Source organism: Fodinibius salicampi (assembly GCF_039545095.1).
In the GTDB taxonomy this organism is placed as follows: Bacteria; Bacteroidota; Rhodothermia; order Balneolales; family Balneolaceae; genus Fodinibius; species Fodinibius salicampi.
On record NZ_BAABRS010000005.1, the window covers coordinates 57,672 to 115,342 of the forward strand.

55 protein-coding genes and 1 other RNA gene (2 of these 56 cut by a window edge) are annotated in these 57,671 nt (G+C 43.0%); 27 read left to right on the forward strand and 29 right to left on the reverse strand.

What is annotated here, in order from left to right; all coding sequences use genetic code 11:
• On the forward strand, window positions 1-2,146 hold the 3' portion of the coding sequence (locus ABEB05_RS15595; protein WP_265791658.1) for a glycosyltransferase. Its footprint begins 167 nt before the window's first position; the window shows 2,146 of its 2,313 coding nt (coding positions 168-2,313); its start codon lies beyond the left edge, outside the window; it ends in the stop codon at window positions 2,144-2,146.
• 7 nt (window positions 2,147-2,153) lie between these two features.
• Here ABEB05_RS15595 and ABEB05_RS15600 read toward each other — a convergent pair whose 3' ends face one another.
• Window positions 2,154-3,011 (reverse strand): SirB1 family protein, encoded by an 858-nt coding sequence (locus ABEB05_RS15600; RefSeq protein ID WP_265791657.1) that lies wholly within the window; start codon window positions 3,009-3,011, stop codon window positions 2,154-2,156.
• Window positions 3,012-3,254: 243 nt separating this feature from the next.
• Here ABEB05_RS15600 and ABEB05_RS15605 point away from each other — a divergent pair, with 243 nt between their 5' ends.
• The 5 genes from ABEB05_RS15605 to ABEB05_RS15625 all read left to right on the forward strand — a co-directional run bounded on the left by ABEB05_RS15605 (window position 3,255) and on the right by ABEB05_RS15625 (window position 7,557).
• Window positions 3,255-4,478 carry an arginine deiminase gene (locus tag ABEB05_RS15605; RefSeq protein ID WP_265791656.1) on the forward strand — a complete coding sequence of 408 codons (1,224 nt, stop codon included), beginning with the start codon at window positions 3,255-3,257 and terminating at the stop codon, window positions 4,476-4,478.
• Window positions 4,479-4,492: 14 nt separating this feature from the next.
• The gene (locus ABEB05_RS15610; protein WP_265791655.1) at window positions 4,493-5,734 is read left to right on the forward strand and encodes a site-2 protease family protein; all 1,242 of its coding nucleotides are present in this window, start codon (window positions 4,493-4,495) and stop codon (window positions 5,732-5,734) included.
• Window positions 5,735-5,793: 59 nt separating this feature from the next.
• Window positions 5,794-6,213, forward strand: coding sequence for a hypothetical protein (locus ABEB05_RS15615; RefSeq protein ID WP_265791654.1), 420 nt, complete (start codon window positions 5,794-5,796; stop codon window positions 6,211-6,213).
• Between the two features lie 82 nt (window positions 6,214-6,295).
• Entirely contained in the window at window positions 6,296-6,763 is a 468-nt protein-coding gene (gene smpB, locus ABEB05_RS15620; protein ID WP_265791653.1) for an SsrA-binding protein SmpB, read from the forward strand.
• A gap of 11 nt (window positions 6,764-6,774) precedes the next feature.
• On the forward strand, window positions 6,775-7,557 hold the full coding sequence (locus ABEB05_RS15625; RefSeq protein ID WP_265791652.1) for a M90 family metallopeptidase: 783 nt from the start codon (window positions 6,775-6,777) through the stop codon (window positions 7,555-7,557).
• A 20-nt stretch (window positions 7,558-7,577) separates the two neighbouring features.
• Here the strand turns inward: ABEB05_RS15625 and ABEB05_RS15630 are convergent, their stop codons facing one another.
• From ABEB05_RS15630 to ABEB05_RS15645, 4 genes are all read right to left on the reverse strand, one after another.
• The gene (locus ABEB05_RS15630; protein ID WP_265791650.1) at window positions 7,578-8,087 is read right to left on the reverse strand and encodes an OsmC family protein; all 510 of its coding nucleotides are present in this window, start codon (window positions 8,085-8,087) and stop codon (window positions 7,578-7,580) included.
• A 159-nt stretch (window positions 8,088-8,246) separates the two neighbouring features.
• An RNA gene (gene rnpB / locus ABEB05_RS15635) (RNase P RNA component class A) lies at window positions 8,247-8,608 on the reverse strand.
• Window positions 8,609-8,709: 101 nt separating this feature from the next.
• Window positions 8,710-9,444, reverse strand: a complete 735-nt coding sequence (locus ABEB05_RS15640) for a zinc ribbon domain-containing protein (protein ID WP_265791648.1) — start codon at window positions 9,442-9,444, stop codon at window positions 8,710-8,712.
• Window positions 9,445-9,478: 34 nt separating this feature from the next.
• Window positions 9,479-10,519 (reverse strand): Nif3-like dinuclear metal center hexameric protein, encoded by a 1,041-nt coding sequence (locus ABEB05_RS15645; protein WP_265791646.1) that lies wholly within the window; start codon window positions 10,517-10,519, stop codon window positions 9,479-9,481.
• Window positions 10,520-10,768: 249 nt separating this feature from the next.
• Here ABEB05_RS15645 and ABEB05_RS15650 point away from each other — a divergent pair, with 249 nt between their 5' ends.
• From ABEB05_RS15650 to ABEB05_RS15675, 6 genes are all read left to right on the forward strand, one after another.
• Complete coding sequence (locus ABEB05_RS15650; RefSeq protein ID WP_265791644.1) at window positions 10,769-11,473, forward strand: YggS family pyridoxal phosphate-dependent enzyme; 705 nt, start codon at window positions 10,769-10,771, stop codon at window positions 11,471-11,473.
• An 86-nt stretch (window positions 11,474-11,559) separates the two neighbouring features.
• Window positions 11,560-11,871 (forward strand): hypothetical protein, encoded by a 312-nt coding sequence (locus ABEB05_RS15655; protein ID WP_265791643.1) that lies wholly within the window; start codon window positions 11,560-11,562, stop codon window positions 11,869-11,871.
• Window positions 11,868-12,224: a hypothetical protein gene (locus ABEB05_RS15660; RefSeq protein ID WP_265791642.1), complete on the forward strand. Its 357-nt coding sequence runs from the start codon at window positions 11,868-11,870 to the stop codon at window positions 12,222-12,224. The genes ABEB05_RS15655 and ABEB05_RS15660 overlap by 4 nt, the downstream gene beginning before the upstream one ends.
• 46 nt (window positions 12,225-12,270) lie before the next feature.
• Entirely contained in the window at window positions 12,271-12,927 is a 657-nt protein-coding gene (locus ABEB05_RS15665) for a DivIVA domain-containing protein (protein WP_265791640.1), read from the forward strand.
• A 131-nt stretch (window positions 12,928-13,058) separates the two neighbouring features.
• Window positions 13,059-13,895 (forward strand): purine-nucleoside phosphorylase, encoded by an 837-nt coding sequence (locus ABEB05_RS15670; RefSeq protein ID WP_265791638.1) that lies wholly within the window; start codon window positions 13,059-13,061, stop codon window positions 13,893-13,895.
• 97 nt (window positions 13,896-13,992) lie between these two features.
• Entirely contained in the window at window positions 13,993-14,769 is a 777-nt protein-coding gene (locus tag ABEB05_RS15675) for a hypothetical protein (protein ID WP_265791636.1), read from the forward strand.
• Between the two features lie 89 nt (window positions 14,770-14,858).
• Here ABEB05_RS15675 and ABEB05_RS15680 read toward each other — a convergent pair whose 3' ends face one another.
• Complete coding sequence (locus tag ABEB05_RS15680) at window positions 14,859-15,326, reverse strand: hypothetical protein (RefSeq protein ID WP_265791634.1); 468 nt, start codon at window positions 15,324-15,326, stop codon at window positions 14,859-14,861.
• 104 nt (window positions 15,327-15,430) lie between these two features.
• Window positions 15,431-16,477 carry an isoaspartyl peptidase/L-asparaginase family protein gene (locus tag ABEB05_RS15685; protein WP_265791632.1) on the reverse strand — a complete coding sequence of 349 codons (1,047 nt, stop codon included), beginning with the start codon at window positions 16,475-16,477 and terminating at the stop codon, window positions 15,431-15,433.
• 174 nt (window positions 16,478-16,651) lie between these two features.
• Between ABEB05_RS15685 and ABEB05_RS15690 the strand changes: the two genes are divergently transcribed.
• The 3 genes from ABEB05_RS15690 (at window position 16,652) to dxs (ending at window position 21,361) form a co-directional block, all read left to right on the forward strand.
• Complete coding sequence (locus tag ABEB05_RS15690) at window positions 16,652-19,075, forward strand: DNA internalization-related competence protein ComEC/Rec2 (protein WP_265791630.1); 2,424 nt, start codon at window positions 16,652-16,654, stop codon at window positions 19,073-19,075.
• A gap of 139 nt (window positions 19,076-19,214) precedes the next feature.
• A complete protein-coding gene (gene xseB / locus ABEB05_RS15695) occupies window positions 19,215-19,433 on the forward strand; it encodes an exodeoxyribonuclease VII small subunit (RefSeq protein WP_265791629.1) in 219 nt (72 codons plus the stop codon).
• Window positions 19,434-19,438: 5 nt separating this feature from the next.
• Window positions 19,439-21,361, forward strand: a complete 1,923-nt coding sequence (dxs, locus tag ABEB05_RS15700; RefSeq protein WP_265791627.1) for a 1-deoxy-D-xylulose-5-phosphate synthase — start codon at window positions 19,439-19,441, stop codon at window positions 21,359-21,361.
• 30 nt (window positions 21,362-21,391) lie between these two features.
• Here the strand turns inward: dxs and ABEB05_RS15705 are convergent, their stop codons facing one another.
• The 3 genes from ABEB05_RS15705 to ABEB05_RS15715 form a co-directional block, all read right to left on the reverse strand.
• Window positions 21,392-21,751: a P-II family nitrogen regulator gene (locus tag ABEB05_RS15705; RefSeq protein ID WP_265791625.1), complete on the reverse strand. Its 360-nt coding sequence runs from the start codon at window positions 21,749-21,751 to the stop codon at window positions 21,392-21,394.
• Window positions 21,752-21,774: 23 nt separating this feature from the next.
• On the reverse strand, window positions 21,775-23,109 hold the full coding sequence (locus tag ABEB05_RS15710; protein ID WP_265791623.1) for an ammonium transporter: 1,335 nt from the start codon (window positions 23,107-23,109) through the stop codon (window positions 21,775-21,777).
• A 212-nt stretch (window positions 23,110-23,321) separates the two neighbouring features.
• The gene (locus ABEB05_RS15715; RefSeq protein ID WP_265791622.1) at window positions 23,322-23,450 is read right to left on the reverse strand and encodes a hypothetical protein; all 129 of its coding nucleotides are present in this window, start codon (window positions 23,448-23,450) and stop codon (window positions 23,322-23,324) included.
• 89 nt (window positions 23,451-23,539) lie between these two features.
• Between ABEB05_RS15715 and ABEB05_RS15720 the strand changes: the two genes are divergently transcribed.
• Window positions 23,540-23,809, forward strand: a complete 270-nt coding sequence (locus ABEB05_RS15720) for a hypothetical protein (RefSeq protein WP_345694313.1) — start codon at window positions 23,540-23,542, stop codon at window positions 23,807-23,809.
• Complete coding sequence (locus ABEB05_RS15725; RefSeq protein WP_265791618.1) at window positions 23,775-24,650, forward strand: hypothetical protein; 876 nt, start codon at window positions 23,775-23,777, stop codon at window positions 24,648-24,650. Before ABEB05_RS15720 ends, ABEB05_RS15725 begins: the two co-directional genes overlap by 35 nt.
• A 67-nt stretch (window positions 24,651-24,717) precedes the next feature.
• Here ABEB05_RS15725 and aat read toward each other — a convergent pair whose 3' ends face one another.
• The 3 genes from aat to ABEB05_RS15740 all read right to left on the reverse strand — a co-directional run bounded on the left by aat (window position 24,718) and on the right by ABEB05_RS15740 (window position 29,286).
• Window positions 24,718-25,314, reverse strand: coding sequence for a leucyl/phenylalanyl-tRNA--protein transferase (aat, locus tag ABEB05_RS15730; protein WP_265791616.1), 597 nt, complete (start codon window positions 25,312-25,314; stop codon window positions 24,718-24,720).
• Between the two features lie 295 nt (window positions 25,315-25,609).
• Window positions 25,610-28,081 (reverse strand): zinc-dependent metalloprotease, encoded by a 2,472-nt coding sequence (locus ABEB05_RS15735; RefSeq protein WP_265791615.1) that lies wholly within the window; start codon window positions 28,079-28,081, stop codon window positions 25,610-25,612.
• Window positions 28,082-28,443: 362 nt separating this feature from the next.
• Window positions 28,444-29,286, reverse strand: a complete 843-nt coding sequence (locus ABEB05_RS15740; RefSeq protein ID WP_265791614.1) for an enoyl-ACP reductase FabI — start codon at window positions 29,284-29,286, stop codon at window positions 28,444-28,446.
• A 312-nt stretch (window positions 29,287-29,598) separates the two neighbouring features.
• Here ABEB05_RS15740 and ffh point away from each other — a divergent pair, with 312 nt between their 5' ends.
• From ffh to rplS, 5 genes are all read left to right on the forward strand, one after another.
• Window positions 29,599-30,948: a signal recognition particle protein gene (gene ffh / locus ABEB05_RS15745; RefSeq protein WP_265791613.1), complete on the forward strand. Its 1,350-nt coding sequence runs from the start codon at window positions 29,599-29,601 to the stop codon at window positions 30,946-30,948.
• A gap of 133 nt (window positions 30,949-31,081) precedes the next feature.
• Entirely contained in the window at window positions 31,082-32,068 is a 987-nt protein-coding gene (rpsP, locus tag ABEB05_RS15750; protein ID WP_286669213.1) for a 30S ribosomal protein S16, read from the forward strand.
• A 66-nt stretch (window positions 32,069-32,134) separates the two neighbouring features.
• Window positions 32,135-32,674, forward strand: a complete 540-nt coding sequence (gene rimM / locus ABEB05_RS15755; protein ID WP_265791612.1) for a ribosome maturation factor RimM — start codon at window positions 32,135-32,137, stop codon at window positions 32,672-32,674.
• Window positions 32,675-32,678: 4 nt separating this feature from the next.
• The gene (gene trmD, locus ABEB05_RS15760) at window positions 32,679-33,371 is read left to right on the forward strand and encodes a tRNA (guanosine(37)-N1)-methyltransferase TrmD (RefSeq protein ID WP_265791610.1); all 693 of its coding nucleotides are present in this window, start codon (window positions 32,679-32,681) and stop codon (window positions 33,369-33,371) included.
• A 12-nt stretch (window positions 33,372-33,383) separates the two neighbouring features.
• Window positions 33,384-33,809, forward strand: a complete 426-nt coding sequence (gene rplS, locus ABEB05_RS15765; protein WP_345694314.1) for a 50S ribosomal protein L19 — start codon at window positions 33,384-33,386, stop codon at window positions 33,807-33,809.
• 38 nt (window positions 33,810-33,847) lie between these two features.
• Here the strand turns inward: rplS and ABEB05_RS15770 are convergent, their stop codons facing one another.
• Both ABEB05_RS15770 and uvrB read right to left on the reverse strand, forming a co-directional pair.
• The gene (locus ABEB05_RS15770) at window positions 33,848-34,417 is read right to left on the reverse strand and encodes a class I SAM-dependent methyltransferase (RefSeq protein ID WP_265791608.1); all 570 of its coding nucleotides are present in this window, start codon (window positions 34,415-34,417) and stop codon (window positions 33,848-33,850) included.
• A gap of 68 nt (window positions 34,418-34,485) precedes the next feature.
• Window positions 34,486-36,534: an excinuclease ABC subunit UvrB gene (gene uvrB / locus ABEB05_RS15775; RefSeq protein ID WP_265791606.1), complete on the reverse strand. Its 2,049-nt coding sequence runs from the start codon at window positions 36,532-36,534 to the stop codon at window positions 34,486-34,488.
• Window positions 36,535-36,763: 229 nt separating this feature from the next.
• On the opposite strand from uvrB, the gene tyrA reads away from it, so the two are divergent.
• The 3 genes from tyrA to ABEB05_RS15790 are packed head-to-tail and all read left to right on the forward strand — an operon-like array spanning window position 36,764 to window position 40,541.
• The gene (gene tyrA / locus ABEB05_RS15780; protein WP_265791604.1) at window positions 36,764-37,897 is read left to right on the forward strand and encodes a bifunctional chorismate mutase/prephenate dehydrogenase; all 1,134 of its coding nucleotides are present in this window, start codon (window positions 36,764-36,766) and stop codon (window positions 37,895-37,897) included.
• Between the two features lie 50 nt (window positions 37,898-37,947).
• Window positions 37,948-38,562, forward strand: a complete 615-nt coding sequence (locus ABEB05_RS15785) for a hypothetical protein (RefSeq protein WP_265791602.1) — start codon at window positions 37,948-37,950, stop codon at window positions 38,560-38,562.
• Window positions 38,559-40,541: a TonB-dependent receptor gene (locus ABEB05_RS15790; RefSeq protein ID WP_265791601.1), complete on the forward strand. Its 1,983-nt coding sequence runs from the start codon at window positions 38,559-38,561 to the stop codon at window positions 40,539-40,541. Before ABEB05_RS15785 ends, ABEB05_RS15790 begins: the two co-directional genes overlap by 4 nt.
• Before the next feature lie 508 nt (window positions 40,542-41,049).
• Here the strand turns inward: ABEB05_RS15790 and ABEB05_RS15795 are convergent.
• Window positions 41,050-42,501, reverse strand: coding sequence for an OmpW family outer membrane protein (locus tag ABEB05_RS15795; RefSeq protein WP_265791600.1), 1,452 nt, complete (start codon window positions 42,499-42,501; stop codon window positions 41,050-41,052).
• A 440-nt stretch (window positions 42,502-42,941) separates the two neighbouring features.
• On the reverse strand, window positions 42,942-43,793 hold the full coding sequence (locus ABEB05_RS15800) for a proline dehydrogenase family protein (protein ID WP_265791599.1): 852 nt from the start codon (window positions 43,791-43,793) through the stop codon (window positions 42,942-42,944).
• Window positions 43,794-43,952: 159 nt separating this feature from the next.
• On the opposite strand from ABEB05_RS15800, the gene ABEB05_RS15805 reads away from it, so the two are divergent.
• Window positions 43,953-44,870 (forward strand): DUF4097 family beta strand repeat-containing protein, encoded by a 918-nt coding sequence (locus tag ABEB05_RS15805; RefSeq protein WP_265791598.1) that lies wholly within the window; start codon window positions 43,953-43,955, stop codon window positions 44,868-44,870.
• Between the two features lie 6 nt (window positions 44,871-44,876).
• Here the strand turns inward: ABEB05_RS15805 and ABEB05_RS15810 are convergent, their stop codons facing one another.
• On the reverse strand, window positions 44,877-45,497 hold the full coding sequence (locus ABEB05_RS15810; protein ID WP_265791597.1) for a hypothetical protein: 621 nt from the start codon (window positions 45,495-45,497) through the stop codon (window positions 44,877-44,879).
• Between the two features lie 250 nt (window positions 45,498-45,747).
• On the opposite strand from ABEB05_RS15810, the gene ABEB05_RS15815 reads away from it, so the two are divergent.
• A complete protein-coding gene (locus ABEB05_RS15815) occupies window positions 45,748-46,914 on the forward strand; it encodes a Gfo/Idh/MocA family protein (RefSeq protein WP_265791595.1) in 1,167 nt (388 codons plus the stop codon).
• A 95-nt stretch (window positions 46,915-47,009) separates the two neighbouring features.
• Here ABEB05_RS15815 and ABEB05_RS15820 read toward each other — a convergent pair whose 3' ends face one another.
• From ABEB05_RS15820 to gcvT, 11 genes are all read right to left on the reverse strand, one after another.
• Window positions 47,010-47,837 (reverse strand): energy transducer TonB family protein, encoded by an 828-nt coding sequence (locus tag ABEB05_RS15820; RefSeq protein ID WP_265791593.1) that lies wholly within the window; start codon window positions 47,835-47,837, stop codon window positions 47,010-47,012.
• 5 nt (window positions 47,838-47,842) lie between these two features.
• Window positions 47,843-48,253: an ExbD/TolR family protein gene (locus ABEB05_RS15825; RefSeq protein WP_265791592.1), complete on the reverse strand. Its 411-nt coding sequence runs from the start codon at window positions 48,251-48,253 to the stop codon at window positions 47,843-47,845.
• Complete coding sequence (locus ABEB05_RS15830; protein ID WP_265791590.1) at window positions 48,253-48,978, reverse strand: MotA/TolQ/ExbB proton channel family protein; 726 nt, start codon at window positions 48,976-48,978, stop codon at window positions 48,253-48,255. Before ABEB05_RS15830 ends, ABEB05_RS15825 begins: the two co-directional genes overlap by 1 nt.
• A 51-nt stretch (window positions 48,979-49,029) precedes the next feature.
• On the reverse strand, window positions 49,030-50,172 hold the full coding sequence (locus ABEB05_RS15835; protein ID WP_265791588.1) for an SPOR domain-containing protein: 1,143 nt from the start codon (window positions 50,170-50,172) through the stop codon (window positions 49,030-49,032).
• Between the two features lie 7 nt (window positions 50,173-50,179).
• Window positions 50,180-50,371 carry an HU family DNA-binding protein gene (locus ABEB05_RS15840; protein ID WP_265791587.1) on the reverse strand — a complete coding sequence of 64 codons (192 nt, stop codon included), beginning with the start codon at window positions 50,369-50,371 and terminating at the stop codon, window positions 50,180-50,182.
• 15 nt (window positions 50,372-50,386) lie between these two features.
• Window positions 50,387-52,087: a TonB-dependent receptor gene (locus ABEB05_RS15845; RefSeq protein WP_265791585.1), complete on the reverse strand. Its 1,701-nt coding sequence runs from the start codon at window positions 52,085-52,087 to the stop codon at window positions 50,387-50,389.
• Window positions 52,088-52,233: 146 nt separating this feature from the next.
• A complete protein-coding gene (locus ABEB05_RS15850) occupies window positions 52,234-53,265 on the reverse strand; it encodes a lysylphosphatidylglycerol synthase transmembrane domain-containing protein (protein ID WP_265791583.1) in 1,032 nt (343 codons plus the stop codon).
• Window positions 53,266-53,311: 46 nt separating this feature from the next.
• Window positions 53,312-53,932 (reverse strand): LolA family protein, encoded by a 621-nt coding sequence (locus ABEB05_RS15855; protein ID WP_265791581.1) that lies wholly within the window; start codon window positions 53,930-53,932, stop codon window positions 53,312-53,314.
• Window positions 53,922-56,465, reverse strand: a complete 2,544-nt coding sequence (locus ABEB05_RS15860) for a DNA translocase FtsK (RefSeq protein ID WP_265791579.1) — start codon at window positions 56,463-56,465, stop codon at window positions 53,922-53,924. Before ABEB05_RS15860 ends, ABEB05_RS15855 begins: the two co-directional genes overlap by 11 nt.
• Entirely contained in the window at window positions 56,449-57,189 is a 741-nt protein-coding gene (locus ABEB05_RS15865; protein ID WP_265791577.1) for a 2-phosphosulfolactate phosphatase, read from the reverse strand. The genes ABEB05_RS15860 and ABEB05_RS15865 overlap by 17 nt, the downstream gene beginning before the upstream one ends.
• Before the next feature lie 31 nt (window positions 57,190-57,220).
• Window positions 57,221-57,671 carry the 3' portion of a glycine cleavage system aminomethyltransferase GcvT gene (gene gcvT / locus ABEB05_RS15870; RefSeq protein ID WP_265791576.1) on the reverse strand. The gene runs 647 nt beyond the window's last position, so the window shows 451 of its 1,098 coding nt (coding positions 648-1,098); the start codon falls outside the window, past its right edge; its stop codon occupies window positions 57,221-57,223.

A 57,671-nucleotide genomic window follows, 5' to 3' on the forward strand; every position in this document is an offset into this window, starting at 1 on the left:
CGATTATTACCAGCATGAGCATACGTTTTATTACGATCATCCACAACGTATGGGGCGCGGATATTCATTGAATGAAATCCTGCTGCAGTGCAATACCGATCTGTTTTGGGCCCCTGAAAGCATTCATAATATTGAAGAAGAGCAGCTTATTGACGGACTTGAACGACTTTCTCAAACGACAAAATGCGGCTTAATACAACGCAGCAACTTACCTCGTGACCCAGCAGACTGGCGTGACCTGATTAAAAAAAATCGGTGGCCTACTGATGGCTTATTTCTTTGGAACTCTTCTGCCCTGGATCCCACTGACAAAAATTTTAATTCCTACCTGAACGCATATCACGGATTGGAACTGGCTGCCCGAGTAGGCGCTGACTCTTTTATAACGGTCGATACCCCTTGGTTTCGCCCCAGTTCGATGGAAGAAACGCCTTCTCCATCACCCTCGATGCGTCAGGAACTTCTTTTTACATTGCTTCGATCGGATATTTCATCCGAAGAACGCAATGCTACTATTCATTCGCTTCAAACGCTGGAAACCAGGGACCGTCCACTTTCCGAGCGTGATTTTGATATTGAGTTGCTCAATGAGGCTATAGCAATGAAAAAAGACGGCCGCTTTAATGCAGCCCTGGAGAAGCTGGAAGAAGTGTTGGAAGAACGGCCTTCGCATCCTGCTGCCAAGCAGCTTAAAATTGAGATTTTAGAGAAAAAACGTCGGTTTGTTGAGGCCTCGGAACTTAAACATGAGATCAACAAAAGCGCCGCTCAACAAGAAAAAGAAGAAAAGGAGAAGGAAGCGCATCCAAAAGAGGAAACCACTGCCACCGACTCCAAAGAAGACAGAAATCCGGATATCAGCCTCATCATACCCACCGCCATCCATGGCAAAGCGGCCCTGGAGCACTGTCTGATGTCGGTTTCGGAGCATTGCGATACCTCGGATATACAACTTATTGTAATCGACAACGCCAGCGTTGATGATACCCACGACTACCTGGAAGAACTCCAGGAAAAGAACTTTTTAGATTGTATTGTTATTACAAACAATCAAAATATCGGATTCGCAGCTTCCGTTAATCAGGGACTTGAAAAAGCAGACACCCCTTATGCCTGCATTATGCATAATGATGTTGAACTCAATAGCGATGCCCTGAAGGCCCTTAAAAACCTGATGGAGACTCATCCAAAATATGCACTCGTGGGACCCGCTACTGACAAGACGCTTAATCCCGATCAAGCAATCAGAAATATTGAAGCCACCAGCCCAGGACTTTTAACGACGGAATATATCGACAGTTTTTGCATGATGCTGCGTACAGAAACCGGGCTGCGTATGGATGAAGCCTATGAATTGGCCTTTTTTGAAGACATAGATCTCTGTTTCCAGGCACGAACAGCTGATTATCAGGTTGGAATTGCTCCCCATATAGAGGTAAAGCACTACTTTGGAACAACTACTTTCCCTCTGGATCTGGATACCGAAAGCAAGCATTACTGGAAAAATGTGGCTTATTTTAATGAAAAATGGGAAATTGAAAAATTTTCAGAACAGGAACTTAAATCTCTCGGCACCTTCGACCAGCTGTTGGCCCTGGATGAGTTGGTAAACCCGCTTTTCCCGGAAGAAAAAATCAAAGAAGAGTTTGACCGATTGTTGACCGACGAACTTAAAACAGAAATCCTAAAAACGGAACATGATCCCGAAACCTTGTGCCAACTGGTACACCTGTTTATGGTCATGAAAAGACGCGATATCATGCGCCAGCTCGAAGATCGTCTTGAAGATGTGTACTTGCCTTCTTCACTGATCTATCAACTGGTTCGCTTTTATTACGATCGTAATATATACTCTCGTTGCTTGCACTACCTCGATCAGCTTGAACCGCAAAACGAGACCCTCCGTGCAGATTTATATAGACTGGCTATCCATGTGGAGAATAAGGATTTTGAAGAAGCGGTCCCCATGCTGCGGCATCTTCTGGAGCATGCACCAGCCAACCCTACTCTTTATCAACTGGCGGGCGATATTCATCAATTTAATGATAACCAGGAGGAAGCCGATTCTTTTCATAACCTGGCTAAACAGATAAATCCCTTCAAGTTTGATGAGACTTCCAAAGACGCATTCGGTTTTAAAAAATAGGAGTCTTCTAAAACTGAGTCATCAGCTCCAAAGTTTGTAATAAATTCCGCAGGCTCTCAGCGTGATTAAGCTGATCTTTCCTTTCATAGCTGTTAATCAGATTCCTAATAACCCTGCTCAATATTTCCGGGGGCGTAGCAGGCTTAAAATGTTCACTTTTAGGAGAAACGCCATTCTGTTTTAAAAAGTAATAGCACTGGTTGTAGGTTACGACCTTTCCATGATCAAAAGGATCTATCATAATTTTTTCCTGCTCCGCCTCGTACATTAACATAAAGTGAATGGGCATGCCCACGCCACGAAACGGAAGATCCAGCCGCCTTCCGATAAAAAGAACAATCAGCGCCAGTGAAATAGGTAATCCCTGTCTGCGGTCTATAACCCTATTTAAATAAGAATTTTCAGGATTATAATAGTCCGTTGTACTTCCGGAAAATTGAAGTTGGCTAAAAACGAGCTTCAAAACCACGTGCATTTTTTTTGTTTCCGAAAGGGAGTAAGAGACATCCGCTGAAATTTGATCTGCGTAATGATCGAGCTTTTGTCTGTAATCATTAATCCTAAGCGTTGGATTATTAAAACGGGCCAGTGTAAAAACAGCTTTTTCCAACTGGCGAAGATCATTCAGGCCGTTCTCCAAAACATCCATAAAATCTTCTTCCACACTACTGTAGGTAATCCAACGGATAATTTCGTCAATTAAATCCCGTTCTTTCTTGTCTGTACTCTTACTTTTATGCTCGTCGAGTATGGGTACAGCATTTTCTCCCAGTTCAAACAAGCGGCTTTTAACTTCCGACTGTATGTATGGGTCAGGATCCTCCAGTAAGTAAATAAGGGATTCTATTTCCGTTTTCTTAGACATTTCAACTAATAAATTAACCGGTATTAAACTTCAACAATTAAGTTATAACATTTTTTAAAATTGCATGGTGCCCAAAAATAGTCATTCTCATACACTTTTTTTCAAAAAATAAGTATTTAAAAAAAGGGCTATCAAAACGTATATTTGGAAAGCATTCTGCTGATACTCAATAAACAGTGATCTGATAGAAGGCCACAATTAAAAATAACTGTTCAGTTCTAACTGTTTTTATACTTCACAGCCATGAAATTATCTGTTAATTCCGAAACCAGTGTTCTTAAAAGTGTTATTGTTCATACTCCCGGACGAGAAGTATCCCTTGTAAATCCAGAGCACAAAGATCAGCTGCTCTTTGACGATATTATATTTGAAGAAGACGCTCGCAAGGAGCATCTTGACATGCTCAAGATATTTAAAACTGCCATGCCGGAAGATGGCGCTATCTACGAAATAACGGATCTTTTTCTGGAATGCTTCAAGCAGGAAGAAGCTCGGGCTTTCTTCATAAAAGAGCTTATAAATCAACTTCCCGAATGCAATCTGCATACCATTGAAGAGGATCTTTTAAAATTAGAGGCAGCCGATTTATTACAGTTTGTTATTGAAGGAAGCACTCCCGCCATCCACGGCTTTACCCTTCAACCCATACCTAACTTGCTTTTCACACGCGACCTTGCAGCGGTAGTAGGAGAAAGCATTCTGTTATCCCGGCCCGCTAAAAAAGCCCGCCTTCGGGAAGCTATCTTAATGCAAGCGCTGGTCAAATTTCATCCGCTCTTTGAAGAGCTCAGTAAAAAAACAATCCGTATTAGCGGAAAAGAATCCATTGAAGGAGGAGATGTACTGGTAGCTTCAGAAGAACTTGTGCTTATAGGCATGAGCGAACGTACTTCCTTCAGCGGATTGATGAAGGCGACAGAAGGACTTCTCGAAAATGGGGTAGAAAATGTTTTAGCGGTAGATATCCCGAAACAGCGTTCCTCCATGCATCTTGATACTATTTTCACCTTCTCCGATACCAATGAATGTATCGCGTTTCCACCGGCAATTACCGAACGGCGCGACAATATCATCGCTCTGTCATCAAATAACGGCTCCATTAATGCCCGGTCAATACCATCGCTACAGGAAGCACTCCAACAATTTATGGAACGTGATCTTACTTTTATCAGTTGCGGTGGACCCGATCGAACAAATCAATTTCGTGAACAATGGACCGATGGCGCAAACGTTTTTGCATTAGCGCCCGGCATTATTGTCGGATATGAACGAAATACGAATACTTTTCGTGAGTTAGAGAAGTACGGCTATCAATTGATGAATCAATATAAATTTATTGAAGAATTTAAGGATCAACCATCCGACCTGAAGAACAAAAAAATCGCCATCAGTTTTCTTGGAAATGAACTATGCCGGGGCCGTGGCGGCGCCCGGTGTATGACAATGCCCATAGCAAGAGCTAAATAAATTAACTTTTTACCTTGAATAACAAACCGACTCCACAACAACCGGAACAATCCTTTGACGAAGTACTCACTGAAACAGCATCACCCAATCGCCAACATTCTGGTTCAAAATCAGAATTCGATGGTAAAACTATTACAAAGCATGTAGTCCTTTTCTTAGTCACTTTTGTATCTGTAGCCTTGGTGGGAGCCGGTTTTGTCGGCTTTAGTCCCTCTTTATTTCCTTTTGGATTGCCATCGTTGTCGGACTTCTATCGGGGGCTGTTATTTTCGACGCTTTTGCTGGGGTTTTTAGGCGTCCATGAGTTCGGGCACTTTTTCGCGGCCCTTTATCATAAAATTAAAGTGACCCTTCCCTACTTTATTCCGATACCATTGGGTATTGGAACCCTGGGAGCGGTTATCCGGATTAAACAAAAGATTAACGACTCCCATAAAATGTTTGATGTGGGGGCTTCGGGTCCGCTGGCCGGATTTGTAATCTCACTGGCAATTCTATTGTATGGGTTTTCCACCCTCCCCGACCCGTCCTATATCCAAAATTTTGAGGGTCATGAGGCCGTTAAAACATATGTAGCCGAACATGGGGTATTTCCGGAAGAACCTCCCGAAGAATCCGACGGAAACATCCTGGTTGTTGGCAACACCCTGCTGTACGGATTTCTGGCCTCTTTCTTTGAGAATGTGCCTCCTATGTGGGAAATGTATCATTATCCCTTTTTGTTTGCCGGCTGGCTGGGACTCTTTTTTACGGCTTTGAACCTCATGCCACTGGGCCAATTGGATGGGGGACATATTCTATACTCCCTTATTGGCTTTCAAAAACATCGCACCGCGGCCCGCCTCTTCTTTGGACTGCTGGTCACACTGGCGGGGATAGAGGCCGTCCCCTTTATCCATGAAGCCCTTTCCGGTTATGAATTTGGATATGATCCGCTTAGCTGGCTCCTTTGGGGCGGTATTTTATTTTTACTCCTTCGAAGAGCCTTCCACGACGACCACCAGTGGATAGCTCCCGTATTGGCTATTTCAATGGGACTTGCAGCAGGTTACCTCTACTTTTTTGCTGGGGGCATTAATACGTCAAGCTCCATGATATGGGTAGTATGGTCATTTTTCACAGCCTACCTGGTGGGGGTTGAGCATCCGCCTGCACTATACGAGCAGCCGCTGGATCCCACGCGCACCTTTTTAGGTTGGCTAAGTATGGCTATTTTTCTGCTTTGCATAAGTCCCAACCCGCTCTATTTAATATAAATCTTTTCTGTTATCTTTAGTTTTAACTGTTTAATTAATCTTATAAATAGGATCTTTTCATGCGTTTTTTCTCTCTAATTCTTCTCTCTCTACTCTTTGTTTCCTGCTCCAGCTCCACACCCGAAAATATTTCCAAAAGTGTGGATCAATATATAGCCGAAGACAATTATCAGACGGCTCTTGAGTTACTTAACAATGCAGATCCCGATCAAACAGATGCGGATTTAACTAAACTTCAAGAGAAGACATACCTGAATTACGGACTTTACCTGGAATATCGGGGACCCGAAGACAGTAGTATGCGTGACCGAATGACCTCAGCGTTGGAACAATTTATAAAAGTATTGAATATCAATCCCAACAATGAAAAAGCACGATCTGAGATCCAGCAGATTATGAGTATTTATGAAACCATGCCCGATCGATCGCCCGGTGAATCTATTATGGAAGACCTTCGCAAACTGGGATTTGATTACTAAACCAGCCAGCAGCTTTCAGTTATTTGCTATTAGCATGTACTTTTTTTGCATAACGAACTGAATCCTTACATTTTTTTCTACTATGGCTACGAACACTCCGACCATAAAAAACCGTAAAGCTCGATACGAGTATCATATTGAGGAAACCTATGAGGCCGGTATCGTACTTAAAGGGACAGAAGTAAAATCTCTTCGAAACGGCAATGCCAGCCTTAATGAATCTTTTGCCATGCTACAGGATGGTGAAGTATGGCTGCGTGATATGTATATAAAACCCTATAAACAAGGTTCTTATGCAAACCACGATGAGCGGCGTCCCCGCAAACTACTGCTCAATAAAAGAGAAATCGCCGAGCTCGATAAAGCCATCGATCAGAAAGGATATACCCTTATTCCCTTGAAACTATATTTTAAAAAGGGATATGCTAAGGTCCTGCTGGGTATTGCCAAAGGGAAACAGAAGCACGATAAGCGCGAGGATATCAAAGAGCGCGATGTAAAACGCGAATTGAATCGTAAGTATAAAGGCACCTATAAAGTAAATATGTAACGGAGCAACTCATGTTCGGGTTTAAAAAATGGCGCCGTAAACGACTAATGAAGAAGCCCTTTCCTGACCAATGGGATGCTCTCCTTAATCGGAATGTACCATATATACAACATCTCCCTTCCAACCTGCAGGCCAAACTGAAAGGCCTCGTACATGTTTTTATAGATGAAAAAAAATTCGAAGGTTGTGCCGGACTTGAAATTACCGATGAAATACGGGTAACTATTGCGGCCCAGGCTTCCATTTTGATGCTGGGTATTGATGACCTTTCCTCTTTCTATAATGACCTTCGATCGGTACTGGTATATCCCAAACCTTATGTCGTTAAAATTAAAAGCCGCCATAACAGCTTTTTTGTACAGGAGGGATTCCAGCGACGGCGCGGCGAGGCATGGTCGCGCGGCCATGTGGTCTTGGCCTGGAATGAAGTTAAAAAGGGTGCTTCCGATATCCATGACGGACAGAACCTGGCTTTCCACGAGTTTGCTCATCAGCTGGATTACGAATATGGTGCTACCGACCAGGTAGAGAACAATTATAACAATGAATCACACTTCCTATCTTGGGCACGGGTGGTCGGCAGCGAATACCAGAAACTTCTTCAGGCTATAAAACGAGACCAGAAAACCCTCATTGACGACTATGGGGGCACTAACTTAGCCGAATTTTTTGCCGTCATTACAGAATGCTTCTTTGAGAAGCCGCGCGAGCTAAAAGAGAAACACCCCGATTTATATCAGCAGCTACAAAATTTTTACCAGCAGGATCCCGCTTCCTATATTACAGTATCCTGATAACTTTTTTCCTGCAAAAGCTAGCGAAGCGGAGCATTGGCGCTTAATTCCGGACTATTTTTCAGGGTTTGAAAAACCACGCAATATCGCTCGGTTAGCTCAATTAACTTTTCAACCTTCTTGGGAGGTGCATCTGTATCCAGATCAAAAGTCATGTTTATGGATTTGAATCCCACCGGTGATTCGCGCGATACGCCCAGCGTTCCCCGAAAATCCAGCAGACCTTCGGCTTTTACCGTACCTTTGTGAATCGTGATATCCATAGCCGTAGCTACCGACTTTAATGTAACACCGGCGCATGCCACTAATGCTTCCAAAAGCATATCACCCGAACAAGCTTGTGATCCATCTCCGCCTGTCGCCGGATGAAGTCCGGCCTCTGCAATTCCCGCATCAGTTTCAACCTTGCAGGAAATATCATCTGATCCCACCTCTCCTTCCGCGTGGAGCACCACTTCGGCTTTTTGAGGGTTTTCTTGGTATTCTTCTTTCAAGGGCCGTTGAAGTTCGCGCAGTTCTTTAGAATCCATAGCTTTTGCTTAATATTCCTAAATTGTTTTGAAGACCTAGTTCTTATTTATTAATAAAGCCTATTGTCCTGTTAAATAAAAACATGTTTAACTAAACTCTTCCTGTATTAATATTAAATAACAAAAGGCCGTCCTCCCCGGACGGCCTTTTCATGTAGAAATAAGGGATAACCTGTAAGCCGAATTCTGTATCCGCCGGTTGGCGGATGGCAATCATTTATCTGCATCCCGGATCACTCCGGAATAACTAGCACTCCACCCGACCGTAATACGACAAGCAGCGCACGGCCTGCATGAGCTTGCACCCCGTGAGGTTTACCAAGCCTCTCCCGATTACTCGGCAGAACGGTGAGCTCTTACCTCACCTTTTCACCCTTATCCACCGACTGGCGGACGGTCTGTTTTCTGTGGCACTAGCTGTCCGGTTACCCGGACCTTCCTGTTAGGAAGCACGGCGCTTGTTGGTGTTCGGACTTTCCTCCCTGGCACAAATGTGCGGGGGCGATTGCCCGGTCATCCCAATAAATACGAATATGCTCTTTATAACTTTTAAAACAAAAAAGATGTACAAAATCGTTTACTGATTGTACATCTTTTGCAAAAAGGATAAGTGTATAAGCCGTTATAGAGAAAGCTGCTCTTTAGCCTTCTTAAAAAAGGAGGGGTGTACTACAATACGACCACTATTTTCATCGATAATGATCTTGTTCTTATGGCGCACTTCCACCTGTGTTTGCGGAGGCAGCGCCATACCCAAAGCTGCTCCCTTTTCCATAGGTACCACGGCTAATCCATTAGATAGACCTTCCCGGAGTCGCTTATAGCTTCGCAGATAACGGTCATTGATATTTTCTTCAACCTCCTTCCGCTTTGACAGAAGCATTTCCTCCTCTTCTTCCGTTTCTTTAACCACTTTCTCGAGATTTTTCTTCTTTTCCTTATAAAGTTCCTCGATATCATCAAGCTGTTCCTGGGCTTCCTCTATCTCGGGATCGATCTCTTCAAGGCGGTTTTCGATCTCCTCTTTGCGCGATTCGGCATTCTCAATGATCTGCTTCTGAGATTCAATCTCCTTGGTCAGCGCATCGTATTCACGGTTATTCCGAACCGACATCTGCTGTTCTTCATATTTATCCATCTTATTGTTGGCATCCTTAATCTCCAACTCAAGATTATCCCGCTCTACCTGCAGGCTTTTCTTCTCCTCCTCAAGTCGGTCAATCTTAGCTTCGTGTCGGTTGATATCCGTTTCAATATCAAGAACCTCCTCCGGCAAATCCCCCCGTAACTGTTTCAGCTCATCGATTCTGCTGTCTATATATTGAAGATTCGTTAACTGTTGAAGTACTTCTTCCATAGATTGGTTTATTCGTCGTTTATTCCTGCGGATTTTATTTATGATCAGGTATAAAAACCTGCATTGGGTTGGTGGTTACATTGGTCTCAAGAACCTGAATATTCTCAAAAGCTTCGCTCAGTTCCTGCTGAAGAGCCGCCACCATCGGCACTTCACTTTCATAGTGGCCTACGTCGACCAGTAAAAAATTCTCGGTATCTGTGAAATAATCATGATATTTAATATCTGCGGTAATAAAAGCCTGAGCTCCTTCTGCGATAGCCTTGCGAGCAAGGGAAACACCGGCGCCTCCACAAACAGCTACCTTTTTTATACGTTCTGCAGAGCCAGAAAACCGAACAGCCTTCACTCCCAGTGCTTCTGATACAACTTCCAAAAAATTTTGCTGAGTTAACCCTTTATCGCGATAAAAACCGACAACTCCCATTCCTACATTATTAGAGGGACTTGCTACATCCATAAGCTGGAAACTACCACGATCCAGCAACCCATTCTTCTTCAATTCCTTCTTAAGGTCACCAACATTGTGTTCATCAATAATAGCTTCATAAGTATGCTGGTCGTCTTTTCTTCCCGCAACTTGGTAATAATGAGCCTCTTCGGCAGAATAGTAATTCAATAGTTTTAAAACTGAATCACTATCTGAGTGGTTTGTTGTTAATACTATTTTTCGGCTAATATTATAGTTGCTATCCAGAAATTTCAAATTTTCCAGCTGTAGTTCTTTAGCCAATACAAAGGAAACCCCGTCAAGTGCAGCATCCAAATTAGTGTGGACAGCAATAACAGCAATATCGTTCTTAATAAGTTCATAAATGATCTTACCCTGCTCACTTGTAGGATTTATTCGATCAATGCTTTTAAAAATAAGAGGGTGATGAGCGACGATAAGATTACATTCTTGCTCAATTGCTTCTTCTACTATCTCAAGGGTAACATCAAGACAGGTTAAAATACGAGAAACCGGCTGGTTGGGATTCCCGATTAATAGTCCAACATTATCGTAGTCGAGCTTGGTACTGGGCGGAGCCCACTGGTGTAGGAAGGTGGAAATATGCTGAACCTGTGTGTTCATGCGGGCTATCGGCCTCCGTACTTTAGGGTTACGGTTTTAAAGCGCCTGAGCCGATCCGTACATAATTCAGAGTCGAAATATAAAATACTCAGCGTATGAATTATTAGTTGCGGTTCAATCCTTTAATCAGACCCGTAAAATAGCATTTTAATACCTTTCTTAAAAGCTTATTTTTAATATCATTCATTATCGGTTTCTAGTAATACTAATCAACCGAGTCATTCATAAATACTAAAAGAAAACACCCGAATGGGACAAGATATTTGTCAAAATATAGAAGATGTTTCTACGCGAATCCGAAAAGCCTGCACCCGGGCTGACCGTGACCCTGAGGAAGTACAGCTCATTGCCATAAGTAAAATGAAACCCCTTGAAGATATCAAAACGGCCTTTGGCTGTGGACAACTTCACTTCGGTGAAAACCGCGCCAAGGAGTTACAGGATAAGATGGAGGCCTATGAAGAAGACCAAATCCAGTGGCACATGGTTGGCAACCTGCAAACAAACAAAATTAAGTATATGGTTAATCGCGTTAACTGGATTGACTCGGTTCCCAAATCAAAAACGCTGAGGGAAATTGAAAAACGTGCTTCCCGAATTGATCGCGTTATCAATACCCTCATCCAGATCAATATTAGCGGAGAGGACCAAAAAAGTGGTTGCGAACCTGAAAATTTAGCTGATATTCTGGAATATGCCCAGGGCCTTGAATACGTTCGCGTGCGTGGACTTATGGGAATGGCCACTTTTGTGGATAAGGATAAGGTCGAAAAGGTACGGCCGGAATTTCAACTACTCCGGGAAGTTCGGGATGAGCACCGCTCCTATGAGTGTAAAAATATTCAGCTGGATGAACTTTCTATGGGAATGACCAACGATATGGAAATTGCTATTGAGGAAGGATCTACCATGGTACGCGTCGGCAGGGCCATCTTTGGAGAACGTAACTATTAAGTATTAAAATCGTTATAAGAACCTTTCAATATCATTAAGATTTAGTACATTACAACACTGTATCGTTTAATTTAGAGTAATTCATTATGGCAAGCTGGATCTGGGTACTTATACCATTAGCGGCAATCATCGGCGGACTTATTATTGAATACCAGAAGAATAAAATGACAATGATGAATCGCAGCCAACAGAATGAAGAAGAGGTTGACGAGTTAAACAAGGTGGTTAGTTCGCTAAAAGAACGTATCGAAAATCTGGAAGCGATTGCTGCCGCCGATCCCGAAGAGTTCTCCACTGGCCAAAAAAGCGGTACGAGTAAAATTGAAATTGACGATATAAAAAAGGAGAATAAACAGGAAGTTTCTGATATTGCAAACAAACGGAGGAACAAAGCATGAGTTTTGAAGAAATGGTTGTAGCCCTGGTAGGGGCAGTAGGCGCCTTTGCCCTGGTTGGGTTTTTAGCAGCTAAAATTATAGACCTCATCAAAACATGGATGAATCGTAACAAGAGCGGAATTTCCGAAAAAGATTTTAACCGTTTAGCGGAGGCGTTTATAGAGTATAAAAAAGAAAGTAAGCGCCGAATCGAAAATCTTGAAGCAATTTTTGTGGATGATGAACCTGCTTCTCAGGAATCCTCAGCTAAAAACAATCGGATTGAAGCATCTAAGAATTCTATAGAGATAGATGAAAATAGGGAAGAATCTTCTTCCGAAAGCAGTGGACTGCGGAACATGCTCCACGACTAATGACTTTAACTACAATAAACTAACTTCCTGACTTTAGCGTATTGTTATGAAATTAACGGCTCTTGAGATCAAACAACAGACCTTTGACAAATCATTACGAGGTTATGACAAAGCTGAAGTAGAGGCTTTTTTAAATCTCATGTCTAATGAGTGGGAACATATGGTTGCCAAAAACCGGGAACTGGAGAAAAAGATTGATGATCTCGAGGAAAAGCTGAAGCACTATGAACGCGTAGAGGAAGCTCTTCACGAAACCCTGCAAACAGCCAAGGAATCGGCCGAACAGAAACTTACAGGCGCGCGCCGCGAAGCACAAACTAAAATTGAAAAAGCGGAGATGGAGGCAGAATCCATTATTCGTGAAGCTACCCAACAGCGCCAACAGGTACGGCAGAGCATTATTCGATTGCTTGATCGTCGCAAGGAGATTATTGGCGGTATGCGTTCCTACCTCGAGATGGCTCAGGAATCCCTGGAACAATTTTCAAAGGACGAAGCTTCGCTCTTTAATCTTCCCAATGAAGAAATAGAACGTCCCCCAAAAAAGGATCAAGAAGATGTTGAGGTAGAAAAACAAGGAAAGGATTCTTCCGGAGGAGAGCATGAAGAACATACGGAGCAAGAGGATGAACATTCCGAAAAGAAACAACCTCTCCCTCCAGGAGCCGAAGATGTGGATAATATTATTGATGAACTGGATTAATATCTCTCAGTTCCAAAAATAGGAACTCCTTCTGCACCTAATTACATTTCAATATCCTACCTTTTCTATGCTCCTTTTGCTATTTTGGATAGTCAGTCATGTAACAATCTTATAAGCTTTAAATCATATATATGCAGCGAGAAACGGTTCAGGAATTTCGCAAAAAACGCAATGAAGCCCTTTCTTATATAAAAGAACATACCAGTTTCCAACCAGATTATTTAGTGATTCTGGGCACCGGATTAGGTCAGCTGGCCGACAAGGTAAAGGTGCAGGATACCATATCCTATGCCGATATTCCCCACTTTCCTGTATCCACTGTTGAAAGCCATGCCGGGCAGCTTATCTTTGGCAATTTGAGCGGGAAAGAGGTAGTGGCCATGCAGGGACGCTTTCACTACTACGAAGGATATTCTATGCAGCAGATCGCCTTTCCAGTTCGGGTAATACATCGTCTCGGAGCCGCAACTCTAATTGTAAGTAACGCCTGTGGCGGGATGAACCCCAATTATGAGTCTGGAGATATTATGCTTATCAACGACCATATTAATATGCTGGGTGATAATCCGCTGATAGGACCCAATGATGATGAGTTAGGGCCTCGGTTTCCGGATATGAGCGAACCTTACACAGAGAGTCTGCAAGCTATCGCTGAAGATGTCGCTCTCGAAAATAATATCAAAATGCATAAGGGTGTTTATCTCGCACTTAGCGGTCCCACTATGGAAACCAGGGCTGAATACCGTTTTCTTCGACTTATAGGAGCTGATGTTGTTGGCATGAGTACCGTTCCCGAAGTTATCACCGCGGTACACATGGATATGGATGTGCTTGGCATTTCCGCTATTACTGACGAATGCTTACCCGATGCTCTCGAACCAGTGGATATTGAAAAAGTTCTGGAAGCAGCAGGCGTCGCCGAACCTAAAATGACGGCCGTTATTACAGGAGTTTTGGAACAACTGTAATAATTGCTAAAAAATTATGTACCAATTTACTGACAAATTGCGTTTCTTTTAAGAAGTAATCAATCAATACACTTAACCTCATCAAACGGGTGCTATAATGTTTGACGACTTTGATGACAACGTCTGGGATGAACACCAGTGGGAAGCTCATCTCAATGAAATAGAGAGACGAAATACCCAGCTTCGGAAATTCATTGCTCCCGATTCATCCAACCAAATACCGCGCTGGCTTAGCATTCTCCAGGAAAACGGGAATGAGATGGATGCCGTTGATGCCTTTATCGAAGAGGAACTTCAATTTGATGACCCGTTTTTTGGGGACAACGGAGAAGGCTTCTATGACAATTTGGATGATGAAGAGGAAGATCTCTTTGAGGATGAAGATGAATGGGAGGACGAAGACTTTTTTATCGATGATTACAGTGACTTTAATGAGGGGGAGGAGTGGAAAGAACTCAGTGACGAATTTAGTCTTTCCGGTTTTAGCTCCATTGAAATGCTGGATATCTATAACCAATCCCGAGAACTGGCTGCGGATGTCTTATTGTGGACTGAAACTATTAATCCTACTTATCTGCAAGAGGGCTCATGTAGCGATTTCGTAGATAATGTCCTTAAAATAGGAGCCAAAATTGCCGGAGGTTACTCCTTTGGTTTTGATCGTGAGTTTATGGGTGGAAATATTGCCTATACTAAAAAAGCGCTATACTGTGCCAACGATGCACTGACTATTCTTCAGCAGGAGCTAAAAGGCACTTCAGTTATCAGCTCTTTGAAATACAGGCAGCTTCACGAACAGCTCTTTGAGATTCGGAATGATATCGGAATCTATATCCAAGATCTCCGTGATGAATTCAATAAAGGATTTAAATAAAAGTTTTTCCTTTACAAGTGTTTAGTATAACGAGTAGGAGGCTCTGTAAATCTCCTGTCATTATCACCAATATATTCTGCATTGACCAATTAATCGGTCTCTCCCCAGTCAAATCCGACGACATCACCGACAGTAAAAGTGTTTGAGGTATGCACAACTTTGGAGGGAGTAAATTCTAAAAAGCCGGCATCATCGCGATACGATAATCCCCGCACAATCTCAATTTTGCCCTTTCCAGCTGTTATTTTCATACCTACCTTTACTCCAACAGCAACCTTGTCCGGATTTGATTCACCAAAAAACATCTCCTGATCGGGGTGTACTGAGGCAAACCCAAAACCACCACTGCTGTTATCGCATCCGTCTCCTTCAAAACAAAAATTTATAGTTCCATCCGCCCCCGTCTCAATCTCAAAGTCTTCTGATCCGGTATTCACAAGGCGAATAGCCAGACTCTTTTCCGAGTCTTCAATTCCTTCAGATCCCGTACTGTTGTCGCTACAATTTGTTAACATCAAAATAGTGAGTACCCCGATAAAAAAACATACATTTCGCATAAGTCCAGATTATTTTACGTATTAAATACAATTAATTTATCTATCAATACGTAAAAGGCTGGATAAAACAGCTCAAAAAAGTCCGTGGTTTTTATTCTGCCAACTTATTCCCAGATTGCAATTTCCCGATTACCTTCCGAATCAGATTTTCCACGATACATTCCTTTTGTATTCATATCCATTAGCATATTTCCGTACTGATCCACGGCAATCATTCCGGCTTCTTCTGGCTGAAGTACATCACGAAGTAAATAATCTCCTGCTTCTTCTAATGTGGCTGGTTTGTGTTTCATATACTGACTTACAGTATGGCCCGATACAGCTTCCATAATACGTTCTCCCCATCCGGTCATGGAAACCGCCACTACTTCACTGGCATAAGTGCCACTGCCAATAATGGGGACATCCCCTACCCGGCCATACATCTTATTGGTCATTCCACCGGTTGAAGTGCCTGCTACCAATTGGCCATTCTTATCCAGCGCAACACAGCCTACCGTACCAAACTTTTCGCTATTAGATGGCGGGGAATCTGATTCAGGCAACAAGGAGGATTGTTCTTCTCCCTCTTTTATAGCTCGGCGCCAAGCCTTATATCGATTCTCTGTATAAAAGTAATCCTGATTGACTCGTTCCACATCCATTTCATCCGCGTATTGTTCGGCTCCTTCCGTGGCAAACATGATATGCTTCGAGTTTTCCATCACTAAGCGAGCCAGGGAGATAGGATTCTTCACAGTCCTAACGCCTGTAACGGCCCCTGCATTGCGGTTGTTCCCGACCATGATTGCAGCATCTAGTTCGTGGGCTCCCTCATGAGTAAAAACGGCTCCTTTTCCGGCATTGAACCGGGGATTATCTTCCAGGTAGTTGATCACCTTTTCTACGGCATCCAAAGCTGTGCCTCCATCCCGTAGAATCTCTTCTCCAATTGAAAGGGCTTCATCCAGTGCAGCAGTATAAGCCTCTTTAACTGAATCCGGTTTATCTTCGGAAATAGCGCCCGCTCCTCCATGCAGGACCAATGCCCACTCTTTGGGGGTGGGTTCTTCGGGTTGTTCTGTAGCCGTTTGTTCATTTCCGGACTGAGCGCATGCAGAAAAAAGAAGAAGACCTGCTATCCATATCCAAAAAATATTATACAATCTCATAGCCACTTTATTTATTTAAAATTGATTGCATTAGCTATATGATAAGTACCGATCCTTTTATTTCAAAGTTTGATACCATAGCAGCATTCAATCCATAATATTTTTAAACATTTCAGTTCAAACACATTTTTAAAAAAAATTGTAAGGTTTTGCTCCTAAAATGGTCTTACCTATGTGAATAATAATCGAACATATCAATTTCCCTTCGCGCGGTATCCGGCAATCAGGCTGGCACTGTTTTTTATTAGTGGCATCCTCTTTGATTACCATCTTGATATCCCGCCGGTTATCTGGCTGATCCCTTTTTGCTGTTTCATTTCTATCTATCTGTTTTTCGAATATGTTCACAAAAGATCACTGCGGAGCTGGCTTCTTTATAGTGCCCTTTTTTGTTATCTCAGTTCTATCGTTTGTTTCGGTGGATTCTGGCACTCCCTTTTTAATTCACAGGATCCCCCCGCGAAAGCCACCATTCTGAACAGTTATACCTGGGAAGAACTATCATTCAAAGGTGAAATTAATCAGATAAAGAAAACCAGCAGTGGGAAATACCAAATTGATGTCAGTGTAGATACTACCCTCTTTCCCAACAACCTGGTCTGGACTGAAGACTATACGCTCCGAACCGTCTTAAATCCGAAAAACCTAAGGTTTTCGCCAAAGATAATTCCCGGAAACCGACTACACTTTTCGGCGGTTATTTATCCTTTGGAAGAACCACGCAATCCCCATGAATTCAATTATAAGGCCTATTTAGCTTCTATTGGGATATATCACCAAGCAGGACTTCAATCTATCCATACTATTAAAGAAGCAGAGGTGGCCTTAAGCTGGAATAAAGTAAGAAATGACGTTTTAAGTGCTATTGATCATAATTTTAGCCAGGAAACCGCTGATCTGGCCAAAGCCCTGCTTATCGGCTATAAAAATGAGCTTATCCAAGAAACCAAAATCGCCTTTTCAAGAGCAGGACTTTCACATATCATGGCCGTTTCAGGCTTACATGTCGGGTTTATCCTGGCTCCTTTCTGGATATTCATCCCCATATTCTGGAGTTTTCGCTACGGCAAACAAATAGGACTGTTACTTTTAATTGGACTACTGATATTCTACGCGGGACTTACCGGATTTTCCGCTTCGGTAAGCCGGGCTTCACTCACCGGTGGATTTCTGATGTACGGCCGTCTATTCCACAAGGTTCGGGATTCCAAAAATCTAACGGCAGTTGCAGCTCTTATTATTCTGCTCATCCATCCAAGTGATCTGTTCTCCATTGGATTCCAACTTTCATTCGGAGCAGTCTATATTATCCTGCTTACAGCTCCGGTTATCAACAAAACCCTGCCCGACTGGGTGCGTTTCCGATGGTATGGCACGCCCGTTATGGTGATCATCATTTCACTAATTGTACAACTTGGCCTTTTCCCCTTATTGACCTATTACTTTGGCGAATTCTCACTCGTGGGTCCCATTGCTAACGCTCTGTTTGTTCCCTTCCTTGGACTGGCCGTGCCTCTTGCATTCGTCTTCCTTGCCCTTTCTTTCATCTCGCCGGGCATTGCCCAGACACTAACCCTTCCTGTTGATTATTTTCTCTATGGACTTCATCAATTTGTTTTGACTACAACACAATGGGAATGGAGTTGGATACAAACGCAAACAGAGGGTATTATTATCTTTGCCCTATGGGCCTCCGTTATCTTTTTTATCGCGACATTACCCATTCCAAAGCTGCGGTGGAAGTTTCTAATTCTGTTCCTGAGTCTTCTATGTATTGAACAGGGAGAACATCTTGTACAAAAATTCAGACCCGCACCGCTTGAGCTCACCTTTTTTGATGTTGGTCAGGGTGATGCCGCGCTCCTGAAAACTCCCCAAAGCAATAAACATTATCTTATTGACACCGGCCGCTGGCAACCGGGATATAATAGCGCCAAATATATTATCATCCCTTACCTAAAATCTGAAGGTATCGATAAATTAGATGGGATCTTCTTGTCCCATCCCCATGCAGATCATATTGGTGGTATTGTAGAATTGCTCAATACAATACCTGTTGATACTATATATAATTCCGGTGCAAATTATGATTCCCAGCTTTTCTCAGACTATCAAAGAATTGCTAAACAAAAAAATATTCCTATTGTTTCCCTGAAACAGGGACAGATACTGATCCCTGATCCGGCATTACGGCTATTTGTTTATGCCCCATCGGAAGAAAACCTTGCCAATTCGAATGTAAACAACAGCTCGCTTATTTTTGAAATTCTCTACGGATCTACGGAATTCCTGTTTATGGGCGATGCCGAAAAAAGACAGGAGCAGCAGTTAACAACAGGATATCCGCAACTTGTTGATACTGATTTACTAAAAGTTGGACATCACGGGAGTAAGACGAGTTCTACAGCTTCTTTTTTAAAATCCATATCTGCAGAGATGGGAATCGTTTCATTAGCTGACCGTAACCGGTTTCGCCATCCACATCCCGAGGCAGTACAGCGACTACATTCAGAAACAGATACCCTTTATTTTACCAGTATTGACGGAGCTATTCGAATTATTTCTGACGGTAATTCCATTAAAAAGGGAAGAAAATAACTTATATTGTCTTATCTGATTGAATGAATACTCTATTATTGAGGTTGACAAGGTTATCCCGCTTAAAAAGAATTGGATTCCAACGACGAAAACTTTTTATTTAAAAGGTTTCTGATCAATAATTTGTTACCCATACTCTATGAGCAAAAAAGAACAATTTAGCTTTGAAGAGGCGCTGTCAAGGCTGGAAGTAATTGTTGAGAAATTAGAGGATGAATCTATTTCTCTTGATGAATCCATTGCGCTTTATGAAGAAGGTATTACTCTTTCAAAAAAATGTACAGAAACTCTGGAAGAGGCAGAACTCCGTATCCAACATGTAGCGGAAAACCATACAGATAAAAAAGAGAACGAATAGTTTTTATGGAATTTGAAGACATCACACCCGGACCTCTCCTCTCGGAAATTGATTCTCCGGATGATTTAAAAAAGCTCGATCCCGATCAACTGGTTGAGGTATGCGATGAACTCCGGGATTTTATTATCGACACTGTTTCCATCCACGGCGGACATTTTGGAGCGAGTCTCGGAGTAATAGAAATGACAGTGGCCCTACATTATGTGTACGACACTCCCAAGGATCTGGTATTGTGGGATGTCGGTCACCAGGCATACGGACACAAAATTCTTACAGGACGGCGTGAAAACTTCCATACCAATCGGAAATACGGTGGACTTTCCGGCTTCCCAAAACGTAGCGAAAGTGAATACGATACCTTTGGCGTTGGCCACTCGAGCACTTCTATTTCTGCTGCTTTGGGTATGGCTGTAGCCCGGGATTTGGATCAAAGTGATAAAAAGGTGGCAGCTGTTATTGGTGACGGGGCAATGACCGCTGGATTGGCTTTTGAGGCCCTCAACAATGCCGGGGCTATGAATTCGGATATTCTCGTTATTCTCAATGACAATAATATGTCTATTGATCCAAATGTCGGGGCCCTCAAAGAGTATTTGACAGAAATTACGACCAGCAAAACCTTCAATAAGCTGCGGGATGAAATTTACGATATGCTCGGCCACTTTAAATCGGCCGGCGAAAAAATGCGGAAGGTAGCTTCCAAGCTCGAAAAAGCCGTAACGGCTGCCATTACGCCCGGGGGGCTCTTCCAGGCGCTGGGCTTCAAGTATTATGGACCCGTGGACGGACATAATGTGGATACCATGCGCCGGTATCTGGAGGACTTAAAAGATATTCCGGGACCAAAACTATTGCATGCGGTTACGGTTAAAGGCAAGGGATTTGCCCCGGCTGAGCGTGAGCAAACCAAGTGGCATGCCCAGAGTAGTCCATTTGACAAAATTACCGGCAAACAACTGGATCCCGATACCAAACCTAAGCCTCCCAAGTATCAGCACGTTTTCGGAGAAGCGATAGTAGAGCTGGCGGATGAGAACGACCGTATTGTCGGTATCACCCCTGCCATGCCCAGCGGATCGAGCCTTTGGCCGATGATGAAAAAATATCCCGAACGGGCTTTTGATGTTGGTATTGCCGAACAGCACTCCATCACTTTTGCTGCCGGGCTTGCAGCCGAAGGGAAAAAAGCGTTTGCCGCTATTTACTCCACCTTTCTTCAGCGCGCTTATGATCAGGTTATTCACGATGTGGCGATCCAGAAATTACCGGTAGTCTTTTGTATCGACCGCGCCGGTCTCGTAGGTGCCGATGGTCCCACTCACCATGGCCTTTACGATATCTCATATCTGCGTAATGTACCCAACATGATCGTTTCCTCACCTATGAACGAAGAGGAATTACGTGATATGATGTACACAGCCTCTAAATATGAAGATGCCGCCTGGGCTATCAGATACCCTCGTGGACGGGCAACCGGCATGGATTATCCCGAAGGATTTAAAGATATGGAAATTGGAAAGGGGCAGAAGGTGCGCGACGGGGACGAAATAGCGATCCTTAGTTTTGGTCCGTTTGGAAACTACGTAATAGAAGCCGCCGATAACCTGGTCGAAATCGGTATCGATGTCGGTCATTTCAATATGCGCTTTGCCAAACCCCTGGATACCGATCTTATTGATGAAATTTGTCACTCCTTTGAACACATCATAACGATTGAAGATGGTACGCGACTGGGCGGCTTTGGAAGTGCAGTAACCGAATATCTCGCTGATAAGCCTTATCACATTCCAACAACTATTATGGGCGTTCCCGACCGAATTGTAGAGCACGGCACGCAGGAAGAGCTCCATGCCGAAGTTGGACTTGATCCAAAAGGTATCCAAGAAAAAGTACAGGAAGTGATGAAAGTTCACTCCCTGAAAACCTGATTGATTTAGAGATATTTATGGCGTGCCTATCTAAATCGCCGCTGACCCCCTTTCCTCGGTACTAATCCGAATACACTCTTCAAGCGGGGTGATGAAGATTTTACCGTCGCCGGTGGTTTTGCCGGGGTTCTTATCTTTGTAACGGGATTTTACAGTTTTGATAATGGTATCGACGGTAACGTCCACAAATTCATCATTTACGGCGATTTCGAGGCGGAACCGTGGAATCAGTCCCGGGACCACCTTCTTACCCCGATAGATCTCCACATCCTCGGCTTTGCCGTGGCCGGATACACGCATAACCGTGATCCGCCTGATTTCTGCTTCAATGAGTGCTTCCCTGACTTCGTCGAGTTGTGTTTCCCGAATAATGGCTATGACTAGTTTCATGTGGTTATAGGATTTAAAATGAATTAGTTAGGGTTGAGCATTCCGTAGCCGTGCTCGCTGTGGTAGGCACTGTCAAGGCCCTGCATCTCTTCTTTTGGATCGGACCGGAAGCCTACCAATTTATTCACAACATATAGCAGAATCAGTGTAAGAACAGCTGCATATACAACGGCTATCAGAACGGCTGAAACCTGAACACCCAACTGCTGCCATACCGTCCAGCTTCCGCCAGCGAGTTCTGCGGCTTCGTTCATCCAGCTATCCCGGATGAAGAAGGTGAGCAATAGGGCTCCCACAATACCTCCCATTCCATGGATACCAAAAGCATCAAGGCTGTCGTCGTATCCCAATTTATTCTTGGCGATGATCGCCAGGTAACAAAAAATCGATGCCAAAATCCCAAGACAAAACGCCCCAAAGGGTTGCACCACACCTGCCGCGGGAGTAATAGCTACCAGTCCGGCCAAAATGCCCGACATAATTCCAAGGGCTGTAGCTTTGCCTTGGTGCCATGCTTCAATGATCATCCATGCAATCGCCCCGGATGCCGCGGCAACTTGTGTAGCCGTCAATGCCTGTGCAGTGCTTAATCCACTTGCTACGGAACTTCCGGCGTTGAACCCAAACCATCCAACCCAGAGAAGTCCACCGCCAATCATGGTCATTACCAGGTTGCTGGGTGGCATATTAGTAACCGGATAACCGCGCCGAGCTCCTAAATATAACGCTGCTATCAAACCGCTTACACCAGCAGAGATATGAACTACTGTTCCCCCTGCAAAGTCTATGGCTCCGTTCGCGCCCATGTTGAAAAGGAAACCATCCTCAGCCCATACCCAGTGGCAGAGCGGGTTGTAAACAAGTAGTCCCCATAGAGCAATAAACAGACAATAAGATTTAAATTTCACCCGTTCGGCAAAGGCCCCGGCGATTAGGGCAGGCGTAATAATAGCAAACTTACCCTGGAACATACTGAACACATATTCAGGCACGCCGGCATCTAATATTGAGTTATCAATTCCCGATAAAAACAAATAGTCTGGGTTCCATCCAAACCATCCGCCGAGAACATTGGGGCCAAAACTCATGCAGTATCCAATGGCCACCCAGAGAACCGTCATAATTCCCATTGCAGCAAAGCTATGCATCATGGTTCCCAGAACATTTTTGGTGCGGACAAGCCCGCCATAAAACATAGCCAGTCCGGGTATCATCAAAAGAACGAGAGCCGTTGAGACCAACATCCAAGCGGTCACACCCGTATCTATGGCGACGCCGTCGGCGGCAAGTAAAGGAGTTGAAATGAAGAGAAAGGTCAGTAGTAGTAAGGGGAACTTAGCCCGATATTTTTTTAGCATATTCGTTGGTTTGATAGACTTTTTAGCAATGTATTTTTTGACAGACGCCCAAAAATCTATAACAAATTTATAAATAATACAAGGTAAAAATACAATTTCACATTAAGTAATTATATATAATTACACTTTATACTAAAAATTAAAGATTTATATTAAAAATTATTAATTAAGTTCGGTATAGATGCAGTCTCAAAATTTTTCTCCTAACTTTTTTAGCCAATCTCTTTTTCAAAAGCAATCATGCCGGATATTTTACCCCAATTCATATCATTGTCTTTGCCTGCGAGATTGTGGGAAATATTTTGTTCAAATGTGGGCATCCAGACATAGATGGCTTTCATAATCGTAGATCTGTAATTAGTGATATCGTACCTATCTTTCGCGACATCTATCGGTGACAATTGCCCAGCCTGATATCAACAACAACCGCATGAATCGGGATATCAACATCATGGAAAATGTACTGGATGAACTATTCAGGACGCAATGGTCAGCCCATAGTAATACGATACGAATTAATTCCAGCTCCTTTTCTTTTGGCCGAAGCAACGATATAAACGGCACCTATCTGCCGGAATTCGGCGTTATTTTTACTATTCCTGGCAGACCCGGCTTAATGATACTCGGCAATACGGATGATGGTAATGCTCCTTTCAGCTTCCACTATGCAGACAAAAAAAAATGGCGAGGAAGTCACTGAGGAATCGGTCACTAACAAAATTGTAGAATTTTTACGGGATTATGGCTCTACTATCGGACAACTTTCCCATAATCAAAAAGTGATGGTCATTTACAAAACTAATCGTCCCAAAAATGAATTTTTCATATTCCATTCAGATGAGGAAAATAAAAAAGTGGGACGCCAGACTTTGCCTACAATTTCAGTAGCTGCCAATGCAAGTGATCTAAAAACCTATCGGTCGGGTAATCTTAGCGACAGTGAGCTTCGCAACCGGCTTGATATTAATTCGGTAAAGCCTTCAGAGGAGCAGGAAAAAGATTTAAGAGTTATGGCAAATATACTTGAAACTGCTTTTGAGGATACCGGAGAACAACAATTCCAAATACGCGGGTCGGTCGATTATCTTGCATTGGATAACTATGGTGCCCTCTTTTCATTTGACATACGCTATATTGGCCAATCACACTTTGACTTTTCCGGTCTGCATGAAGCGCTGCAAGATATGCGCAAAGACCTGGAAAAAGCCCGTGCCCAAATAAATGACTTCAATGCTGATAGAGAAGTAAGGGATTCTATTGCAACGAAAAAACGGGAGGAGGTGCAAGCAAAACACGCCGAAGAAAAAGAGAATATCAAGAAAGCGTACAACCAGTTTATAAAGGACCTCAAATCGACTATTACCGATTACGGGCGGACCTTGCATTCTATTGAATTGAATCAACAAATTTTGGTTTCTGTTACTCTAGATACTCACTACGAAGAGATACCCAAACGTATTGACCTGCATGTTCGTAAGTCAATACTTGAAAATAATTCCCGCGAGCAGGCGATGGCAGAAATTCAGGTTCGGGAACATTAATCACAATCACATAATAGCAGAAGGCGATCTACCGCAGGCAGCTACCAGAAAAAGGGTGCCTGCCACACTAACAATTTGTATCAACCGGTTCAAACACCGCTTCTTTTTGGAGTGCCACCTTAAGCCGTTTGTCATACTCCCCGGCCGAAATCTCAATGCAACCGAATTGTGCCAGATGCTCGTTCCAGAACTGGGTATCCCAAAGCTCAAATCCGCCTTCCTTAAGCGCTTTGTGCGTCCAGTATAACGCCACTTTAGAAGTTTCTTTTGCCCATCCAAACATCGATTCGCCAAAAAATGCTGCGCCCAGGGACACTCCATACTGTCCCCCAACCAGCTCCCACTTCTTGTCATACACACTCACCGAATGGGCATGCCCTTTTTTATGAAGATTACAATAAGAATCAATTATTTCCTCTGAAATCCAGGTAGAGTTTCGATCTGCACATGCTTCCATTACTTGCCTGAATGCGGAATCAAACTTGATGTGGTAGTGATGATTGCGAACAATGCGCTCTACATTGGATGATACCCGAAATCCATTCATAGGGATGATTCCACGTCGGCGGGAGGTATACCACTTGGCCTCCGGATCGTCGCGGGAATCAGCCATTGGAAAAATACCATTAGCATAGGCATTCAATAGTTCTTCGGGACTGATCATCTAGATTTTCGTTTTGTTATAGGTCCTGAAGTTCATACACGAAGTTTTAAACGGATATATAAATACCAAGATAATCTCAGTTGATAAAATTAAGATTGCTCAGCAGAGCTACGCAACCAAATGTGTATAATTCATCTAATTCCTAGAAATCAAAAATTCTGTTGGTAGGTTTCTCGTTCTGTACTTCCGGTGTGGTACGTCATTCATACTTATGCTTTAATCTCTCCAAATTACTTTCTACTACTATTTTTTATTAACCCCTTTGAGTTAACAATACCCTTAGCATTTTTACCAGTTAACGAAAACTACACCGTAAGAACATAGAATCATCACTACCAATGGGTGAGCCCGGCGGTGGACTTAAGGGCTCAGCCGACCTAAAGGTTTTACCTTTATCCTTAAACTGCTGCAATATTCTATACCCATAGAGAAGAGAAGCCGCGCGCTGTTCTGTCTCTGCTTCTTCCTCTGCCTCAATCCTCATCCACTCCCGGAGTGCTTCCAGCTTTAGGTTCGCAATGGACCGAACCTGGGAAGAAGCCTCCTCGTTGGCTCCCAGATTCATCATATGATATAAGACCACGTGATTCACTACATTCTGTATCGCTCCCTTGTACCCTTCTTCTACCGGGGCTTTCCAACTCTGGTTAATAATTTTAGTTAGCATATCGCCTAAACCTAAATTATTGGAATCACGTGCTTTATAATCTACCAGCCGGGCGGCACGCTCTTTATTGAGCAACAATCTCATGGTCATGTTCGCCGCCGTCTCCGCTGCACCCAGCGGATCAAACGCAGGATCAGTATAGCTATTAAACAACTCCCTGGAGTCACTGTACCCGAGGGGACGCGGTGGAATAAGCTCTATAATTTTCTCGGGCATCTTCAAAGCATCCGGCGAAATAGTTTGCAGCATAACATTAAGAGCTGCGCGCTGGGTAGAATCAGCTACAGGTTCGGGTCCCGATTGCGGACCGCCCCGGAGATCATAGCTATAATTCAATCCCCCAATAAGCTTAACCGTACCCTCTATCTGGTAGCGATGGAACAAATAAATAGGAACCAGTGCATCTTCCAGCTTTGCCATGGGGGTGCCAGGTGGGATATTCGACTCGGAAAAATTCTCCAAGGCAATATCGCGCACATCCATTATGTGATCCAATTGTTTAACGGCATCACTCCCATTATCCCATAGGTGTGCTTTGGGATGGGCTCCACTCTCGGGCCGCGCATCGGCATCCGAAATGAAGAGCAGGCTATCTGCTATTGCGTCTAAAATTACTCCATTTAGCGCCTCCTCATTATTGAAACTATCCGTTAAGTCCTTATATCCATAGGTTATTGCCACTTTATCCCATTCACCGATGCCGGTATCATAGGCATTATCAAGATTCAGTGTACTATCCGGATTGATAGTGACCTTGGGTGCCGGATAATCCATCACCGACGCGCGACTATTGGTGCTGGCAGCAAAATTATGTGCTAACCCCAGGGTATGTCCCACTTCGTGGGCCGAAAGTTGGCGAATTCGTGCGAGGGCCATATCCAGCATGGGATTATCTTCATCAAATGTCTCTCCTTCTTTGTATGGAGACAAGAGTCCCTCGGCAATTAAATAATCTTGCCGTACACGCAAAGAGCCCAAAAGCACATGTCCCTTGATAATTTCTCCCGTTCTCGGATCAACTACTGAACTTCCATACGACCAGCCTCGGGTAGAACGGTGCACCCAGTTGATCATATTGTAACGAACATCCATCGGATGGGCACTGTCGGGGAGTATTTCTACCCGGAAAGCATCCTTATAACCCGCCGCTTCAAAAGCCTCGTTCCACCAGCGGGCACCATCCAGCAATGCTCCCCGAACCGGCTCCGGCGTACCCGGATCCAGGTAATAAACAATAGGTTCTACCGGCTCACTCATCTCCGCGCCGGGATTCTTTTTCTCCAGTCGATGCCTGGTAATAAATCGTTTCGTAAGAGGCTCACCGATGGGCGTACTATAGTCCTGATAACTAATACCGAAATATCCCGCTCTCGGATCAAATGTACGGGGCTCAAAATCGTCGTCTGGCAATTCTACAAAAGAGTGGTGCTGACGGACTGTAATTGCATCCGAAGTGGGCGCTACCGAACGTACTTGTCCACCCGGATTACTGCCTGTAAACGTCAGGATGGATTCAAACTCTGTATTTTGAGGAAAATTCATGGTCGCTTCCTCATAAAGTGCAGAACGACTTTTATCCACACTAAAGTTACCCTCATTATTTTGCTTCAGCCGCTCGCTAACTCCGTGAGCATCGCGCATTAAGAAATCTGTAAGATCAATCAGTATAGTGCCACCTTCTTCGGCAACGATTTCAAACCCCCATAATACCGACCGAGCAAAGGCATCGCGTACCGATTCTTCTTCTTTGGGATTGTTGGTTATTGCCCGATAGGAGTAGTTGGGTTGCACTAACAGTACCTTCGATCCCCGGCGCTCAAAATATACGACACGATCGTCCCCCAATTGATTGCGATCCAGCCCGATATCATTAGAACCTACGCCCGCAGTCAATGAATTGACATAGAGAAATTCTGTGTCAAACCGATCAACTTCAATTTCAACCAGTATTTTCCCTTGATCTTCATCCCGATAATAAGTAAAAAAGCCCTCCTGCTCTTCAAGGTTCAATGCTTTCTCACTTATAGATGGGATATCCTGCGCCTGCAATGCTGAACAGAAAAAAAGCAGAAACAAGCTGATGACCGCAATTCTATTCATAATGCTTCAATAATTTATTCCAATTTATATTAGTGGACCAACCAGAAAGAACTCGGGACCAGCAAAATATTTTTAATTGTCGCCTTAATATAGCCAAGATTTCCGTTGCTGCTTATCCATTATAGTTGGAAGCCGTCCCAAGAACACACTTACGCTAAAACAGTCCGGGGAATGCCGGGCAAATCTTAAGTTTATGGGTTTGACCACCATGACTGCGATACTAATTAACCGATCATGACGGTAGTTGTAGTTAACTACTTTTTGAACAAAAAATTAAAAGGTTAGTTCCTTTTATTTGGTAATAAAAAATCCTGACAAGACTGTTCATCCTGCCAGGATTAAGTAACTAATCAACAATATATTTATTCATCATCTTCTCCCGCGTACAGCTTTTGCAAACCATTAATCATTTCTTCATTAATGCCAGCCGTCACAAATCCACCGTCATGGTAGAGGTTCTGCATCGTTACTTTTCGCGTAAGGTCTGAGAATAGCGTGACACAGTAATCCGCACATTCGTCGGCAGTGGGATTTCCCAAAGGAGCCATTTTATCAGCGAATGTGTACATACCGTCAAACCCCTTTATGCCGCTCCCGGCCGATGTTTTAGTTGGTGCCTGAGATACGGTATTTACCCGGATACCGCGGTCAGCCAGCCGGCTCCCGTAATTTCGGGCAATACTTTCTAATAGTGCTTTGGCGTCGTTCATGTCGCTGTACTTGGAAAAGATACGCTGTGCTCCGATATAAGAGAGTGCTACAATACTTCCGCCGTCATTCAGGATATCTGCTTCATCGGCATAGCGAATCACTTTATGTAGCGAAACAGCTGATATATCCAGCGTTTGCTGAAGCCACTGGTAATTGAGCTCTTCGTATCCTTTCTTTTTGCGAACGTTCGGGGACATCCCGATAGCATGGAGCATAAAATCGATCTTGCCGTGCTCTGCTTTTACATTTGCCATGAGCTCTTCAATTTCATCCTCGTTGGTTACATCACAGGGAAAAACTTCAGCACCGGTCTTTTCCGAAAGCTCATCAAGATCTCCAAAACGCAGGGCAACGGGAGCATTCGACAGTGAAAATTCTGCTCCCTCTCGTTTACAAGCCAAGGCAATGCGCCATGCAATACTTCGATCGTCGAGCGCACCAAAAATCAATCCCTTCTTTCCTTTTAGCAGTCCATATCCTTGTTGATCAGCCATAAAAACGATTCCTCAATCAATTTCTGTTATAAAAATTCTACTGTTCGAAAGTAACAAAAGATAGAAATTAAAATCGAATACGCTATTGAAATAACCAAATCTCATTTTTGTAGTTTGGCCTGTCCCATTTTACTAGAAATAGCTCCTATACATATCAACAAAATCAGTTACCCTGCGTCTGCCTAATGATTATAAATTAATCATGTTGATAATAGCTGTTATTGTCCTTATTTTGCGGAACTTTGCACCGGTGGTATATCCGGCTTCAGATTTGTATTAAAAACAAACTGTTAAAAAATAGTCAGAAATTTCATGTTCCAGGATCTCTCTTCAAAATTAGATCAGGCCTTTCAAAAGCTGAAAGGTGAGGCTAAGATCACCGACGTCAACATTGCGGAGACGGTGAGAGAGATACGTCGTGCTCTGCTGGATGCCGATGTAAATTTCGAGGTTGCCAAGCAGTTTACCAACGACATTAAGGATCGGGCAATGGGTGAGGACGTCTTAACAGCCGTCAATCCCGGACAACAATTTACCAAAATTGTCCATGATGAACTGACTAAAATCCTGGGCCAGGATCGTGTAGGCCTTTCTGTAGCCGACACACCACCCACTGTTATTTTGATTGCCGGCCTGCAAGGTTCCGGTAAAACAACCTTCAGCGCCAAACTGGCCCGATATCTGAAGCAGGAAAACAATCGTAGTCCTATTTTAGCGGCTGCCGATGTGTATCGACCAGCGGCCATCAACCAGTTGAAAACACTGGCTGACAGCATTGACGTGCCTGTTTACTCCATTGGCCAAAAAGATGCAGTTCGCGTTGCAAAAGAAGCCGTTTCAATGGCTAAGAGCCTGGCTTTGGATACTGTTATCATTGATACGGCCGGACGCATGCACGTGGATAAGAAAATGATGAAAGAGGTGGCTGATATTAAAGAAGCGGTTCAGCCCAATGAAACTCTCTTCATTGTGGATTCCATGACGGGGCAGGATGCCGTCAATACCGCAAAAGAATTTAATGAAACCATCAATTACGATGGTGTTGTTTTGACCAAGCTTGACGGTGATACCCGCGGCGGGGCGGCCCTTTCGATTAAGAACGTGGTCCAAAAACCGATCAAGTTTGTAAGCACAGGCGAAAAGCTGGATGCACTTTCACCCTTTTATCCGGAGCGGATGTCGCAACGGATTCTGGGAATGGGCGATGTGGTTTCTCTGGTTGAAAAAGCCCAAAAAGAGTTTGATGAAAAAGAAGCCCAAGAGCTACAGAAGAAAATTAAGTCCGACAGTTTTGATCTGGAAGACTTTTACGAACAACTTCAGCAAGTAAAGAAAATGGGCGACCTGTCTGACCTGGTGGGCATGATACCGGGTGCAGGACAAGCGCTCCAGGATGCTGACATAGATGACGAATCTTTCAAGCCTATTGAAGCAATAATTTGCTCAATGACTCCGGAAGAGAAACAAAATCCGGATATTCTGAATGCTACCCGGAAACGACGTATTGCAAAAGGATCCGGAACACGGGTCTCCGATATCAATGACTTGATTAAACAGTTTGAGCAAATGAAGAAGATGATGAAGTCATTTTCCGGAATGGGCAAGATGGGCAAATTGATGCAAGGCATGAAGGGAATGAAAGGAAATTTACCATTTGGATAGTTTGAACTGATGTTGTGCGCTGTTTAGCCCAGTCTCAACATCATTGTTTTATTACAAATATTGCGCAAGATTCCGACAATATCCTCTATATAATCAACACAAACTTAAAATTTACAACTAAGGAGATAATCCATTGTTAAGAATTAGATTACAACGTAGAGGTCGAAAGAAACGACCAATCCATCATATTGTAGTGGCAGACAGCCGCAAACCCAGAGATGGACGCATTATTGAAGACTTGGGTCGTTTTGATAACATAACTCCCAACAATCAGCTTGAATTAGACAGAGAACGTGCCTTGTACTGGTTAAAAGAAGGGGCACAACCTTCCGACACCGTACGATCCATCTTTAAGGATGAGGGCATAATGTATGAAATGCACCTGATTCGTTGGGATAAATCGGAAGAAGAAATTGAAGAAGCGTTAACCGAATGGCGGGAAAAGCGCGAAGAAAAAAAGGACAAAGTCCCTACTCGCAAAGAACGCCAGAAAGCACTATTGGAAGCCGAAGAAAAGGAATTCCAGAAGCAGCTTAAGAAAAAAGCGGAAGAAGCAGCCCGCGAAAAAGCCAAACAGGAAGCTCTTGCATCCGAAGAGGATGAAGAAGATGAAGAGCAGGAAGAACAGGCAACAGCGGCAGAAGAAGAATCCGCCAAAGAACCTAAACAAGAAGCCTCCGATACCGAAGAAGTAGCAGAAACAAAAGAGGAAGAAGCTACTGAAGAGGCTGAAGTAGAGCCCGAGGAGGAAGTTGAAGCTCAGGAAGAAGAGTCTGACAAGGACGAATCGGCAGAAGAAGAAATTGAAGCAAAAGAAAAATCCTCTGACGACGAAGGAGAGACCGAGGCTGCAGAAGAACAGGAAGAAGCCAAAGTTCAGGATGATGAATCCGAAGAGGACACCGAGGATGAGGTCGAAGAAGTTGAAGCCTCTGATGAAGAAGAAACGGAGGATGAAGAGAAGGCTAAGGAAGTACAAACGTCTGACGAAATGTTAGCCAAAGAGGCCATTTCTCATATTGAGAATACTCCGCTGGATGAACTTGAAGGCTTCGTAACAGAAGATGAAGATCGTGTTACTGTTCGCCGCGCGTGGGACGACAAACACGATGAAGAATAATTAATTATTAGATACCAAGCTCTTACTAAGCTTTAATAGTTTGGTAGAGCAGTTGGAACAGATAAAATGCTGGAATCAATTGAAGACCAGTATCAACGGATCGGCTATATAGCTCGATCTCACGGCGTACAGGGAGAAGTTTTAATAATTCCCGAAATGTACGCTCCAACACTTTTTGATACTTTTGATCTGGTTCGTATTGAAAACGCCAGAGGGGATTTAACCCCTGCCCGGATTGAGTCGGTTCGGGTACAGGAAAAAAATAATCGGCTTTCGTTCTTTGTAAAATTTGAGCACGTAACAGATCGCACACAGGCTGAGCAGCTTAAGCAACATGCCGTATTTGCCGATCGCAAAAAGGTTGAACCATTTATCGATCGTGAAGAAAGCCCGGTGGATATTCGCTCTTTTACCGTGCAGGTCAATAATTATCGTATTGGCACGGTAAAGAATATCATCGATAACCCGGCACATCCTATTTTAGAGGTTGCAATGGATGGTAATGAGAAGCTGCTCATCCCTTATGTGGATGAATATATTACGGCTGTAGATGAAAAAGCACAGCAAATTCAATGTCAAAATCTGGACCAGCTAAAAGGTTTATAAAACCATGCGTATTGATATCATATCAGCCGTACCGCAACTTCTTGAAGGTCCCTTAAACTACAGTATTGTAGGGAAGGCCCGGGAAGAAGGATTGGTAGATATTTACATCCACGACTTGCGCAATTATTCCACTGATAATCACAATAAGGTGGATGACTATCCTTATGGAGGAGGAGCTGGCATGGTACTTACACCACAGCCTATTTTCTCTTGCATAGAGGAATTGCAAGATCAGCGGGAATATGATGAGATTATTTTAACGACCCCTAGCGGTACGCCTTTTGAGCAAAAAAAGGCCAATGCCCTTTCGGTCAAAAAAAACCTTATATTCCTTTGCGGTCATTATAAAGGTGTCGATCAGCGCGTGCGTGATACCTTGATCACCAAAGAGTATAGCATAGGTGACTTTGTACTTTCCGGAGGTGAACTCCCTGCCATGGCAATGGTTGATTCTATTGTCCGGCTGCTGCCCGGTGCATTGGGTGACTCAGAAAGCGCATTAACAGATTCCTTCCAAAACGATTTATTGGAAGGGGCTGTTTATACGCGTCCTGCAGTATTTAAGGGGATGGAAGTGCCCAAGGTGCTTCGCTCCGGTGATCATCAAAAAGTGAAGGAATGGCGATTAAAACAATCGCTTAAGCGTACTCAGGAAGTACGTCCTGATTTATACAAAAAATTTCGAAATGAACAGTAGTAAGAATTAATCATGGATAAACTAACACTAGCAGAACAGACCATTATAACGAACGAGTATCCCGAGTTTAAAACCGGTGATACCGTAAACGTCCACTACCGTGTTCGCGAAGGAGATAAAGAACGTATTCAGCAATTTGAAGGTATTGTTATTTCCCGACGCGGTTCCGGAGCCAATCAAACTTTTATCGTTCGAAAAGTTTCGGCCGGCAATATTGGAGTGGAACGTATATTTCCGCTATTTTCTCCTTTCATTGCAAAAATAGAGCTCAAAAAACAGGGGGATATTAAACGCTCCAAGCTTTATTATTTGCGTGATCGTCAGGGTAAAGCAGCGCGCGTTAAAGAAAAGGAGCAAAACCAAAATGCCGTACGTGAAATCAACCGGCAAGCCGAAGAACGAGCCAAGGCTGAAAAAGAAGAAGACGAAGAGGAGTAGTTCTCTTTTTGTAAGAATCTAACTTAAGTGGAGTTCACTTATTCAGTGGACTCCATTTTTCTTTTTTCTGCCTCGTATATCGTCATAGGCGGGATATTACGCCACTCCCACCCTGTCTTCACATTTCCAAAAGCTTTTTGAAGCGGTTCTTCAAGATGTCCCGAGGTTTGATAAGCTAAAAAGCGCCCCCCTTCCTTCAATAGATCAACACTTTGCTTGAGTACTGACTCCCTGGCATCCTCATCCAGAAAAGAAAAAGGAATACCGGATATAATATAATCGATTTTCCCAATCTGATCATCAGGTATCAATTCTTTTGCATACTCCACACTGTTATCAAACAGGGTTATCCTGGAATCGTCAATTTCCTTTAACTTACCAAAAAGAATTTCATTTGTTTCAAATAAATAAAGTTTCGACCCCGGTGTCATATGCTGTAACAGATACCGTGAAAAAACGCCGGCTCCGGCCCCATATTCCACTATATTTATATCCTGATCAAAATTAATGGGGTTGCATACCCGCCGAACACAATACTTGGAGGTTGGCGTTACCGAGGCTACATCTTTATCCTTAAAAAAACTTTTTAAATATGCTAACGTACTCATTTTTGTTAATGGTTATCCGTTATTGGTTAACTGCTTTTATTTAATAACCAATAACAATTAACTGTTCACTAAAGCTCTTCTTTCAGTTGTTCGATTTGATCACGTATGCGTGCTGCTTCTTCGAACTCCATATTTTTAGCAGCTGTTTTCATTGAATTGTGAAGGTATTCTAAAAACTCCTCCTTGTCATCAAACGTAACCTCCTTCATCGCAGGATTTGCTTTGTATTTGATCCCTTCCTCGGCCACTTTTATCATCTCCAGAGGCTCCCCGTCTTCCGTATCATCTTCATCCAGATCAAAGTTCTGTGAGGATATCAAGGCGGGATCGACCAGCGGCTTCAGCTCTTTTTCAATGGTTGTAGGAGTAATACCATGCTCCTCATTATATTCTTTCTGTATCTTGCGGCGTCTTTCCGTTTCATCAATTACCGTCTGCATGCTGTCTGTGATCTTATCAGCATAAAGGATAGCCTTGCCCTCTACATTTCGGGCAGCGCGACCGATAATCTGAAACAGGGATGTTTCCGACCGGAGAAATCCCTCCTTATCCGCATCCAAAATAGCAACCAGACTCAATTCCGGAATATCAATTCCTTCTCTCAACAAGTTAATTCCTACCAGTACATCAAAATCACCGCGCCTGAATTTAAAAAGTACTTCTACCCGTTCCATAGCGCTGAGTTCACTGTGCATATAGGCAGCAGAAATTCCCACGCTCTTGAGATACTCGCTAAGCTCCTCACTCAACCGCTTGGTAAGCGTAATACAAAGCACCCGGTGACCCTTTTCAATTCGCTCCTGAATCTGCTCTAATAAATCATCGATTTGATTATCTACCGGTCGAACTTCTATCTCCGGCTCCATCAAGCCCGTAGGTCGAACAATCTGCTCTACAAATACGCCTCCACTTTTTTCCAGCTCATAATCGCCCGGGGTTGCGCTCACGAAAATAGCCTGATTCGTAACCTCTTCCCATTCATCAAAGGTGAGCGGCCGGTTATCCAATGCGGAAGGCAGCCGAAAACCATGTTCCACTAATTCTGTTTTGCGGGATCGATCCCCCCCATACATGGCTGAAACTTGGGGCACCGTCTGGTGACTTTCATCCACTACTAATAAGAAATCATCGGGGAAATAATCGAACAGGCAATACGGACGTTCTCCCGGTTTTCGATTACTCAGATATCGCGAATAATTCTCAATACCCGAGCAATATCCAATTTCCTGCATCATTTCTATATCAAAAAGCGTACGCTGCTCCAGGCGCTTTGCTTCAAGATGTTTGCCCTCATCAGTCAGCGTGCCAATGCGCCAGTTCAATTCATCCCGGATCTGATCAATAGCTTCTTCCAGCCGGCTTTGAGTAGTCACATAGTGGGAAGCGGGATAAATGTGAAATTCCTGTACCTGCTCAATCACATTTCCTGAATCGGTATCCACAATTTCCATCTTTTCAATCTCATCGCCCCAGAATGAAATCCGCAAGCCATCTTCCGCATAAGCAGGATACAGATCCACTACGTCGCCGCGCACACGGAAGGTCCCCCGGCTAAATTCCCGATCATTGCGCGTATAATGCAGATCTACCAGATCATACAACAGCTTATTGCGGGGGATTTCCATCCCCTGCTTGAGCTTAATAATTAGTTTCTCATACTCAGAGGGAGATCCAATTCCATAGATGCAGCTTACAGAAGAGACAATAATTACATCACGCCGTCCGGACAAAAGCGAACTGGTTGCCCGTAACCGCAAGCGCTGAATTTCATCATTTATGGAAAGGTCTTTTTCAATATACTTGTCCTGCGTAGACAAATAAGCTTCCGGTTGATAGTAATCATAATAGGAAATAAAAAATTCAACCCGGTTATTCGGAAAAAAATCGCTTAACTCTCGATAAAGCTGGGCGGCCAATGTCTTATTGTGACTCATTACTAGGGTAGGACGCTCAACCTGGTCAATGACATCGGCGATTGTTCGCGTCTTTCCGGAACCGGTAATACCTAAAAGCGTCTGATATTTATCACCACTTTCTACTCCTTCTACCAGTTCTTCTATTGCATTCGGCTGGTCACCAGCCGGTGGCCATGGAGATTGTAAATCAAATTCAGACATGTGATAAATCTATTTTTCCTGTTATAAACCTGCAGGATTTAGTTTTAAAAAGCTTGTTATCTTAACATAATCATGCTTGGTTTCAGCTTTCAACTTCATCCTTTAATAAAACAAAAATACCGCATAATCATTCTGTTAAAATCCCATTTTTTTAGGGCAATTGATAGTAAAGCTTTAATTTAAGGGCGCAATCTTTTTTAACAGGTTTTAGATATTATATAATCCGCAAATGACTAAAGAAGAAAAGAAATTAGGTCCCCAACGTAACCGAATCGACGAAATTGATCGTCAACTCCTGGATCTGCTCTCGGAACGCAGCAGCATAGTTAATGAAGTAATTGAAAAGAAAATACAAAACCGCTTACCCATTTTTGCCCCCAAGCGTGAGGATGATAAAACAGAAAAATTCCGCCAGATGGCCAAAGAACGGGAACTTGATGCCGACTGGGCCGAAGATTTCCTGCGGATGATCATGGCCTCCTCGCGGGCCAGTCAATCATCCAATGAATTTCCACGGGCTACCGAAGAACCGAAGAACATTCTTCTGGTTGGGGCCCGTGGCGGAATGGGCAGCTTATATTCAAAAATCATTAAGCAATCTGGCCATAATGTCTTTGAAATTGACAAGCACAACTGGTACGAACTTGAAGCCATGGCTCCCAAACTGGATTTGGCTATTGTTACTGTTCCTATTAATGCTACGGTAGATGTCATTAACAGGCTGGCCCCCAAATTAAAAAAAGAAACTATCCTCGCTGATTTTACCAGTAACAAGACCACTCCCATAGAAGCGATGGAGGAAGCCCACGATGGCCCTGTACTTGGCCTTCACCCCATGCACGGCCCTGATGTTAACAACCTGTCCAAGCAGCTGATGGTGGCCTGTGCTGTACGTGATGCCGATGCCTCTCGCTGGGTTATCGAGCAATCTAAATTATGGGGAATGCGCGTTGTGGAAGCTGATCCTCAAAAACATGATCACGTTATGCACTTGGTTCAGGGACTTCGCCACTTCGTTGCCCTATTACACGGCTCTTTTATGAAAACATACGATCTGGATCCCCGTGATATTCTGGATTATTCAAGTCCTGTCTACCGCGGTGAACTTATGATGACCGGACGTATTTTTGCACAAAGTGCCGAATTATATGCCGATATTGTATTTGCCAACGAAGAGCGACGGGAACTGCTTCTTAATTTTATTGAACATAATGATCGTTTAGCTAATATGGTCAAGAATGATGACAAAGAAGGTTTTATTAAAGAATTTGAAGCCGTAACCGACTTCTTTGGCAGTTTCGCTTACCAAGCACTCGAAGAAAGTGGCTATCTTATAGATAGGCTGACCGATCGCTTTGCCTGATGCTGTTCCTCTTTGATAAAATTGGTTTCTAAACAGTAAATCATTGTCGTATGATGAAAAAAGGCTTACTTTTTCTATTTGTGCTTTGGATTGGATTAGGATATATCGTCCAAGCCCAAAGTACGTATGATAGTATTACTCTTGATGGAAGCAGTGCTCTTCCGCTTTTAGAAAACAATTTCACCCAAAACTGGAATATATCACCTGCTGCCCATCTTGGGATGAGAGTCAAATATCATTTAGGGAGTATACAATTGGGTATACGATATAACCGCTATAGTTCAGGAAATCCAGTCTACGAAGATGGCAGTTTTGACTCATATTTTATTTATGTGGGCTGGGAATATCCATTTTCTTTTTCCAACCGTTTATCCTTTGCCCCAGGATTACGATTTGGTAATAATTATATGGCCTTTGACAATCCGGCAACATATCCGGCTACGGGTGTCTGGGGGGAATATATATTCGACCCCCATGAAAGCGAGTTTGCTTATGAGCTTTTCGGCAGACTGGAATACTCTTTTACCAAAAATCCATGGAGCCTGCACTCGACTTTTTCTTACAATCGCACCCTCACCTATCATCCAATGCCGGTGTCTATGCTTTCATTCGGTATTAGTCGCTCTTTTGCCACTCCTTCCTGGCTTAAATCTTTTTTCAAATGATTCGATTACTGTTTCTTTTTTCGCTTATTTCTCTTTGCAGCATTCAAGCTGAAGGTCAAAATATTCCTATATATAACAATAATGATGATAGCCTGGAAACCACTATTCTTATTAATCCCAATGATTTATTGCATTCTATCTCTGATTGGGACATTGCTACTACCGATGGCTTTACCTATCGTCTAAACTCCGGTCTTTATGGCTTTTATGGTCCCCAACCCACCATTTATCTCGATGACATTCCGGTCGACTTTTCTTTTTTCAACTGGCAAAATTTAAATATGCTGCCGGCATCCATGGATCATATTACAAAGATTAATTACAGCTCAGAACCTCAAGTACACCACCATAACGTGGCCCGGGCTGGTTATTTCAATTTACACACCACTGAACCAGATACGGGTTTTCACGCATATGGATCCTTTGCGGTAGGTAATCAGAGTGAAGATCCGGGCCCATGGAGCTACGACTCCAGCAAGGTTACGCCTAATATTGACCGGCGCGGGCCGCATTACTTCTCACACTTTTCCTATCGGTCGCCTGACTGGTATACCAAAATCTCATTCTCATTACGTCAGCATCAGCCCACCAATCTAAATAATCATCACCGCCTGGGAAGCTATTCATTGGTCGATGGCACCTGGCATGCCGTTAAAACAACGGTAAATAATGGCTTGGTCGAGGTTGGTTATGAACAGGATAAGTGGGAAATTAAAAGCAGGGCCCTATATAGTGAAAATGAGGAGTACCTTTTTTATCAGCCTTTTGGGCGCGAAATTCCAGCCACTACCGGCTATCGTCAGTGGGCCTTAGATGGTTCTACCCAACTCTCAGATACCTGGACTTTGCAGGGACAATACCTACTTGAACAAAAGAGTGTAGACTACCGTATCAATAACAAGGAGTACAATTTCGATTGGTATCAGCTGAATCATCGTTTTTCGGCTGCATCTGTGTATAACAAGGACAACCTGATGCTTGAGACCGGTGGCATACTACAGGGAAGCACAACAGAGGGACTTCAACTGGAGAACCAACAGTACATCGCCACCCTGTATAGTGAAGCGGCTCTAAAGCTTAATTTGAGACATAGCTTTTATTTAGAACTGAATACCGACTTTGCCACGAGTCAATCAGCATTATCCTTTTCAACAGGATCTGACCATCAACTATCGGATATATGGCGACTGTCCACAGAACTGGGTTATAACGAGTTGCTTTCTTTTCGCCAGCAAAGCAGCACTTACTGGATTAATCGGGGATACAATATCTTCTCACAACTGGATATCCCCTCCGCATTACCATTCAGTTCAGAAAAAAATCGATCTTTTCAGGCAAACATTACCACCAACGTGGATTTGGGTTCGCAGGTTCTCTTTACTATTGGGGGAAAGTATATTCATCATTACAACCTGAATATTCCCTGGCAGGAAGTAGCTCATGATGAACGAATGGCAACAGGGATTTATACACAGCCACAGCAGTTTGAGTTTACTCCTGAACAGGGGCGCCGAATCGAATTTAACATTGAAATGGCTCATAAAATAAATAGCTTATTGAGTCATAATCTTAAGCTTCGTACCCAGCATACCCTGGATGGATCTTCCCGATACGATTCCTACTGGCTACAGGTGCCAAATAATAATATAGAATATGGGCTACGCCTTCAGCCTGTCTCCGATTTGCGTTTTTCTATTAACGGCTCTTACCAAAGTACAACCAAATGGGTTGAATATACGAACCTTGAGGGCAAGCAATACCAATCTCTACAGCCTCAATATCCTTTCCGGTATGGCACTTTCCATACGGAAACTCCCTCCTTTTTTAATTTACACCTAACGGCCCAAAAGATTTTTTGGGACGAACGATTTATAACCACCTTTTCAATCCGCAACCTTTTAAATACAGAGGTACGCTATCATACACTGGGTCTTGATAAAGCGCTACAGTTTGTGATTAAAGCTTCCCTGTCTTTGTAAGTACATTTTATGCATGGCTGGAAAATGTCCAGGGCTTAAACTAAACGTAAATTATATTCTCATATAAACCCACACTTACTCTCCTCTTATCCAGCTTTCTATCCTCTAAAGTTTAGGAAGCAAGTTATCAAGCTCAAGCTATTAAACATAATTCAAAGTAGTTTCCTTGCGTAGTTGATCACTCATTCTCCCTTTGTTCAGAGTGTCATTTCGACCGTCAGGGATAGGTCTGGTTTCTGCTCTTATATCGAACTCAAGCTATTTATTAAAATGCAGTTTAAATTTTTTCAGGAGATAAATACAGATTAAAGAATTGGATATCCGGATCGAGAACTTTAGCATCAGCCACCGGCAAGATAATTTTAAGGTAAAATACAGATGGGTTAATCCAGAAATATTAAATATAAAAGGAAAGAGCTCTCCCTTTACTAAAGAAAAGATATGATCAAAATAAAAAAGGCCCCACTAATGAAAGTGGGGCCTTTAATATTTTTGAGCTTGTTAAACGTTACATGCGCTCAACTTCGATAACTACTCGACGGTTTTGTCGTCGTTCTTCGTTATTAGCGTTTTCGATCTTAGGCTGTGTTTCACCGACACCTTCAGTGAAGATGCGATCAGCACTTACACCTTGACCTACTAAGTAAGTCTTGACAGACTCAGCACGACGCTGTGACAGACGCAAGTTATATTGCGCAGGTCCAATACGATCGGCGTGGCCTATCAATGTTACTTTAAGATCAGTGTTATCCATCAGCTCATTAGCTAACTCATTAAGCTCGTCCTTGAACTGATCTTCGACGTTAGATCTATCGAAAGCAAAGTTCACATCAGCAAAGTCGAAGTCGACTTGCGGACAACCATTATTAGCTTCGATTCCTGGCTCTTCAGGGCACTCATCTTCGTAATCAGGAATTCCGTCACCATCAGTGTCAGGGCAGCCGTTAAATTCAGCTTCTCCTGCAACTTCGGGACAACGATCATCCTTATCGGGAATGCCATCGCCATCAGTATCGGGGCAGCCGTTAAATTCAGCTTCTCCTGCAACTTCGGGACATTCATCATCCTTATCGGGAATGCCGTCACCATCAGTGTCAGGGCAGCCATTAAATTCAGCTTCTCCTGCAACTTCGGGACATTCATCATCTATATCCGGAATACCATCGCCATCGGTATCAGGACAACCGTCAAACTCTTCTGGTCCCGGTGTTTCAGGACAGCGATCTTCTTTATCGGGAATGCCATCATCATCAGTATCAGTAGCACCGCCAATATTGAATTTAAAGCCTAATGACGTCACTAAGAAGTCATCATGGCTTTTGTTATCAATATTGCTATCAATAGATCCGCTAGATCGACCGAGTCCTTCTGCCTGACCATCATAGCCATCAACAAAAGTTCGGTTGTACGTAGCTTTTAATACCAGCTTGGTCTTTTCAGAAAGGCTAATATCAAATCCGGCGGCCAATGGTATACCAAGGCCTACCCGACTATCTATATCGTTCCCGGTCTGATTTTCATAAACATTATCACTACCGCCAAAATATGGGGTAATGCCAATACCAGCACCTACAAACGGCTGGAGAGTAGCATTCTGATTAATGATATATCCGTTTGCCAGCTTATACCGAAGCATAAAGTTGGCGTTCAGATACTTTGTGCCAAAACTATTATTGGCTTTTACAGGATTGTCTTCATCTGGTCCGTTTTTATAATCCAGATATCCATATTCCAGAATAGCATCGAAGTCAAAAGACGGGCTCAGATATTGATGAAAACCAACACCCGCTGACCAGTCTGTATTGACTTCATACTCAAGCATCTCGTTCCCGAGATCACCATCGTATTCGTTATGTCCTACGTGGATACTTAACCACGTCGGATTGTCTTCCGTTTGTGCTTGCAACGCAGGCACAAAAAGACATAACATAGTTGCGGCTAAAAGTAGCTTCTTTAACATAAAACCTCCTAATTATTGTTTGTGATTCAGGCTCTTTGCCCGATTTGGTTTGTGTAAAATTTTAATGTTTGTAACGTTTATTAAAACTCAATTCGATGCTTAAGTTCCATATTTTTTTTAAATATTAACAGCCTTTTTTAAAAAAACTATACTAATACTAAAAATAAAACGCCTAAATAACTATTTTTTATTGACTTAGAATAGTATTAAAATAGCTTTTTATTCCCAAAAACTGATAAATATTTTTTAAATCATAATTTCTTAATCTACTAATGAGCGAAATTATCTTTTATCTGTATGATTTTCGTCAATTATTATAACTAAAGCCTTTGTATATATCCAATATATCCTATACTCTAATTATTACTTAACATATATCTTGTTGAAGATGAGATTTTATTTAATAGAAAATATAAAGTCCATTATTTACCCATCAAAAACTACTTTTTAAACAACGTACTTAAGATAAACCAAATATTTTCCTTTCTCTCCATCAATCGGCGCTTAAAGTAGGGAAACCACATAGTGCCAAAGGGTACATAAACACGTGTATTATATCCCTGTTCAGTCATCTCCTCTATCGTCTGCTCCCGTAAGCCATATAGCATTTGGAATTCAAAGTCGGAGGAGCTGAGATTCTGTTCCCTCACAAATGTTTTGGTCCAATTAATTAACTCATCATCGTGTGTTGCTATCCGCGGATAAGTAGTCTCTTTTAATAATACGGTTGCATACTCTTTAAAAGCTTTTCGAATGTCATTCATCTCCTGCAGTGCAATTTCCTTAGGCTCATTATAGGCTCCTTTACAAAGCCTGACATCTGCGCCGAGCTCAGCCAATTCAGCAATGTCTTGTTCCGTTCGATGTAAATAAGCCTGTATTACAATTCCAACGTGCTGTTCGTATTCCTGAAATGCTTCCCTGAACAGGTTTATAGTCTGTTCAGTATAATCAGAACCTTCCATATCAATTCGCACAAACTGATTATGATCACGGGCGGTCTCTAATAAATCAAATAGATTATTCCGGCAATATTTTTCGTCGATGTCAAGTCCGAGCATAGTAAGTTTAATCGATATGGTACTATCCAGTCCGGCTGAACTAATATTTTCAATTAACTCTATATAATTGGCAACAGAATCATCTGCCATCCCCCGATCCCGAACATTTTCACCCAACAAATCAAGGGTTACCCTAATATTCTTCTCATTCAACTCTTCTACTTTTGGGGCCGCCTGGTCAAAGCTTTCTCCGGCTACAAACCGTTTTGCCAAAACAAAGGGTAACTTCATAAAACTATTTGCTAATAATATTTGACTGATTTTTTAGGACAGTAAAAATACTAAAATGAATATGTCTCTCCCACTTTATTCCCGTCTCTTTTTTGAATGTAACTTAAAAAACACCTTCTCGTATTATGAAAGTATCATATTTAATAAACAAATAATATTATGAATACACGAAGCAATTATCTTTTAAAAGTAGCTCTAGCTTTTTTTGGTTCCCTTTTAGTCACCTTCTTATTGGTCCTATCGTCTAATGTACAAGCGCAATCAAATAACGGAAAGGATGGAGACCCTTATCGAGTTGAACATTTTCAAGCAGCAGATGTACAAAGCCTCAATGTTCAAACATCAGGTGGCCATATTACCGTGGAAGGAACCTCCGGTACTGAAGCTCGTATTGAAATGTATGTTCGTAAAAACGGACGATCTTTAACATCCGAGGATACTGATCTTTCCGATTGGAAAATTGATATTTCTCACTCAGGCCAATCCATTAATGCAATAGCAAAAAGAAAAAATAACGGGTGGGGATTTTTTAACGGGAATAATCACCCATCGATTTCTTTTATTGTCTATACCCCTGAGGAAATAAATTCGAATCTCAAAACTAGCGGCGGACACATAAATGCTAGTAACCTCTCCGGAAATCAGCAATTAAAAACGAGTGGAGGACATATCGAATTAGCCATGCTTAGTGGTACCGTTGATGCTCATACTTCAGGCGGTCATATTAGTGGCCAAGAACTGAATGGCGAAATTGAACTTAAAACCAGCGGTGGACATATAAGTCTTGAAAATATTGATGGGTCTTTGGATGCAAGAACCAGTGGCGGACACATAAATGCATCCTTGCTTTCAATAAGCGGTTCATTGAATTTAAAAACAAGTGGGGGAAACATCGATATTGCCATTCCCGGAAATACCGGACTGGCGTTAAACTTAGCCGGAACCTTTGTAAATGCTAATATAGATAACTTTTCCGGCAAGATAGAACGTAACAAGGTCAATGGAAAACTTAACGGTGGTGGCCCCTTACTCTCCGCCCGGACATCAGGCGGAACTGTTTCTTTATCTTTCCACTAACTGGAACTACTGCTCTATGCTACGTCCTGGAATGACCATAATATGCGCCCAGGGAGTTCCCGGTTCCATTATCCAGGGAGCTCCCTTACTTACCGGCTTTGCAGGGAGGCCGGTTGATTCTTCCGTAGCATAGGGCACATAAATTACATAGCGTGGAGCAGCCTCTTCGATCCTTCCCGCCTCATAGTCAAAAGCTCCCTCAGATCCCGACAAAGAATATAGCGCCATCGGCTTCTCAGGCATAGGTAAGGCTCCAGATTTTATCTCTGATCGACGGATAAGGTCAACCTCTTTTCTGGACATCCCTTTTTCCCTGAGTTCACGACCTCTTTTCATAAAAGGTTCTAAATCATTGTGATAACAAGCTACATGGAAATTGGGATCCCGGGGGTCATCTGCCAGACAGATCAATTCGTTCGTTCCTTCGCGCAGCGTTGCTAAAGTTGTGTCGGCATCATATCCCAGCACGGTTGCTTCCTGTTGCAGGTTTTCCGGAGCAGCACTGACTGCAGCTGAAATTTGCTGTTGTGAATCAGGTAAATTGTGCTGCCCCCTTACTAATAATGGAACAGCACAATAACACATCACGCCTATAATCATCAATAATAGTTGACCACGAAAACCCATAACACCCCTTTTTCTTACTGGAAATTAGTCCAAATATACAAAGACGGTTATGCATTTCATTATTTCATTCGTATAAGTAATTCCAAGGATAATGAAAACAACTATGAACGACCAAAATTGCTTGTTGTAAATCTACTAAATTGCTTGTAATGTATTTGTTCAATCCCAATTGAATGTTTTGTAATAAAGTTTGCCTCCGTATTACCTAATCTAAATAAGTGAATTCAATTCTAATAAATAAAGGTTTGTTATGAGTTACTCAAGACGTGATTTTCTCGCTCATCTTTCACTAGGACTTGGTTCTATTGCAGCTTTCCCAAGTCTCTCTATGCTTAATAATGTAGAGCATTTTTTAAAACAGAAAGGCCTGTCCAAATTACCAGAAGATGAAAAGCTTGGAATTGCCCTCGTAGGACTTGGCAATTACTCGAGCGGACAGCTTGCTCCTGCTCTTCAGGAAACAAAGCTTTGCAAACTATCCGGTATTGTAACCGGGACTCCTCAAAAAGAGCAAGAATGGGCCCAGAAATATAATATTCCCGATTCCAATATTTATAATTACGAAACCTATGACCAAATCGCTGACAACGACGATATTGATATTATTTATGTTGTCCTTCCTAACAGTATGCATGCAGAATACACCATTCGCGCCGCCGAAGCGGGTAAACATGTGATTTGTGAAAAACCGATGGCTACTTCGGCCAAAGACTGTCAACGAATGATTGACGCCTGCAATCAAGCCAATAGAAAATTATCCATCGGATATCGCTTACATTTTGAGCCACATAACAAGGAAATGATGCGCTTGGGCCGGAACGAGGTACTGGGGCCGGTGCAACAGATGAGTGGTACTTTCAGCTTCCCCCTTAATGATCCTGACGCTTGGCGACTTGACAAAAAAATGGCCGGCGGCGGACCGCTGATGGATGTAGGTATTTACATCGTTCAGGCCAGCCTCTATACCATGGGGCAACTTCCGACTTCGGTTAAGGCTTGGGATGAAACTAAAGACCACGAAACCTTTTCAGAGGTAGAAGGCACTATTCGCTGGAACCTTAATTTTCCAAATAATGTAGTACTTCAGGCAGACTCGAGTTATGAAGACCGGGGAAATAACTTCCGTATGGAAGCTGCCAACGGATGGGCTGAGCTCAGTCCTGCCTATAGTTACGGTGGTATAAAGGGTGAAACCAGCGAAGGACCGATGGACTTTCCACAAGTCAATCAGCAAGCCCTGCAAATGGATGATTTTGCCCGTTGTATTATTGAGGATGACCAGACAATTGTTCCCGGAGAAATGGGTAAACGTGATATGATTATTTTGGATTCTATTTATGAATCAGCCGAAACTGGCAGTGAGGTATCGCTAGAATTTGATAAAGACGGAGATTTTATTGATCCCATGAAAGGATAAGAGTAAATCTCTAGCAACCAATAGAGATCATAAATTGTCAGGCTACATTTATTATCGGGATAAAAAAACAGAAAAGCGTGAATTTTATCAGGCCACTACTCCAGAACAAAGCGGAAGGTAATGGTCCCCCACTGAGATCTTTGTGGCACACTTGAAGGCAACCGGGAAAAACGCCAACTTCGAAGTGTTTGCATGACTTCTCGCTCCAGCTCTGCATTCATTTTCTTCAATGGAATAATCTGTCCGAGCGTACCGTTCGGCTTTACCTCAAACCGAATGGTAATAGTGGCCTCTGAACCTGTGGTATTATCAGGCAGTGGTTGAACCATTGGAGCCCGTTCAATATCTCCCTCCCACTGGAGTTCATAAGGAGCGGATTTTTGCTGTTCATTTCCTGTACCCTGATCAGCATTCAGTTCGCCGGTATTGCCCTGTGCATCACCACTGGTTTCGGCTCCTTCCTGCTGAACTTCATCCTCTTCTGTTTTTGGCGGGACAGTTACCTCTTCCTGGGTTTCCTGCTCCGCCGTCTCCTGTTCAGGATCAACCTTATCGGTTTCGGGGGTTGTAACTACTTCTTCATCCTGAATTTCTTCCGTTTCGTCCGGGGCATCAACAGGCTTGAGCGGTTCATTTGTAGTTTCTTGCTGTTCCTCTACGGGCTCCTGTTGCTCAGGATCTGGATTCTCTGGTTCAGTTTCAGAGGGATCAGGTCGTGTTGCCACCTCCTCATTTTGTTCTTCAGCATATTCTGCCGGCATACCCGACTGTAATTCTCCGAATTCCACTTCAATAAAAGAAGGGCGTGCTGTCGTTTGGATATTAAAAGTATACAGCAGGAAAATAATTACCAGCACTACATGTACTCCACCCGTTATTTGCAGGGCAAAGCGATCTTCTTCATGTAGTGACGGAAATTCCATAATGATTATTGATTATTCTGTTCGGTTGCCATTACGATTTTGAGCTCCAGTGCTTTTGCCACATTCATTACTCGTACCGCATTATCCACAATAGCATCTTTATCAGCCCGCAAAACGAGAGTGCTCTCGGGTTTATTATCTTTTGCTTTACGGAGTTCCGATGCCAGCATACCTCTGCTTACCTGGTTTCCATCAACATAGAAATCACCTTCTTTAGTTACTGCAACATTAATGAACAGAGACTCCGTTTGTGCTCCGGTCTCTGCTTCCGGAATATTTACTTTAATTCCGAAATTCGTTACAAAAGATGAAGTTAATAGAAAGAATATAAGCAGGAGGAGCACAATATCTGTCAGTGACGATTGTGAAAACATCGTCAATGGCTCCATTCGGTTGTCCTCATCTCGAAAATCCATTACTGTACCCTCTGGGCTTGTTTCTCTTTTTTATTGGATGGCCCCTGTAACATATCAATAAAATCGGCGGAGGCATTTTCAAGTTCATGCACCGTACGATTAATTTTTCCCAGCAAAAAGTTATAAAAACCATAGGCAATAATACCAACAATCAGTCCTGTCGCCGTTGTTATAAGTGCTTCCCAAATTCCTCCGGCCAATACACTGGGATTAACATTACCCTGTAGTGATTGAATATCCATAAACGCCTCAATCATTCCGGTAACCGTTCCGGTAAATCCAACCAGCGGCGCTACACCGGCAATAGTTGCCAACCAGTTCATTCTCTTTTCCAAATGAAAAATCTCTTTCTTTCCAGCATTGCTAATGGCATCTTCAATATCTCGAATAGGCCGTCCCAGACGCTGTATTCCTGCCTTTAGAATGCGAGCCAGCGGCTTGTCAATACCGTCGCAATAGGTTAGCGCCCGCTGTCGGTCGCCGTCTTTAAGCATGCCCTCAACGGTTCGAAGAAAGCCGTCAATCTCAATATGGGTATTATTGAGGGTCCGCCATCTTTCAGCAATTACAAAAATGGCTAAAACAGATAAAATAAAAAGCGGAATCATAAGTACACCGCCTTCTGCGAGCAATTCAAACATAGACATGGTTTCCTGTTGTCCCGCTATCCCTAACGTATCGGCAACTGCATTAGTATCCGCTGTATCCGGCTGAGACTGTATCAAAAATAGTAAAAACGCTTGCATAAGATTTAATTATAGAATTCGAATAAATGGTTAAAAACGGCTGATAAAGTTATTGCTTCTATATGGCTCCGGTAACTCTTCGGCTGCCTTTTGGGCAGCATCTATGGTCTCAAACTGTCCAATTCCGATTCGATAATACGTACTTCCATTGACATTCGCTTCTTTTATTTCAGTGCGATAATTACCTTGTTCCAACACCTCTTGCTGCTTTTCTTCAGCTTGCGGAATCGTCTGCATTGAGTGTACTACTATAGTATAATAATTTCCAGCGGCTTCCTGAATATTCCCATACATTCCGTATGGGTCATCAGATTCAACGGGAGAAGACCCGGATTCATTGCCTGATCCACTGTTTTCTTCTACCGGGAGTTCCTTTTGTCCACTCTCTTCTTCGTCTTCAGTTTGTCCTATAGAAGATTCCGGCCCTAAATCTGTCTCTTGCGACTGTCCAATAGCAGACTGTTGTGCATTATCCGGCGATCCATTACTTGTAGCTTCGCTGCCAAATAATCCAAAGTCATAGGCCATCCATCCAGCTATGGCCAAACCTAAAATTAAAGCAATTACTAAAACGGTTTGTCCTATTGGGTCCTTTGCCGGACGTTTTCCTTTTTTCTCAGCAGCTTCTTTAGCCTTTTCATCCCTTTGGTCTTTTGTTGCAATACCAGTTGTAGATGTGTCAGCTACCTCCTCTTTCTCAGGCCGATTCGGTTCTTCCTCCGTTGTTCGTGTCTGCGGGTGCTCACCAACCGGGGCAGGTTCTTTTTTGGGTTTTTCGGGCTGTTCTTTTGGAGATTCTTCCTTATCCCCATTTTCAGACTGATCGGATGGCTTTTTCTCATATTCTTTCACATCCGATTGTCCAATCGGACTATCAGCAACCGGAACGGGTTCTCCTTCCGGACTTTTAAATGCTTCAATCAGTTCAATAGGTTTCATCCCCGCATATCTATTGTTAATCTCCGTTTCCAAAACATCATCCGGGATAAATTCCAACTGATTTTCAACCGTCGTAAAGGTTCCAAAATTTTCAATTTCAAAAGGAGCTTCCGCTGTCCTGGCCTTTTGAATACGACTTTCTAATTTTTCAAACTGCTGAGCTACCGATGATCGGTCCATACCCGTTCGCTCAACCAGTGAATCTATTAATTGTTCTCTGTCGATCGTTGTCATTGTTGCACTAATTTTCCGATATAAATCTGATACGATCTTTGGGGGGCATCATAACTACACGTCCATTTTCATACTGCTTTTGGAACTGCTTTTGATGTTCAAGCTTAAATATTCCCAAGCCGTTAATTTTCACTTTATTTTTCCGAGCTACTTCTTCACGTACCACATCGGCAAACGCTTTTAGAAATTTCTTCTCCATTACTTTTACACAATCTTATAGCTTAACTGTAATTCCACCGTAAATTTGCATAGGTCGTTCCGTATATCCTTCCCATTTCTGGTATCCTTGGTCCAGCAAATTAACTACCTTGGCATAAGCACCAATATTATCTGTTATGGAAAGATCGAACTGGCCACCCAGCAAGATATACTCTTCAAGCGTATCCCCACGGCCATTTCTTCGAGGACCAATATAATCAGCCCATCCCTGTATAGTTGCGCGGTCAAACATTCGCAAGCTAAAGCCGGAAGTGCCTCCCAATTTTTCAGTAAATGGGATGCGTCCCCCATCCTTAATATCGGGGGCCTGGGCATACACTTTTCCATTTAACCAAAATTTTTCAGGAACTACCTGGTGTGTAAGACTCGCAAATACCTGTGCTTTAGCCACATCATCATAGCGAACCTTATAAAAAAGCGGCTGTCCGGAATCCAGTGCATTTGTCTCTCGCTCAAATATGGGATAGTTTTCAATGTCTTCATAGCGTATTCCTCCCGTTAGTGTTCCCACATCGGAATAATTAATCTCTAGTTCTGTCATCCCGTACATTCGGTATGAATGGCGAAATTCATGGCCTGGATTTAAGAAACGATTTGAAGTATGTAATTGCTCTGCTGTTTTAACGTAGGGCTTTGCTCCCACGGTTGCAGTAAATGTCATTGCTTCAATCAGGGGTTGGACAAATTTAGCCCTGGGCGCGAAGTAAACTTTGTCCTCGAATGCATCCGATCCATAGTAGACGCTGGCATCAACTGTTATGTGTGTTTCATAATTAAATAACCGTGAATATTCTACCCCGACCTGTCCCGTCATCCACTGATTACTCGCCAGGGTATTAGCATAATCCCCCAAGGCACCACCTAGCTTAGCGGTAAATGTCTCATCGGTATTAGGACCCGCCCACCGCTTTAACAGCAAGGCATTATAAACCCCCTCTTCGGAAGCCATAGATAGATCACCGGCCATGGTTTCAACGTCATAATACCGGGCACTTGCCTGAACATTCCAGCCTTCGACACCATTCTGTAGTCCCTCTAGTTCTACTCCTAAGTTAACTCCTCCATATATCTTCCGTGGACTATCAGGGACATCGAAACCAGAAGAATTAATGTTAAATAAATGATTAAAACTATTCTGTAGACCCACATCAAGATCTAACCGGGTATTATCATTCAGCTTGGCCGCAAATTCTCCATTAGCCTTTAAAAAACGGAAACTACTCTGCTGATTTTCAAGATGACCATCAGAAGAAGAAAAGTCCAGATCTCCCCCGATATAGCTTTTATTATTCAGCCTTGTAACCCCCCAAAAGTTTGCTTCGGAACTCAAATAATTTCCGACTCCTCCCCGGGCAAAAGCATTGATATCAGGTGAGTAGTGTAATGGGGTATAAGGAGGTGCATCAGGGCGGGAAAGTTCACTTATGGGTAGATTCGCCACCCTATCTTCATCTGATTCAATATAAGGCACGCGGTCAGGATCCACTTCATATACACGAGAGGTAGGTTCAAATCCCAATATCGGCTGTCTGCGAAGTCCAGGGAACCGGGCCTGAAACTGGCTGCGAATCTCTATATCCTGCGGATCTATTTCCGGGAGCATAGAGTCATCACTCTCTCTATCCTGTGCAAATAAAGGATTTACAGCAATTACTGAAACAAGAAAAAAAAGTACAACAGTTAAAATACGATTCATAGTGTCTATACAAATTGCTTAATGCCTGGAGAAATCTGTTTCTAAGGTACTAATTTTTTATCAACCAATAACAAAAAGACAGCCCGTTTATCTGCTTTTTATACCGTTTTTAATCTATTCTGTTTCAATAAATATAACAGGCGATACTAGATAACGGGTTTGCCCGCTTTTGTAGATCGCAACTTATCAATAAAGAGCACAATGGGAGTAATACTTCCCACAAAGAGGACCATGCTGGCATGGGTTACCGTAGCATAAGCTATCCCCGTAACAGCAGGGACCGCAAAGAGCACCAAAAGAGACTGCTTAACAAAGTAATGGTACGTTCCCAGTCCTCCCGGAGAAGGGATGGCAATACCGATAGCTGAAATAACCGTTATAACTAACGCATCCAACATATCCAAACGATAGACCTCCTGCATATCGAACATCCAGAAGGGAATATAGGTCATTAGGGTGTAGCAGAACCAAATAAGCACCGTATAAAATACAAATTGCCACCAATGTTCCACTTCACGAGCAGAGAGCACGCCATCTTTGAACATAACCAGTGCTCTCCTGGCTCGCTCGATCCAACCCTGAAGGACCTCAAACCTAGTTCCCAAATATAATACAAATCGAACCAACAGGTATCCGACAAAGGCTACTAATAAAACAAACAGAATCGTCCAGCCATAGGTCAGTAAGCTCGATTCATTTGTCAAAAAATTAATGGTTTCATCACCAAATATCTGTTTTAACAGATTGAAATCGGAGATTAGATAAACGGATACTACGAACATTAAGAAAACCATTACCAGGACATCCACAATACGCTCCAGCACGATGGTTCCCATTAATTTTGAAGTACTGAGACCTTCTTTTTTGGCCACATACATCGGTCGGGACACCTCTCCCAGACGCGGACCCACAATATTCATTAGGTAACCCACCAGTACTCCTGAAACAAGCGTGGTACGGTCAATTTCCTCCTTGTCGTGCTTTATAAGCAAGCGCCAGCGCTCTGCCCGAAATAAGTGGCTGCAAAATGCTGCTATGGTAAAAGGAAAGATCCATCCAAATTGAATATCCTGCGCATACTCCCATACTTCTTGCAAGCGGACATTGCGAAAAGCAAGCCATAGAAATATTGCCCCGAGAGTAAGAGCAAGAACAATTTTAACGATTCGTTTTACCATAAATTATTAACCGGATTCCCGGATTTATATCCTAATCTAACTTTGCTTAATCCCGCATGTCAATAAGTTCCACACTATCCGGGTAGTCAAGTTCGAACAGTTCTTCTTCCGGCGGAAGAAACGTACCATTTTTAAACTCAGTAGTAATGATATTATCCACCGGATCCACCGCACGAATCTGTTGAGGTATCAGCGCTTCGGAAAGGACAATCTCTACTTTTTTATAAATAGCAAAAGGATCTTCTGAGGTCAATTGTATATAAAACTGGTTACCCTGTTTCATTTCCTCAGTTACGGTAAAAGTAGAATCTATTCCATTTAGAATACGGGAAGGAGCAAAATCATCTTCAGAAGGCTCATAGTTGCTGATGATTACCCTGTTTCGATTCCTGTCAAAAACTGTTGATATCTTTCCATCCACTACAACCGTCTGCTGGTCAGTGCGCACTTTATAATCCTCGTTCCCTACCCATATTAACCCGTTATTAGAAACCGTATCTTGCGTATAAGAATCGACCGACTGATGATGAAAATCAGCCGAAAAAATCTGTCCATCTTCAAACTTCATTTTCAACTGTTCGAATGGCGCATCCTGAGCCCCGGCCATTACGGGAATTCCTCCCAAAAGGAGTGCTGTAATTAAGAATTGTACTAATCTATCGCTCAAACTCGTCCAGTTCATCCAGTAACTCTTCTAATTCCTCTTCATCTTCAACTAAAACATCGCGTGCAGTGCTGCCCTGGTACGGCCCTACCACGCCAGCATTAAAGAGCTGATCAATAATACGGCCTGCTCGATTGTAACCAATCTTGAGCTTTCGCTGTAACAGCGATACTGACCCCTGCTGGTGTAATACAATAATTTTCGCCGCCGATTCGAACAGCTCATCTATATCTTCCAGTGGATCTGGTATATCGCCACTCGAAGATTCTTCATTAATAACAGGTAACTCGTACTTATTATTATATCCTCGCTGATTTCCGATGAAATCCGTTATCTTTTCAACTTCTTCGGTGGACACAAAAGCATTCTGTATTCGGGTCATTCCCCCGCCATTGGTGAAAAGCATATCACCATTACCGATGAGCTGATCGGCACCACCGGTATCAAGAATCGTTCGGGAATCAACTTTTGAAGCTACTTGGTACGCAAGACGGGCGGGAAAGTTTGCCTTAATAGTTCCCGTTACCACATTTACAGAAGGTCGCTGTGTAGCCACAACCAAGTGAATACCTACAGCACGGGCCAGCTGCGCAAGCCGGGCAATAGGTTCTTCAATTTGTTTACCGGCCGTCATCATCAGGTCGGCCAGCTCATCAATAATTACCACGATATAGGGCAGGTGACGGTGGCCTTCCTCTTCATCCAGTTCACCGTTATCAAATTTTTTGTTGTAAGCACGAATATCCCGCACCATCCCGTCTTTGAGCAAGTCATATCGCTCATCCATCTCTTTGGTAAGGCTCTCCAGCGTCTCCTGGGCACGACTTGTATCCGTTACAATAGGTTCATCTGCACCCGGTATTGTTGCCAGAAACTGGGTCTCAATTTTTTGGAATAAAGATAACTCAATTTTCTTGGGATCAATTAATACAAATTTAAGATCATCGGGATGGCATTTATAAAGCAAGCAGGTGATGATCGTATTAATACCTACTGTTTTACCCGATCCGGTTGCACCGGCAATCAGCAAGTGTGGCATCAGGCTCAGATCCACCATAAATACATCGTTTTCAATGGTTTTCCCGAATGCTATGGGCAGCTCATAATCACTTTCTACAAATTTTTTCGTGTTTAAAACCGATTTGAGGTAAACGGTCTCCCGCTTTCCGTTTGGAACCTCAATACCCACTGCAGATCGTCCCGGAATGGGTGCCATGATACGCAATCCCTTAGCGGCTGTTGCCATCTTAAGGTCATTGGCATAGCTTTCAATTTTGCTAATCTTTACATCCGGAGCCGGATCCAATTCATAAAGTGTTACCGTGGGCCCTACGATAGCATTAATGCTCCGGATCTCTATTTTATGACGCTTTAGCTTATCGAGAATAATGCGCTTATTCTCCTTAATTTCCTCCAGGTCCACCTCATTTCCTTCATTCGGCGGCGAATCCAGGAGGTCAATAGTTGGGAACTTGTACTTAACTCTGGGTACTTCTTTTGCCTTATCCTGATTTTGCTTGTCAAGTTCTCTTTCATCTGCCTGCTCATCTCCTTCCCCAACATATACCGAAATATCAACATCATCGTCTTCCTCCTCAGCAACTTTCTTCTTCTCAATATCAGCCCTGGGACGCTGATCCAGCGATTTAACCTGCTCCTGTTGGCGTCGCATGCGTTCCCGATCCTGCTGCTGCGACTGTTCGACAATCTCATCAATAGACCGTTCCTTTTCACGCGGTTCAGGCTCAGGCGTTGATGTTTTTTCCTGAACGGATCTTTCTGTATTGTTAACGGAATTAGATTGCTGCCGCATTCGCTGCTCAGCCTCTTGATGCTGCCTTACCTTTTCTTGCTGTGCCTCATTTTCTTTCTCTTTTTTCTTTGTTTCCTTTTTACGTTGTCGATCTTCCTGCCAATTGTTAAAGGAAGACTTAATGTCGGTAGTCCAACCCTTAACTCTGTCTACCGTAGCCTGGAGATCCCGATCCAGAAGGGCCAAAAGAGTTGTAACCAAGAAAACAGCCAAGATAACAATCGAACCGATACCCGTAATATTTTGAAGTATACGAGCGGTTCCGATTCCCGCCTCTCCACTCCATACGGATGAATACCAATCGTACTCCGTATTAAACCACCCTAAGATGGTAGAAATCAAGACCATACTCCAAATGGCATAAGCGGTAGGCCAAAGTAATTGATAGATTTCACGATTACGGAAAATAAACCAGCCGTAAAAGAAGATAACAATGGGAATAATAAGACTTACATAACCAAATAACTTGTAGACAAAAAAGTGCGAAAGATATGCTCCTATAACACCCAGTCCATTCTGGATGCGCAGTGCCGGCCCTCGATCTATGCTAAAGAGACTTTCGGTAGACAGAGATTGGATAAGGGTATAATCAGAGGCGCTATAGCTCAATATACTTAACCCAATCAGGCCTCCCAATGACATAACCAAGATGCCAATTATTTCCATTTTCCGGGCTTCGGAGATGCCTCCGAGGAATCCGCCCGAGCTACTCTTTTTTGCCATGGATATCTGATATTATTCCTTCATTCATTGCCGGAAGAACCTGCATGATATTTCGTTGACAGCAATACAACAGGTCCTCCTCACTCACAATATCTTTGAGTCGAACAGCATAGTTTGATGACTTAATTGTTCCTTCTATATCATCACCAAATTTTTCATAAAGACCAAAAGCAACTTTTGCTCCATCCTGTGCGGTAGACGATAGCGATCCGCCTGTAAGTTCGTAAATAATATTTCCAGCACAAAGTAAATCCTCAAGGGCCAAACGATCATGCCACCCGGCACATACCAATACAATCTCAGACTCTACCTTTTGTAGGTAATCAACAACGGTTCTTAAATTCAAAAAAGAACCAATTACAACTTCTTTTGCAAGCGATGCGCGTTTAATTGCTTTGGTTCCGTTAGTAGTATTCAGGATGATTGTTTTATCCTTCACTACATCAGAAGTATAGTCAAGTGGTGAGTTTCCAAGATCATATCCTTCTATCTTAACACCATTTTTTTCTCCGCTTAGAAGAAAATTGGGAGAATTAAGGTTTTGGGATATTTTGCTGGCATCATCCATATCTGCAACAGGGATAACGCCCTTGGCATTGTTATCCAATGCAGTGACCATGGTCGAGCTGGCCCTTAAAACATCTATGACCACTACCGTTTTCTCCCTCAATTCCTCTTCCTGAAAAGATTGTGAAGAAATAAATACATCTATATTGTTACTCATCTAAGCTCTTTTATTTCAGTATTCCTGCCACCTACTTATCAATAAATGGTGGCTGTTCAACAATGGCTTTCGCCTTTTTGTTTCGAATTTTTATGAATATAGTTTCATCTTGTTCAGCAAATTCTTTTTTCACGTAGCCCATCCCAATATTTTTATTCAGAGTAATGGAACGTGTTCCGCTTGTTACAAACCCAATCTCATTATCGTCTTCATCCAGAATATCATAACCGGAGCGCGGGATTGACCGTTGATCTTCAATTGTAAAGCCAACCAGTTTGCGTTTGAGCCCTTTTTCTTTCTTCTTTTTGAGCGCTGACCGTCCAATAAAATCCCCCTTTTCGAGCTTCGTGAGCCATCCCATACGCGCTTCAAGGGGATGCGTATCTTTTGTAATATCGTTTCCATAGAGGGCAAATCCCATTTCAAGCCGCAAGGTGTCACGCGCGCCAAGTCCGCAGGGTTCTATTCCAAATTCTTTACCC

What these genes read in the sequence shown, in the direction of transcription:
- ABEB05_RS15725 (WP_265791618.1), top strand. Translation starts at nt 23,775, where the DNA reads ATGCAGACAAAAAAAAATGGCGAGGAAGTCACTGAGGAATCGGTCACT.
- ABEB05_RS15735 (WP_265791615.1), bottom strand. Translation starts at nt 28,081, where the DNA reads ATGAATAGAATTGCGGTCATCAGCTTGTTTCTGCTTTTTTTCTGTTCA.
- ABEB05_RS15820 (WP_265791593.1), bottom strand. Translation starts at nt 47,837, where the DNA reads ATGGAATTTCCGTCACTACATGAAGAAGATCGCTTTGCCCTGCAAATA.
- ABEB05_RS15845 (WP_265791585.1), bottom strand. Translation starts at nt 52,087, where the DNA reads ATGAATCGTATTTTAACTGTTGTACTTTTTTTTCTTGTTTCAGTAATT.
- ffh (WP_265791613.1), top strand. Translation starts at nt 29,599, where the DNA reads ATGTTCCAGGATCTCTCTTCAAAATTAGATCAGGCCTTTCAAAAGCTG.
- ABEB05_RS15805 (WP_265791598.1), top strand. Translation starts at nt 43,953, where the DNA reads ATGAATACACGAAGCAATTATCTTTTAAAAGTAGCTCTAGCTTTTTTT.
- aat (WP_265791616.1), bottom strand. Translation starts at nt 25,314, where the DNA reads ATGATCAGTCCCGAAGAACTATTGAATGCCTATGCTAATGGTATTTTT.
- rplS (WP_345694314.1), top strand. Translation starts at nt 33,384, where the DNA reads ATGGATAAACTAACACTAGCAGAACAGACCATTATAACGAACGAGTAT.
- ABEB05_RS15825 (WP_265791592.1), bottom strand. Translation starts at nt 48,253, where the DNA reads ATGGATTTTCGAGATGAGGACAACCGAATGGAGCCATTGACGATGTTT.
- ABEB05_RS15740 (WP_265791614.1), bottom strand. Translation starts at nt 29,286, where the DNA reads ATGGCTGATCAACAAGGATATGGACTGCTAAAAGGAAAGAAGGGATTG.
- ABEB05_RS15835 (WP_265791588.1), bottom strand. Translation starts at nt 50,172, where the DNA reads ATGACAACGATCGACAGAGAACAATTAATAGATTCACTGGTTGAGCGA.
- ABEB05_RS15705 (WP_265791625.1), bottom strand. Translation starts at nt 21,751, where the DNA reads ATGAAACTAGTCATAGCCATTATTCGGGAAACACAACTCGACGAAGTC.
- ABEB05_RS15865 (WP_265791577.1), bottom strand. Translation starts at nt 57,189, where the DNA reads ATGAGTAACAATATAGATGTATTTATTTCTTCACAATCTTTTCAGGAA.
- ABEB05_RS15810 (WP_265791597.1), bottom strand. Translation starts at nt 45,497, where the DNA reads ATGGGTTTTCGTGGTCAACTATTATTGATGATTATAGGCGTGATGTGT.
- ABEB05_RS15685 (WP_265791632.1), bottom strand. Translation starts at nt 16,477, where the DNA reads ATGAGATTGTATAATATTTTTTGGATATGGATAGCAGGTCTTCTTCTT.
- ABEB05_RS15625 (WP_265791652.1), top strand. Translation starts at nt 6,775, where the DNA reads ATGTTCGGGTTTAAAAAATGGCGCCGTAAACGACTAATGAAGAAGCCC.
- ABEB05_RS15660 (WP_265791642.1), top strand. Translation starts at nt 11,868, where the DNA reads ATGAGTTTTGAAGAAATGGTTGTAGCCCTGGTAGGGGCAGTAGGCGCC.
- ABEB05_RS15715 (WP_265791622.1), bottom strand. Translation starts at nt 23,450, where the DNA reads ATGAAAGCCATCTATGTCTGGATGCCCACATTTGAACAAAATATTTCC.
- ABEB05_RS15710 (WP_265791623.1), bottom strand. Translation starts at nt 23,109, where the DNA reads ATGCTAAAAAAATATCGGGCTAAGTTCCCCTTACTACTACTGACCTTT.
- ABEB05_RS15850 (WP_265791583.1), bottom strand. Translation starts at nt 53,265, where the DNA reads ATGGTAAAACGAATCGTTAAAATTGTTCTTGCTCTTACTCTCGGGGCA.
- ABEB05_RS15720 (WP_345694313.1), top strand. Translation starts at nt 23,540, where the DNA reads ATGAATCGGGATATCAACATCATGGAAAATGTACTGGATGAACTATTC.
- tyrA (WP_265791604.1), top strand. Translation starts at nt 36,764, where the DNA reads ATGACTAAAGAAGAAAAGAAATTAGGTCCCCAACGTAACCGAATCGAC.
- ABEB05_RS15860 (WP_265791579.1), bottom strand. Translation starts at nt 56,465, where the DNA reads ATGGCAAAAAAGAGTAGCTCGGGCGGATTCCTCGGAGGCATCTCCGAA.
- ABEB05_RS15795 (WP_265791600.1), bottom strand. Translation starts at nt 42,501, where the DNA reads ATGTTAAAGAAGCTACTTTTAGCCGCAACTATGTTATGTCTTTTTGTG.
- uvrB (WP_265791606.1), bottom strand. Translation starts at nt 36,534, where the DNA reads ATGTCTGAATTTGATTTACAATCTCCATGGCCACCGGCTGGTGACCAG.
- dxs (WP_265791627.1), top strand. Translation starts at nt 19,439, where the DNA reads ATGGAATTTGAAGACATCACACCCGGACCTCTCCTCTCGGAAATTGAT.
- ABEB05_RS15615 (WP_265791654.1), top strand. Translation starts at nt 5,794, where the DNA reads ATGCGTTTTTTCTCTCTAATTCTTCTCTCTCTACTCTTTGTTTCCTGC.
- ABEB05_RS15790 (WP_265791601.1), top strand. Translation starts at nt 38,559, where the DNA reads ATGATTCGATTACTGTTTCTTTTTTCGCTTATTTCTCTTTGCAGCATT.
- rimM (WP_265791612.1), top strand. Translation starts at nt 32,135, where the DNA reads ATGCTGGAATCAATTGAAGACCAGTATCAACGGATCGGCTATATAGCT.
- ABEB05_RS15600 (WP_265791657.1), bottom strand. Translation starts at nt 3,011, where the DNA reads ATGTCTAAGAAAACGGAAATAGAATCCCTTATTTACTTACTGGAGGAT.
- xseB (WP_265791629.1), top strand. Translation starts at nt 19,215, where the DNA reads ATGAGCAAAAAAGAACAATTTAGCTTTGAAGAGGCGCTGTCAAGGCTG.
- ABEB05_RS15645 (WP_265791646.1), bottom strand. Translation starts at nt 10,519, where the DNA reads ATGAACACACAGGTTCAGCATATTTCCACCTTCCTACACCAGTGGGCT.
- ABEB05_RS15640 (WP_265791648.1), bottom strand. Translation starts at nt 9,444, where the DNA reads ATGGAAGAAGTACTTCAACAGTTAACGAATCTTCAATATATAGACAGC.
- trmD (WP_265791610.1), top strand. Translation starts at nt 32,679, where the DNA reads ATGCGTATTGATATCATATCAGCCGTACCGCAACTTCTTGAAGGTCCC.
- ABEB05_RS15840 (WP_265791587.1), bottom strand. Translation starts at nt 50,371, where the DNA reads ATGGAGAAGAAATTTCTAAAAGCGTTTGCCGATGTGGTACGTGAAGAA.
- ABEB05_RS15655 (WP_265791643.1), top strand. Translation starts at nt 11,560, where the DNA reads ATGGCAAGCTGGATCTGGGTACTTATACCATTAGCGGCAATCATCGGC.
- ABEB05_RS15630 (WP_265791650.1), bottom strand. Translation starts at nt 8,087, where the DNA reads ATGGATTCTAAAGAACTGCGCGAACTTCAACGGCCCTTGAAAGAAGAA.
- smpB (WP_265791653.1), top strand. Translation starts at nt 6,296, where the DNA reads ATGGCTACGAACACTCCGACCATAAAAAACCGTAAAGCTCGATACGAG.
- ABEB05_RS15815 (WP_265791595.1), top strand. Translation starts at nt 45,748, where the DNA reads ATGAGTTACTCAAGACGTGATTTTCTCGCTCATCTTTCACTAGGACTT.
- ABEB05_RS15665 (WP_265791640.1), top strand. Translation starts at nt 12,271, where the DNA reads ATGAAATTAACGGCTCTTGAGATCAAACAACAGACCTTTGACAAATCA.
- ABEB05_RS15675 (WP_265791636.1), top strand. Translation starts at nt 13,993, where the DNA reads ATGTTTGACGACTTTGATGACAACGTCTGGGATGAACACCAGTGGGAA.
- ABEB05_RS15650 (WP_265791644.1), top strand. Translation starts at nt 10,769, where the DNA reads ATGGGACAAGATATTTGTCAAAATATAGAAGATGTTTCTACGCGAATC.
- ABEB05_RS15800 (WP_265791599.1), bottom strand. Translation starts at nt 43,793, where the DNA reads ATGAAGTTACCCTTTGTTTTGGCAAAACGGTTTGTAGCCGGAGAAAGC.
- ABEB05_RS15605 (WP_265791656.1), top strand. Translation starts at nt 3,255, where the DNA reads ATGAAATTATCTGTTAATTCCGAAACCAGTGTTCTTAAAAGTGTTATT.
- ABEB05_RS15670 (WP_265791638.1), top strand. Translation starts at nt 13,059, where the DNA reads ATGCAGCGAGAAACGGTTCAGGAATTTCGCAAAAAACGCAATGAAGCC.
- ABEB05_RS15680 (WP_265791634.1), bottom strand. Translation starts at nt 15,326, where the DNA reads ATGCGAAATGTATGTTTTTTTATCGGGGTACTCACTATTTTGATGTTA.
- ABEB05_RS15770 (WP_265791608.1), bottom strand. Translation starts at nt 34,417, where the DNA reads ATGAGTACGTTAGCATATTTAAAAAGTTTTTTTAAGGATAAAGATGTA.
- ABEB05_RS15785 (WP_265791602.1), top strand. Translation starts at nt 37,948, where the DNA reads ATGATGAAAAAAGGCTTACTTTTTCTATTTGTGCTTTGGATTGGATTA.